The following is a 43,176-nucleotide window of genomic DNA, read 5'->3' on the forward strand; positions in this document are numbered from 1 at the left end:
TGCTTGCGCTGCCGCTCCACTCATAGTTGCCTGCATCGTTCGTTACTTTGCTGCCACTTACGCCATCAATTGCGCCATCGCCGGTAACTGTTACCTTAACATCGCCAGCATTGTAGCTGTCGCCGTTTACCAAACCAGTGATGCCGCTTGCGCTGTAGCTACCACCAGTAATTGCTGCATCGCCATAGGTGCGTACTACATCGTTCAGACCAACATTCAACGTTGCTTTCTCTACTACAGACTTACCATTTGCGGTTACTACCAAATTGTAGTTCTTATTCAAGCCTGCATTATTAGCTGTTACAGTACCGCTCCAAGTATAGTCGCCTGCATCGTTCGTTACCTTGCTGCCGCTTACACCGTCAATTGCGCCATCGCCGGTAACTGTTACCTTAACATCGCCAGCATTGTAGCTGTCGCCGTTTACCAGACCAGTAACACCGCTTGCGCTGTAACCGCCGCTGGTAATTGCTGCATTACCATAAGTGCGTACTACATCGTTCAAGCCAACATTCAGCATTGCCTTTTCAACCGTAGACTTACCATTTGCAGCTACTACAAGCTTATAGTTTTTGTCCAACCCAGCATTATCTGTTGTCAAAGTACCGTTCCAGCTATAATCACCAGCATCGTTTGTTAGCTTGCCAGTGCTTACGCCGTCAACTGCGCCATCGCCAGTAACTGTTACCTTAACATCGCTTGCATTATAGCTGTCGCCGTTTACTAGTCCGGTGATACCGCTTGCGCTGTAACCGCCGCTAGTAATCGCTGCATTACCATAGGTACGTACTACGTCGTTCAGGCCAACATTCAGCGTTGCCTTTTCTACTTTAGACTTGCCATTTGCAGTTACTACAAGATTATAGTTTTTGTCCAAGCCTGCATTATCTGTTGTCAAAGTACCGCTCCAGTTGTAATCGCCAGCATCGTTGGTTACCTTGCCAGTGCTTGCGCCTGTCAGTGCGCCATCGCCAGTAACTGTTACCTTAACATCGCCGGCTTTATAGCTGTCGCCGTTTACCAGACCAGTGATATTGCCTGCGCTGTAACCGCCGCTGGTAATCGCTGCATTGCCATAGGTGCGGTATACGTCGTTCAGGCCAACACTCAGCGTTGCCTTTTCAACCGTGGACTTACCATTGCCATTCACTACCAAATCGTAGTTCTTATTCAAGCCTGCATTTGTAGTGCTTGCACTGCCTGTCCACTCATAGTTACCTGCATCATTCGTTACCCTGTCGCCTGTTACGCCAGCAATTGCGCCGTCACTTGTCTTGTTTACTGTGATTGCGCTTGCGTCATAGCTATCACCATTTACCAGACCAGTGATGTTGCCTGCGCTGTAACCGCCGCTAGTAATCGCTGCATTACCATAGGTACGTACTACGTCGTTCAGGCCAACATTCAGCGTTGCCTTTTCTACTTTAGACTTGCCATTTGCAGTTACTACAAGATTATAGTTTTTGTCCAAGCCTGCATTATCTGTTGTCAAAGTACCGCTCCAGTTGTAATCGCCAGCATCGTTGGTTACCTTGCCAGTGCTTGCGCCTGTCAGTGCGCCATCGCCAGTAACTGTTACCTTAACATCGCCGGCTTTATAGCTGTCGCCGTTTACCAGGCCTTCGATACCGCTTGCACTGTAGCTACCACTGGTAATTGCTGCATTACCATAGGTGCGTACTACGTCATTCAAGCTTACCTGCAAGGTTGCCTGTTTAACCACGGAAGCACCATCATCAACAACCAGCTTGTAGTTTTGCTGAAGCCTATCGTTCGCTGCAACTACATTGGCGTTCCACTTATAAGTATCACCAGCATCATTGGTTACCTTGCCTGTGCTATTGCCTGTCAGCGCGCCATCGCCGGTAACCGTTATCTTAACATTGCCGGCACCATAATTATCGCCGTTGACATTACCAGTCAATCCGTTAACGCCGTATGCTGTACCATTAATCAGCGCTGTATTACCATAGGTGCGCTCAACATCGTTCAGCTTAACATGCATTGTTGCCTGGTCAACGGTAATGCTGCCTGTAGCGTCATTAACAAGCTCATAGTTGCCTAACTTATTTGCATCGCCGGTAAGTGCTGCATGATCAATCTTCAAGCTGTTATCATATGTGCCAGCATCCGCAGTGTCGCGCTCTCCCTTATTAGTCGCATAGCTGCTGCCATCCTTCACATTAACGACGGCACCATCAGCCAGCTTGACATCATCACCATAAACAATAGCATTTGCCAAATTCTTAATGCTTACCACGCCATTGATATGGTTATTAATAGCATCACTGCTACCGTAGGTCAGATTAACATTAATATTATTCAGGTAAACCTTGCGCGCTAAAACATTAGATTTGCCATGAACTGTCGTTGTTGTGCTGCTTTCGCCATTATTTATGAATTCATAATTACCTGTAAGGCTATCATCAAGCTTAACACCTGCCTGCCACTCATAGGTTCCCTTATTCTTAGTACGCTTTTCATCCCCAACAGTAATAATACCTGTATCCTTGCTTTTTTGGATTGTATCCTGCGAATCATTGATAGTAACCTTGCCATCCAGCTCTGCCTTCATAGCGTCATTGAAGCTGTCAAACTTATCAATGCTCAGCGCATAGTCACTGTCTTTCCGCAAATCGCCATACGTTCTGTTAACAGTATTACCGGTAACATTCAGCACCTTTTTGGTAACAGTAATATCACCCACGGTAAAGTCATAGCCCAAATTGTTGGGGCCTGCGTCGCCACCGCTGGCAATCTGTCCGGACCACAGCCAGCTGCTGTAATCACCGACGTTCTTCAGAGCTTCGCCCTGCAGCAGGCTGTTGTTGTTCTTATAAGCTGCAAAAGCATCGTTGACCGCATCATTTGTAGTAAGCTTGCCGTTTTCAATCCAGCCGGGGATATCAAGATGATTTGTCGCATCGTAAACCCAACCTTTTTGCAGGTCATCTGCTACCGTAACCTTGGTCAGGAACACCTTCAGCAGTGGGTTAGTGCGTTTATCGTAAAGCTTCCAGGTTGTATCCTTTTTATCAAAAGTATAGCTGTCCAGCTTCTTGGCATCCTCGCCGTTTTCTTTCAGCGTTCCGTCTTTCTTAATGATATAGCTGTTAGTGACAGTGCCGCCACCGTTTACGTTGGTGCTGCCATTTGCTGCATAGCCATAAATATTGCTTACCTGGCCTGCATTGCTGCCCACAATGTTTGCTACATTGCTATTGCCTGCTACCGCAGTAGTGCTATAAGCGTTGGTCAGTTGGCCTCCAGCCGTATTACTGCCAACGATACCGCCGACATTGCTAGCGCCGCTGATTGCACCGCCATCGGTATAAGTATAATTATAAAGCTTTCTGCCATTAGCATCAGTTGCGCCTGTTTCGGTCTTGGTTACTGTTACTACGCTGTTGAACACCTGGTCCAGCGTGCCGCTGTTAGTACCGGCAATGCCGCCAACGTTGCTGCTTTGTCCTGCATCGACCACACCGGTGTTATAGCCTGCCGTCAGCGTGCCGCTGTTATTACCAAGCAGACCGCCGATGTTTTCTCCTGCAAACGCTGTAATAGTACCGTTTGTTGCATTATAGGAGCCTGCCTGAATCGTACCATTGTTATAAATCTGGTATTTGTAATAATTGTCGTGATCATCGCGACCACCGGTGATAATACCATGGTTAATACCAATGATGCCACCGACATTTGCTACACCGCTGACATTACCATTTACTCTGTTCATCAGAGAGGAATGGCTGATATTCGCGCCAGTGTCATCTGCCTTATAGCCATTTACACCGATAATACCGCCAGTACCGTTTTCCTCCCTGGTACCGTCAGCAGAAGCATTGCCATGCACTTCGCCCTCATTTTTCATGATGGCGTAGGTAATATCCGCATTGTTTTCACCAATGATGCCGCCAGCACCACCAGCTGTAGCAATAACGGTACCGGAGTTGACAATACCTACGCTTTGTGTGGCAGTACCGGTAATGGCCACTTCATTTTTGCCGATGACGCCGCCGACATAGTTCTTGCCGATAACAAAGCCTGCATTGCCTATGCCCAAAAGCTGCCCCACTTTTTTGTTTGCGCCTTCGCCTTCGCTCGTGTTCCTGCCGACAATACCGCCGACATAGGAAGCCTGCGAAGCATCTACTCTGGCTCTGTTGGTCGCATTGGTAATGATGCCCACGTTTTCACCGGTAACGCCGCCGAAGAACTGGGCGTTATCCGCAATTGCCATGCTGCCCTTTAAAGCATTTCTTGTCGCTTCATCAATCACATTCAGGTTGATATTGGAGTTGACATTAGCAATTTTGCCGCTGTTTTTACCGGCAATGCCGCCGACGTTTTCCCAACCGTAGATTTTACCGCTGTTAATCAGGTTCAGCTGGTCATCTGCGGAAATCACACCCTCGTTGACACCGGCAATACCGCCAACATTAGTAATACCGGTAATTGTAGCCTGCGGAGAATTTTCCAGGTTGTTGAGTTCGGAGCCCGCTGTATTGTAGCCTACCATACCGCCGACATTAGTGCAGCCGGTAATTGCGCCGGTATTGCGTCCCATGTTTGTAGTAGCTTGATTCTGCATACCTACCAGGCCGCCGACATTTTCACTTCCTGCATCACCAATAATTTCTACAGCGTTGGCAATATTTTCCAGCGTTGCCTTTGAGCCTGCATTACTGCCGGCAATACCGCCAATATTTTCCGAGCCATGAATAATGCTTTCATTGTAAGCATTACTGATACTACCTTCATTAGTACCAACAATACCACCGGAGGTTTTGGTATTGCCAGTTTTGCCGGTAACACCATGAGCAGAAACATTATTAATATTAAATGTAAAAAACTTTTCATTCTTACCCACGATACCGCCCAGGTTAGATGCATACTGACCTGCACTCAGATCACCAGTTGTCACCGCACTGTTGCTTTGAACATTTTCCAGCATACCGATAAGCCATTTACCAGTATCTGTGCCATTAACGCCTGCAATGCCGCCTGCCACAGTACCCGCGCCGGCGATAATTGTACTCTGGTCATCGCTGTCAGTAATACTGCCGTAGTTTTTGCCTACAAGGCCACCGATATAACCGCCGCTGCCTTTTACGGTATTGCCATAACCGGAAATACCGCTGATTTGGCCACCATTATTTTCTGCTGCTACGGCGCCAACACTGTCACCTGTTTCTTTGCCGGTGAATACAGAAGAAGCGATGTTTAAATTTTTAACTACCGCATCGTTACCAAGCTTGCCAAAAATACCGCCATTAGCCTGCAAGCCGACAATCGTGTGGCCATTGCCGTCAAAGGTGCCCGTAAAGGCTGTAGCACCACTGCCGATAGTGTTATAGGTGCTCTTGCCTGTTCCATCCACCAGGCCGCTGGCATCTATATCATTTTTCAAGGCATAATTATAGCTTAAAACATTCCTGTCAGTCATATTTTGAGCCACCCGCTGCACGGAATTAAGCTCCTTGGCATTGCTTATCCAGGTATAAATTACATTGCGGATTTTATCCCCTGTATAATTCTCACCGTCTGATTGCACATACAGGCTTTGCAGCTTATCTGTCAACTTAACAGTAGTATTATCGTCTTTTTTCAGGTCATATTTTGTATAGTTAAGATTTCCCTTAACGCCGCCAACCTCATAATCATCATTCCAACAATCTAAGGTGATTTTCATGGAGCGCTTATCATCTGCAAACCCACTATTGTTGTTGCCATAAATGCCGGTTGCTGCTGTATTATGCGCATCAATAAAAGCATGCAAAGCCTTCGCCTTGTCATTACCCTTCAGCTCACCGCCAATATTGGAAAGATCCAGAGTAATGTTGTTAACATAGACGTAGCCGGAACCATCAGGAACCTCTGCGCCCTCCAGCTCAATTTTGCCTGCAACATCAAGATTACTGTCGACAAAGATATCGCCGCTGCTGCTGACAGTCAGGTTGCCCTTGGTTACAATCTTGCCTTTTTTATAGTTACCGTACAGCAGGTTGGCTTTACCGCTCATGTACGTGCCATCATCCAGGGTGTTTTCCATGGTGCTGATGGTGATATTGCCTGTTTTGGCCTTTTTAGTATGCAGCTGATAAGCATGTGTCATGCCTTGAGAGGTCATTGCCTTAGTTTTGTCTTTCACATTATCCTTATCAGGTGCCTGGGAATCAACATAGCCGTAGTTAATACCAGGAACAATAACCTCTGTGCCTTTTTTCTCGTCACCCAAGGTAATCAGCTTACCATAGACAGTTAAATCGCCGGCGTTGATGTTAATGCCATGCTGAAGCGATTTTTCCGGATTAAAGCCGGAAAGCTCATTATGATTGCCGGTAGAGATAACACTGCCGCTCAGCTCCAAGGAGCTGTTGGTATTTAACACAACATCACTGCCGTAAAGCTTGCTGTCCATACCAAAGCGCAGGCCACCCTGCAGGTTATCTTTGGCATTAAGCTCCAGCAAGCCATCGCTGTAAATAGTGCCACCAAAAATATGCGTGCTGTTGGTAATTTCTACATTATTCAGCGTCAGACCAGGTGTATAACGAAGGGTATTATCAGCATTGGGCAAGCCAAAAACTGCCAGGGAGCCATTGTTCTTCAGGTCCATATCGCTCCAGTTGAAGCTCAAATCCTTTTTGGTGTTGATAATAGTCAGCAGCGGATCATAGGCCGTGCCATACTGCACATTGGCGCCTTTATTATCCTTCATAAACTCCTGCCAGTTGCTGTCCTGGCTGAAATATTTATGCGAGCCTGACAGAAAGGCGTTCAATATCGGCAAGCTGCCATCGCTCATACGCCAGTTATCATCCGTTGCTTCTGTTATTGTGCCATTCGTCTGTGTGGAAAACTCAAAGTTCCCCCACTGGTTCTTATCTGCTAACTTATCATAGTCAATAACTGTGGCATTTTTTTGCACCTTAAGACCAGAAGTAGCTGATTTTAAATCAATATAACCATTGTCAGTCTGCGGACGGATGTAATAAACCTTATCATCGAAATCAACATCAGATTTACCCGTGTAACGTCCATACGCACCTAGTATATCCCCTATAAAGCCACTGTCAACGTACATATTGCCCATAGTATAGGCGTTACTTATCTTCAACCTGTTGCTAGTGCCGTTCCATTTGTAGGTGGCACCCAATATACCGCCAACTACGTTGCCACCTGTATGACCTCTAAAGGAACGTAAAGAGCCAAGGTTATAAGCATTGCTAATACTTAAAGCAGCATTAGTACCGCTGCTCTGATTGCCGCCGCTCAGGTCTACAGAACCGACAATGCCACCTACCTGGCTATCCGCATTATTCTTGTTATTTACCGTAATATTACCGGTGTTGAAAACGTTTTTCAGATAACCACTGTACCAATAGCCGACAATACCGCCGACAACGTTAAAGCCATTGTAAATATCACCATTGTTATAGCTTTTTTCAACAATACCGCTCAAACGGCCGACGATGCCACCGACATGGCGTCCATACGTGTTGTAGGTGCTGTCGCCAATCGTACCCTTGTTATAGGTATCGTAAATGATAACACGTCCAATAGCCATTTCTGTACTTTCACCCAGGATGCCGCCCATATTAATTGGCGTAACACTGTATGATGCAGCATCATGGCGCGTGGTCTTGATATCGCCTACATTATAGGAGGTAGCAATACTGCCATTGTAGGCAAAACCGCCAATACCGCCGATATTGGTATAACCCGTAACATTTCCTGTATTATAGCTACTGGAAACTGCTGCACTGGCATAACCGCTTTTACCGGCAGCATCAGTACCATTACCCTTGATGATTGCCAGTCGATCATTATCAGTCAGACGGTTCCCAGTGCTATCCGTTTCCTTCGGCATGTCTATTTTACCGACGATGCCGCCAACATTGACAGCCTGTGACGTCAGCTTCGACGTATTATCTGTCGCAGTATGCACATCGCCACGGTTGCCGCCAGCTTCAATATGCACCGGCACACCGTACAGATAGCCCGCTATGCCGCCAATATTACCAGTAATATAACTTTCCGTATGGGTGGTTTCTTTCGTAAAGCTACCATCCTTTTTGATGCCGCCGGTAGCCATAATATCGCCGCCGTTGTTAATAGCGTTCAGAATGCGGTAATCCTTTTTATTTTTATTGGTTGCATCTGTGGAACCAAAATAGCCGGCAATACCGCCTACGTTCATAGCACCGCGGATATTGCTTTCTACATTATTGGCATTGGTGATATTGCTGTCTTCAGCACGGCCGACAATACCGCCCACGTTGCCTGCAGCATAATGGTCGAAACCGCTAGGATGATCATTTCGACTTGAATCTTTCTTTACCAACGCGGAGCTTACGTCTGCTTTGTTGGTTACATCCTTCAGCTCGCTGTCAGCACTGCTGCCCACAATGCCGCCGACGTTGGCTACACGTACCTCAGCCTTATGAGTGCCGGGAAGGGCACTGTCGTCATTATTCTTCCAACCGCTATTATCTGTATGATAAATATAGCTGTCAATAGTAAAGCCGTTAGCCTTGACAGCGCCCTCGTTAGAGGCATTAGCAACAGTTGTATTAATGGCACTGCCGACGATGCCGCCAACATTATAACCACCCTCAACAGTATTATAGTTAATAATCGTATACTTCGTACCGCCAACAGTCGCATTTTCTGCTTTACCAATCAGGCCGCCGATATTGTTAGAGCCATTATCTATACCGGTAATTTTACCAAGGTTATAGGAGCCCTTGTACTGGACACGGTTTTCCTCATCATTTGACAGCTTGCCGCCGTTCATATAGCCAACCAGGCCGCCAACGTTGCTAAAACCGCTGACATTACCGGTATTAGTCAGGTTCGACAGCTCACTGCTGCGGCTGTCTGGTTGAGCGGAACCGGAAGCATCAGCAAAGCTATAGGTACGCCCTGTATCATCCTTAGCATAACCGATGATACCACCGACATTGTTTTTACCGCTGACCTTCAGCGTACTGTTTACGCCCTTGACCGTGGTATTCACCGCATGACCGATAAAGGCACCGGTATCATTATCACCGCCCTGTATAGATACGCCGTCATTACCGGCAATCAGCGTTACATTGCCCATGATGGCGCCGTCAGTAAAGCCAAAAAGGCCTGTGGCAGCGTATTTATTATCACTGTTATCAATCCTCAGGCCAAAGATAGAATTGTCAAGGCCATCAAACTTGCCCTTGAAGGCATTTTCCTTCGTATTGCCGATAGGAGTCTGGTCACTGCCCGTCAGGTCAATAGAATAGCGCAGGGCATAATGGTCCCCCATGCCCCAACCTTCCGCGTTGCCGATTTTTTCCAATTCCTTGCCGTCCTTAATCCAACGGTAGGTAAAAAATTCCGTAATTGTCTGGTTCGGTGCATCAGGATTGCCAACATTAGTCGATCCATGCCAGCTGGTGCTTGTCGCTGTATCCATATCGCCACCATTATCGCTGACATCAGTAAACACCATGTATTTACCCCATTCTTTGGCCTTTTCCGGCGTACTGCTGCCAAGTACAACATCATACTTGCGGTTATCACCAACACTCTCACTCTTGTCATCATAAGGCTTGCTGACAATAGTCAGGGCATCATTCTTAGTGGTATCAAGACCACTGAGGCGGTCCATATCAATAACTACACGCTCGCCCTCAAAGACCAGCTTGCTGGCGTTGATATAACCCAGGCTCATCAGCTCGGCGTTGGTCATCGCCTTGTTCTGCTTCAGCGCGTTGGCGATATCAGTATTTTCGGTCCAGTTGTTGATATTATCTATTTTTTTGTTGGCAATATGCAGGCTGCCGACATTAATTTCCGCACTGTTGCCAATCTGCACGCCGTTGGGGTTTACAAGATAGATATTGCCGCCCTGCTTATCACCGACATAGGAATTCAGCTTGCCGTAAATCTGCGAGCTTTCGCTGCCAGTAACATAGTTCAGCATATTAAAGTTATTGTGGTCACCACGGATATTTACGCTGGCATTGGCACCAATGGAAAAGCTGTCCCAGGTGACAATGGCATTTTGCGTCGTCTGATGCATAATCATCTGGTTGCCCTGCGTCCAGCTGCCGTCTGCGAAACCACCTTTAACGCTACCGGCAACAACATCACCTACTTTGCCATTACCAGGAAGCATGTTATTAGCAACAACGCTATTGCCTGCGGCGCTGGCAACCCATGGCACTGAAAGCACAGAAAGCAATACGAGGCTGGCCAGACGCTTATTTAAATGTTTATTTAAACTGTCCTTTTGTTTCATTTTTTTCTCCCTTCATTTAAGCTGCATATTCAATTATCAATTTATTTTATAGGTCTGCTTTTCCGCGCCCTTGAGACGCAGAAAAGCACCAGGCAAAATCACTTAAAACATTTTATAAAGCTGGAACCACATATGGCCGCTATGGTCACGCGGTTCAACCCTGTCCCTTTGCGCATTGATTTTGCGGGCATAATCCAATTGGGCATGCCAGGAATTATCCAAATTATAGCGCAGGCCCACACCCCAACCGGAAAGATGCTCGATAAGAGCAGCATTATGTGATTTTACTGCGCCTGTGTCGATAAAGGCTGCAGCCTCCAGGCCCTTGATGCCCGTCTGACGGCGCACCTCGGCAGTAGCAGTAAAGCCAATATCGCCGCTGCCCTCACTGGAACCGTAGGCACGCACGCCGTTCATACCGCCCAGATAGAACATTTCGCTGCCGTCCAGGCTGCGGTTGGCAATTTGGCCGCTGAGCTGAATGCGGTAGTTTGTTTTACCGTCATAAATAACGTGCAGCAGATCACTTGTCAGCTTATGGTAGTCGCCGTTTAAGAATTTGCCATCGCCACTTAAATTGCCGTACCAGTAAATCAGGCTGTACTGGCTAAAGCGGTTCGGCAGATACTGGCTGCCGCTGATGCCTGCATGGTAAACATTGGCCATTTTTTCAGTAGTCAGCTCAATTCCCGCCAACCCTGCAGCCTTCAAATGCAGTCTGTCCTTAATTTTACGATGGTCATAGCCATAAATCGCCGTCACGCGGTTCATGCGGTCGCGGTATACAGGCGTCAGACCATAGAAGCTGAAGCCACGCGACTGACCAAGAGAATCGTAGAAGCTGTTGGTATTGATGTCGTAGCTGCTCTGGCTCCAGCCGATACCCCAACGGGTGCCGTCGCGTCCGACAGGCGCCTCATAACGCGCACCATAGTTTTTAGTATCATGGTTGGTGAGCATGCCGTTCAAAATGATTTTGTCACCCTGATGGCCAGGGTTATTGATTTCAGTATTAAAGCCGTAGCGATAACGGCCGCTATAGTAGCCGCCGGCATTGTCAGTAAATACGTAGTTGTTCCAGACGGGACGACGCAACACCTGCACCTTTACCTTCGTGGTGCCAGGCTTGCTGCCCGGTGCTAAAATTGCTCTGGCAACAACACCCGGCAAATCGTTGATATTGTTCATCGTCATTTCCAGCGGCTTATCCATGATATAAGCACCGCTTTGCAGGTTCTTATGGATATAGCCTGCCAGCACTCTGTCAGCCACGTCCGATTCATTGCTGATAATCTCAATATCATCGTACTTGGCAACATAAACTGCAATTTCCAGCTCGCCCTGCTTTACCTCCTGCGGCGGCACAATAGCCTGCGCTACAGTATAGCCGCAGGTGCGCGCATATTCATTAATTCTGCTGATGAGCTGCTGCAGCTCTGCCATCTGCAGGCTGCGTCCTTCATACTCTTTGCAGATAGCTGCCAGCTTGCCGTCCTTATCAGGCAGCGTAAAGCCTGTCAGTTTAACTTTAGCAACAAAAAACGCCGGATTAGCCTCCGTGCCTGTATTGCCGGGCTTATAAAGCTCTCCGGCTCCCTGCATGCCTGTTACCTGTTGCTCCTGTTGACCTGTTCTGTTGTAAGGATGTGTCGTTACGGCCTCCTTATCAAAGGTAGGTATGGGGTTTGCAGCGAATGCTGTTGCACTCATCAGTGAGCACATAACAGCTGCTGCCATCAGCTTTTTGTTCATTATATTCAGCTCCATTCTCTTAATTTTCTCCAAAAAGCACACCACTTGAATTAATAATATATAGATTCTCAATTGTTCACGCACAGCATTTATTTATAGTATGAAATATTCTTAATAAAGGAAGCAGCAGTACCTGAAGACAGTAAGCTGAAACAGCAGGTAATTTTTCGCACAAAACTCCCGATTGAAATCAGTCAACGTAAACACTATCGACTGAAATATATAATATTATCGCAACTGCTATACACTTACATCACAGAAAGTGTGAACAACGAGTATCTTTTTCTCACTCGATTATTTTACTCTTTATTAATATTATCGTCAACTGCCCTTTTTTAAGCTTCAGAAAACATTTTTCTTGATGTTTTTGCAAATATTTTAACTTTAGCAAAAACCTGCATCAATTTATATTGCAATTCATAAATACTCACTTTATAAAATTCTTTGTTTTTGGATAAGTTTTATCCATAGATATTTTTTTCAAAATATATGTGATTAGGTGAAGCGGTAGATTGTATAATGAAGCTGCACACCTAAGTGAGTAAGATGCGTTGTTTGAAGCTGAGCTGGATGGAATTTACTCTGCTTGATTAGAAAAATGTGCAACTTGCTCTTGCAATTTCCGAAAATTTTTACACTCAAAATTCTACGTAAGGTCCACAGCCTCCGCTGTGAAGCTTTATATATACGATCATTGCCGTAACTAATAAAAACTTTTAAATCACTTGTTCTGAGAGTCTAAAACAGGTTTTAGTATGAATAACTTACTATTATAAATTACCTATCTTCTTGACAGCAATTATAGCACTATGTCCCCCCCAGTCAAACTCTTATCCGTGAACACGCTACATTCTGCGTAAAAATTTTTACAAAGCCTTAAACACGTTACATTTGTTACACTTAACTGAAGTTTTTCGCATTTAAGGTCAATATAAGTTCAAATAAAGTAAAGAATAGGTGTAGCTTTAGCAAGCTTGCACAAAAAAAGTCGTGAGCAGATAAACTCATAAGCTCACGACTTTTTATTTTTTAATTACACACTATGAAATTATAAATTCACAGACTCTTGCAAATTAGCTAATTTGGTATCTTCCTTTACATTAACGGCAGATTTCTCACTCGCTGGCGGTAATTTTTACTTAACCATTTCTTCTATCTTGCAGCTATGCTCCTTCGTCTTCTTATCATAATTAATGCCAACTAAAAGAATTTTACCTGCATAGTCAGCAAGCGAATCCGCATATTTTTTCTCTTTAATCTGCTGCAAAGCTACGTCTGCCGACTTATTCCATTTCAGCTCAACAACCAGAGCGGGATAATCCTCTTTATACTCTGGCTTGGGAACATATACAAAGTCCGCAAAGCCTCTGCCAGTAGGAAGCTCTCTAATTGGCTTAAAGTAGTAATCCATTGTTCCCAGAAAGGCAATGGTCAGCACACTGCTCAGAGAATTTTCATCGTTATATTGAATAGTTGAAGTGTACTGATTATGAATCTTCTCCAGCAGCTCTGCGACACAAGCTGTATCCTTATCTAACACAGCTTCCAGCAAAAAGCGTGATTCCTTCTGAAAGCTTATGAGCTCACTCCATTTATTCAGCTTTGTGGCCATAGCAAACTCAAAACGAATTTCTTCATTAGGAATAAAGGCCTGTCTAAGCTTCTGGTTATATCCTAAATAGCCAAGATGAATGAGCAAGGTTATAACATCATCCTTGTCTCTGAAGCTTACCATATCATTTTGGAAAAAATATGGTGTAACCTCTACTGCATCACCAGCTAGCATATCTATGATAGCGCTGCGCAAACCATCAAAGTCCATATTAATCAAAGGTTCAATTGATTCATACGTACCTGTCTGCGTCCAATAGCTTTGAAAAGTTCCTCTTAACATTAAATTAACTACTGCTCTTGGATTATAAACATGATAGCCTTCTAAGCTATATCCATCATACCAACGCTTAACCTCTGTAAAATTTTTATTATATGCTTTGCATAAGTCCTTAACTTCATCTTCCGTAAACCCAACATATGGAGCTAGTAAACTGGGATCGAGCATTGTATACTCATCAAAATTATTCAGTGCTGACTGCGTTTTATATTTCTTTATCGGTAAAATGCCTGTCATATAGGCCAAAGCAATATACTTCGTCGGCTCTATGCCCTTGAACAAGCCACGCAAAAAATTAATGTAATCTTCCTGCACTGCTTTATTCGTACTTTCATCTCTGATGAGCACGTCCCATTCGTCTATGATGATGACAAACTTATTACCAGTCGCTGTGTTAATATCTGCCAGCGCATCTGCAACCATGTTTGTATCTGCGGAGATGACGTCTCCATATATTTCTCGCAGCTCCTTTAAAACATTCTTGGAAATAAAACTAACTGTTTCTTCCGCATTTGCAACCATCATCTGACACCATTGCACGTCAAAATGAATTACGTCATATTTATTCAAATGCTTTTCGTAATCAGCGTGTTTGGCAATTTCCAGGCCAGCAAAAAGCTCCTTCGAATCACAGCCTTTGCTATAATACGCTGCTAGCATATTAGCAGTCATGGATTTACCAAAACGACGCGGACGGCTGTTGCAGATAAATTTCTGTTGTGTCCCTAAAACTTCATTAGTAAAGCCTAACATTCTAGTTTTATCAACATAAATTTTCGAAACAACTGCATCCTGAAAAGCGCTATTATCAGGATTGACAAATTTACCCATCTGCTCGTACCTCCGTTTCTTGTCTTTTTCTACTTAAAATTATAACATAAAAGTATATAGTCGTATAGCGAGGTCAGTACAATGCGTAATTTCCTAACAGCAAAAGAGCCGCGCTTACGCACGACTCTTTTGCTGCTTTCGCTATAAATTTATCTCAGTTTTAGAAGCTCCAACGCATACCAGCATTCCACTGCCAGTTCTTACGCAAGCTGCCGCCAGTAGAACGCTCTACGTCCGCATACAGGTGGTTGTTCTTGCCAGTCATGCAGGCAAAGCCCAAGCCGTATTCAAACCAGGTGTCATGGTCATGGTTATCAATACGCAGACTGTCATTGCCGTTAGTCAAGGTTACGCCGTAATTACCGGCAAATTGATGCAGCCAGTTGGCCTTCAGGTAGATAGTATTCTTTTCGTCCATGTCATACATAAAGTTGCAGCCGATACGTCCCAAAACACTGTTGGGATCGCTTTGGCTTACGTGGATGCCATTGCTGGTGGTATATCTTGCACCACCCAAATAACCCAAAGTAAGCTGTGCCTGCGGCTCAATAGACCAATGCTCGTCAAGATATTTCTTGCGACCATATTCCGCACTAAGGCTGATGCCAGTGTTGTCAAACGCACCGGTAATCTTCTTGCCTTCGGAATCAAACACAGTGAAGTCGCTGTCTGCATCATAAATCTTGAACACTACGTCCAGATAATGGCCTTTATTGCGCAGGTCTGTGTTGTAAAAACCGATAGATTTGGCTTTGAGCTTACCACTGCCGCGGTTGAAGCTGTTCTTGCCGTCATCGTAGGAAAAAGCTACGCCCTGATAACGTTTCAGCTTATCGGTATTTTTTACAACATCGTCATAGCCAAGCTGGTACATGGTGTGGCGGTTGCTGAAGCCATCGCCGCTGTATTTACCGCCCTTGACGCGCACCCAAACGCCTTCTTCATTATTGGTTTCGTGGCGCAGGTCGCCCATGCGCTGCATAAGCTTGTCATCCTCCACCCAGTTGGCAAAAGCCAGTCTTTGGGTTGCATCTACTGCATCTACGCTGGTGGTCGGTTTAGAAGGAATGAATTCTACTTTTTTCAAGTACCAATCCTTAGTGTAACCGTCGGTAGCGCTATCTTGCATATCTAAAGTGTACTTATTCCAATACAAGGAGCCTTCCTTATCGTTAGCAAAGAAGTTTCCCTGCTCGTCCTTGACGCTTACGAGAACCGTACCGGCAGCGCCGTCAGTATTGCCATCTGCATTAACGTTGTTGAGCGTAATGTAATGGTTGCCGGTGTGAGTGCCTGCGATGTACAGACGGTCACTGTTGTTGGTATTAGTGCCTGCGTCGATGTCCATGTTAAAAGTGCTTTTATCGCCTTTTAATATGCCGATGAATAAGCCTTTGAACTTATCATCCTGCATATCAACCTTCGCCTTGCTTGTGTCAAGAACTTGAATGGTGGAATCGTAGTCAAAATCATTCCAGACGCTGCCATTATTAAGTGTTAAATGGATACCCTTGTTGCCAGCATCTCTCGTAGTTACATCTTGCCAATGTGCATCGGTTGTGTTACCGGTGAAGCTAGAACCTGCATTGTTAACAAAAGCTGTGATATAACCGTTGTTTTTAGCAGTCAAATCGCCATTAATTACAGTTTGCAAAGTGCTTGAATCCTTGCCGACAGTAATATGGCCGCCACTTGTCCAGACTTTTCCTCTGATATTAATAGCTTTTTCAGCTTGGGCATTTACGGTACTGTCAAACGATACAATACCCCATGTATCAGAAAGAATATTTAAATTTTGACCACTCTTTAATTGAATGTCAGTATTTTTATTAGCAGAAATAGCGTAATTGGAGCTGGAGATATTAATGTCACCTGTTGCGTTCAGTTGTGCATCTACCCTATCATTAGCATAAATAGCGTACTCGGAGCCTTTAATACTTAAATTCTCTGCCTTAGCTTTCAAAATTGAAGGTTTAGCGGCATCGTAACTATTTAAGCTTAAACCTCTGCCTTGGCTATCACTTTCAGCTGAAATGATGATAGTTTTTCCCTGCAAATTAATTAAAGCATTACCGAAGGTTTGAATGCCCTTAGCAAAACCGCTAATGCTTAAGGTATCTTTAGCATGAAGGTCAACGGATAATTTATTATCACCATCTTCTCTATAGGCTAAAAGATATAAACCAGCCTTTCTGTCGGCCGTTTCCAGATCAGTTGTTCCCAAAGTGATGTTAGTAGCCTGAATACTAAGACTAGTATCAGAATTGCGGTAATCGTTTTCCATTGCAATTGCAGTGCCGCCGGCATCAGAGATAAAGTTGCCTGTTAAATTAATCTTTGCCTGAGCATTATCAAATAATTTAAGGTTGGTTTCTGCACCACCGGAAGTAGTAAGGTTGCCAGCATTAATCTCTAATTTTGAACCCTCATCCATGTAAATGGTTGCTGCATCATTATATTCATCCCATTTCTTATTACCGAAATAAAGATTACTGTTACCACCGTTAATAGTTAATTTTGAATTAGTGTTAACTTCTAAAGCTCCATCAGAAGACTCTAAATTCATTTCACTCCCATTGCCTAATTCAAAATCGACATCTATATTTCTATAAAGATAAATAGCATTACCAGTATAGCTGACATTAGGAGAAACAGTTAATCCTTTATTGAAGGTATATTTTCTTTTTTCTGCACCAGTATATTCATCTGGTGATATTTGCCATTCATAATCAAGAACCACTTTATCATCGTAGGTTGCGTCAAACTTAGGTCTTTCGTTAATTTCTGCATAAGCAGTACTTGCGCAAGCACAAGTAATACTCATCGCTATCATAGCCAAAAGGCTTTTTTTATGGCTTTTAAATGTTTTCACAACAAGTTCCTCCTTAATTAGTATTGAAAACTCACTTAAAACGTCCAGAACATACCGGCATTCCACTGCCAGTTCTTACGCAGGCTGCCTCCGGTAGAACGCTCTACGTCTGCATAAAGATGGTTGTTCTTGCCAGTCATGCAGGCAAAGCCAAAGCCATATTCAAACCAGGTATCATGGTCATGGTTATCAATACGCAGGCTGTCATTGCCGTTAGTCAAGGTTACACCGTAATTACCGGCAAATTGATGCAGCCAGTTAGCCTTCAGGTAAACAGTGTTCTTTTCGTCCATGTCATACATAAAGTTGCAACCGATACGTCCCAAAACGCTGTTGGGATCGCTTTGGCTTACGTGGATGCCATTGCTGGTGGTATATCTTGCACCACCCAAATAACCCAAAGTAAGCTGTGCCTGCGGCTCAATAGACCAATGCTCGTCAAGATATTTCTTGCGACCATATTCCGCACTAAGGCTGATGCCAGTGTTGTCAAACGCACCGGTAATCTTCTTGCCTTCGGAATCAAACACAGTGAAGTCGCTGTCTGCATCATAAATCTTGAACACTACGTCCAGATAATGGCCTTTATTGCGCAGGTCTGTGTTGTAAAAACCGATAGATTTGGCTTTGAGCTTACCACTGCCGCGGTTGAAGCTGTTCTTGCCGTCATCGTAGGAAAAAGCTACGCCCTGATAACGTTTCAGCTTATCGGTATTTTTTACAACATCGTCATAGCCAAGCTGGTACATGGTGTGGCGGTTGCTGAAGCCATCGCCGCTGTATTTACCGCCCTTGACGCGCACCCAAACGCCTTCTTCATTATTGGTTTCGTGGCGCAGGTCGCCCATGCGCTGCATAAGCTTGTCATCCTCCACCCAGTTGGCAAAGGCCAGTCTTTGGGTTGCATCTACTGCATCTACGCTAGTGGTAGGTTTGTCGGGGATGAATTCTACTTTTTTCAGGTACCAATCGGTGTTATAGCCGTCAGTAGTGCTATCTTGTTTATCTAAAGTGTATTTATTCCAATACAAGGAGCCTTCCTTATCGTTAGCAAAGAAGTTGCCCTTCTCCTCATTGACGCTTACAAGAACTGTGCCTGCAGCGCCGTCAGTATTGCCATCTGCATTAACATTGTTGAGCGTTATGTAGTGATTGCCGGTGTGAGTGCCTGCGATGTACAGTCGGTCACTGTTGTTGGTATTAGTGCTTGCGTCGATGTCCATGTTAATGGTAGCGTTTGTACCGGACATGTTATTGTTGATGTAGATATCTTGGAAAAGCTTGTTACTACTGTATTCGTTATACGTCATGTCCAAACGAGCATGGTTATCTAATGTGAAGTTAGTAAGATTGCTGTCCATCCAACCATTAGCACTGAAATTTTTCCAAACTGCTCCATTTTTGAGAACAATATTAGTTTCCCTACCGCCCCAACTATCCTCTTGAGACGTGTCAACATTACCATAAAAATAAGAATCAGCATTTGTCAGATGTAAGTTGATAGTTCCTTTTTCCTGATTGTTGATAGAACCATTAATCTGTACAGTGCCTTGCTCATTAGTGTTGACATTGATTTGCGCATTTCTTTTTATATTATTTCTACCAGAATATTTCTTGTCTGTCTGTAATGCGGTTATTTTATCTGCCTGGTTCAATGCTGTTGCGTCTGTTCCAATGAAGAGGTTGTCGATATTAATTTTACCCTCATCGGTTGCTTGTATTCCGACGGAGGTAAGATTTTTGCTGTCATTGGTAAAGTTGATAGTTACGGTATTTGCTTCAAAGTTTGATTTTATATCAGAGCAGATACCATAATTACTTTTCCCATCCAGAAAAATATTTGTTGTTCCGCGCAAATTAATAGTAGACGGAGTGTAGTTTACATTACTTAGTTGGGCAAGAACATCATAAGTGCCGTTGGTGATACCGGTAACCTTACCAATACCCTCTGCATGTATATTAATAGTACTGTCAGCGCTGCCATTAATGTGACCATCATAGCTGGTATATAAACCGGCAACTTCTTTGCCGTTGCCACCTTTTGCTTGAGATGTGATATGAATATCGGCGTCATTATTGATATATACATTACCGCCATAAGCAACAACACCCATGGCTCTGTTAAGATAATTGCTATCAGAATTTTTTCCGTCAGGAGTCAGGACTTCAACATCTATGTCCAGCTTACCATTGCAGATAATATTGCCGCCTTGATTACTGTTGCCATCGAAATCACTGCCGGATAATAAACCATAGCCTACACGATGACTGGTAACGTTAATTGTATTTTCTGAAGCATTAAGAGTTACCTTACCTCCTTGATATTCCGGCTGTGGCTGGTCGCCGGTACCAACCTGATTTCTCATAGTTTGGCTCCAGACACCAACTGCACTGGCTCCCTGTTTTGCATAGCCCACATCAATAGTAAACTTTGCGCCATTAACAGTTACATTCGTAGCACCTGAAAAACTGTCAGCTGCTGTGATACCACTGGCATTGGCAACAGTGTTAACGCGAATAGTGCCGCCGTTGTTTATCGTCAGGTTATTACCACCAGATAACAGTATGCCGTTATCATCACTATCATGCCCTGTTATATTGATATCAAGCGGTGCATCATAAACACCGCCGTTTGTAATTGCACTGAAGCCAGCCGCATTAGTGCTTACCGGCACCATGCACAAAATGCTCAAAGCTATTGCTTTAGCTAAAAACTGATTATCCTTTACTTTCATCATAAGCCTCCTTATATTACATAAACCAAATATTATACATGCAATAACTATTTTAAATTATAGCACTGTATCCCCCCCCAGTCAAACTCTTATCCAGGAACACGCTACAATCGATGTAAAAATTCTTTTTATAGTCTTAAATCAGTTACATTTATTACATTTAATTGAAGAGCTATAATAGTTAAGGTTTAGATGGGTACAAGAAAACTTTAAAAAAGTTGTATCTTTGGTAATTTCTGCGCAAAAAAACGCAACGGATATAATATCTGCATCATCCACATAAAATCAAAAAGGACCGTCCCCACAGGCGATACATCATCGCCAGGGACAGTCCTTTTGAACTTCACTTAATTATTATTTCCGTTTTAAATTTCCAGCTTCTTCAGCAGGAACTCCTCCTCATCCTCTGACAGGCTTTCACCATCAAGCATTTTGTAGGCAACGCCAGCAGCCTTGGCCAGACGCATCATAACCTCTGCGCTGTAGTTGCGGTTGAGATTTGCCAAAGTCTGTCTTGCCAGCTCCATAGAAGCAGCAGACACAGTATTGCCACCAAAACGCTGGTCGCAGGCATAGGCCAGGGCAATCAGGCAGCAGACAATCTTGCTGCTGTAGTTTACATCAAGAACAGTGCGGTTATTGATAATGAAGCAAAGGTCCTTCACTGCCTGGTCCACATCAAGACCTGCCGCTCTGCCGCCATCCTCCAGGCGCAGCGCCATGCCCAAGGCATGTGCTGTAACCTGCAGGTTACACTTGTTGCTTTCGCAGTAAGCATCACGCTGGAATACCTCTTGCACAAAGCTGCCAGCAACGCGGCTCTTGCCCAATGCGTACAGGCTTGCTGTATAATAACGGTTTTCAGCTGCCAGCGGCTGCACTTTGGCAACCTGTTCCTTGCTGCCGCAACAGCCAAGTGTATAGATGGCCTGAATATTGACATTAATTTTGAGACCATAGCACGGAAAGCCCTGCAGTACACCCTGCAGCTGGTTCAAACACTCTCTTGCCAAGCTTTGGCGCTGCTGCTCAGTCCAATAAGCAACATGCTTGCGGGCAATGGTGAAAAGACGCAGGCGCAGCTCATCATTATTGGTATAGCACAGCATCTCCAGCAGCGGTCTGGCAAATTCTGCCTTATTACCGGCAGCAGCAATACTGCTGCTGCTCTGGCTAAGCTTGTTGATGACATCCTTCTGCGCATTTCCCTTTGCAGTATACTTGCGGTCACACAAGGTCTGCAGGCCATGCAGCTCATTATGCACGTCCAGCTTAGTGCCGGCGGGAGGATTGAATTTTAACTTAGCAGCAGGTGCATCAGGATTATCACCGCCGATAACGATTTCAGCAGTTTTCTGCTCCAGAATCTGGTGCATATCCACATCACTGCTCAACAGCATCTCCATGCTCAGCACCTTGTTGCTGCCCATGAGCACGCGAATCGCAACGTAGGCACCATCCTTATAACCATGCTCCAGCTTCAGATGACCATTGCCGATGGTCTGGTAAGTGTCGCCAAAGGTACGTCTTTTAATAGGGATGGCAATCTCTGCCTTGTCCGGCAGCAGCTGGAAGCCCTTGATATAGTCTGACTGGTACGGCAGCTCCGTGCCGCCGGCAACAAGCTCCTGTACAGCACCATCACGCATACCAAGATACAGGCTGTCATTAAGAATATTTTTGCCCCATTCAATTGCAGCACGCTGCTGTGCGGCTGCGGCAGCAGCCTTCGGAGCTGCAGCCTTGCCGGGCAAAGGCTGCAGGGCAGGCGCGTCTGCGCCAACCATGCGCATGTCCTCCTGCATTTTAGCAGCATATTTATGCAGGTAGTAATGATATACCGCTGCGCCTCTTGCTACAGCCTGGTCCGGGTCCAGCGCCACAATCGGCTCCAAACCGAAGAATTCGCGCAGGCGGTTGATAACCATGTAGAACTTGCTCATGCCGCCATTGACGATGACTGCATCTACCTTTACCTCACCGGCCAGCTTGGCAGCACTTTTTTGTAAAACGTCAAGAATAGGATAGATGATATTCTTGGTATCCTGCAGGCTGTCGATTTTCTTATAATCAGCAAATTGCAGGCTTTGTCCCATGAAGGGCTGGAGGATTTTTTCTACATCTTCCTGAGTGAAGGTATCATCATAGGCATAACCAATGCCGCCCATGTTGCCGCCTACAGCGAATTCCTCATCATACCAGATAAAGTCGTCATCAGCAGCATAGCCGCTGTCTGCACGCTGGCGCTCGCTCAGCTCCAGCTTCATCTCCTCCGCATAGTTCAGCAGCTGGGGCATAATAGCCTTCTTTTCCTGCTGTAGCTTGCGTACAACCATAGGACTAGTAGAATACTGTTTTTGGTAATGCTCAAACATTACATCAGCAATGGCGCGATCAAAGTCATCGCCGCCTAAAAGAGTGTATCTGTTGGTAGCAATTTCATCTACCTTTAAAACGTCGGGGCAATCCTCACGACGTTTAATCTTGTGCATGGTAATATCCAGGGTGCCGCCACCCAGGTCAAATACCAGCACGTTCTTTTCGCTGTTGAGATCAATAATATGATTAGAAATTTCACCGTTTTGTACCTGGTTAATCAAATCATAGATAACGGCATTCGGTTCAGAAAGCAGCACTGGTCTTTCGCTGCCATCCTTATTGGTAACCTGAATACCGGCTAACGCGGCAGCATCACGTGTTGCCTGGCACATTACGGAGTCAAAGTTAGCAGGTACGGTGATTACCGCATCCTTAATCTCCGTGCGATAAATTTTGCTGGCCTCCCGCAGCATGTGCTGCAGGATACGTGCCGAAACCTGCGCCGGAGTTTTGTCCATAATCTCATCAGCCAAGCCTTCGGCATGGGCACGTCCCATCTGGCTCTTAATAGATTTTGCTACCAGATGCGGGCGCAGCGCATACTGGTTTTTGGCAAAATCGCCTACCAGCGGCTCGTAGCTATATTCCTCACGATAGTACACGCAGGAAGGTAAAAGCGGCTTCTTCTGTGTGTTCAGGCGCACCTTGCCTGCTGCGCTATTGTAAACATCTACAGCACGCGGCAGGTCTACTACCTTGCTGACGATATCGCCATTAGCCTTGAGATTGACCGTAGCCAAAACAGAGTTAGTGGTTCCCAGGTCAATGCCTACGCATAAATCATTGTGTTCTTCATTATTAATCAACATTATCTACAACCTCCTTAACCTTTGGACGAGAAATTTGTACCTGTTTTTCGCTATAAATCCAACCAGGGGAATTTACCTTAACCTGCTTTTCCTCCTCAGCATTGGTAAATGGTGTGCCTTCGTAGTTCCAAAATTCAATATCGCCAGCCTTTACAATGCGCAGCGATTCAGGCTTCAGCATGGGATCAATGTGGCTGTCACGCAAAAATTGTACCAGCTTGCGCACCATAATCAGCAGACCGTTGATTTCCAGCGGCAGCACATAACCACTCTTTTTCACAGCGTCAATACCCTTGCGCAGCATTAGCAGCTCGTCCAGAATACAGCCGTATTTATCAGAATTGAGCTTACCGAAAAACTCTGTCATTTCCTGTAGCTTAACAGCCTCCAGGCGCTCGTCAAATTCACTTTGCAGATCTCTGAGCAGCATATCGGATTGCTCCAGCGCACTTTCAAGGCTTGCCAGCTTTTGCAGCAAACGCTCCTGCTCAGGACTATGAACTTTTTTCGCATTATTATTGGCGGCTGGTGCACTGCTACGGTGCTTGTTGAAGCCATAGGCATAAGTAATGGCGTTTTCCATATCAAAAAGCAGATATTTGCACAGCGTATTGCCAAAGCTGGTAATCAGCTGCTGGTCCTTTTCCTGCTGCAGTGGCTTAATATTGTGGAAAATTACAGCCAAAAGGATTTTATAGTAATGCTTAGGCTTTTTTTCCATGAATTTTTCTCTGGTGCTGCGATACAGCTCAAAAGCCTGCTGGTCACCGTTCATGCTTTTTTCCAACATGATGGCAACGCCGGTAGCATTTTCAAAAACCTCCAGACGTTTTTCTTCGGTGTTAATCTTGAAGTCGCGATAGATTCTGATCATATCGTCAACACTGCAGCTGCAGTCATACTGATTTTGGACAAAATCTGCACAGGCAGCAGGCGACATATGAAGATTGGCGCACAGAGCCTGCAAAGTCAGATTTTCCAACACGATATCCTCGGAAATTCTTTCGAAGCGTCCGGCCTTTTGCAGCACCTTCTCATGAATCTCCTTTAAAATTCCCTGAACCTTAATACTTTTTGTTTCCAGCATTATGCTTCCTCCTAATTTTTAGATTGTATAAATGTCGCCTTCCTCAGGAAACACTACCTGAGTACGGCATTGGGCATCACGCATGAGCTCCTGCTCTACGGTATTACCATAATAACCCTCGGCGCAGTGTACCAGATAGGCCTGCCGCGGGTTCAGCCTGCGAATGAAGCTGAGCATTTCCCCGTAATCCTCATGCAGCGTATAGGCATTGCCAAAGAGACGGTAACGCCAGCTTACCTGCTCCTTGCGCTTAGTACCGATAACAATGTGGGGATGGGCTGCACCATCGTAAAAGCTGCTGTAGTTGTTTTGCTGCAGCACCGGCAGCTGCAGGCTTTCCATCACGTGAATAGCGGCCATGGCCTCCGGCTCGAGGTAGATTGGATAAACCTGCCCGCTCTGTTCCATCTCGCGGTTGAACGCCATCAGAAGCTCCAACACTCTGCCAGGGTCAAAGGCCTGTAGATAAACAGATTGCCCACGTTGCAGGCTGCTCATAACATCACTGATGCGCTGTGGAAGGGTGTTCTTTTTGCGGACTCTGTAGGGTTGCTTGGCATGCAGTGCGCACATCAGCAGTACGTCTACCTGCAGGTCATCCGGTAACCAGCAACCGTCAAGCCCGAAGGCTGATTGCAACGAATAGTCTCCGGTATAGAGTATTTTGCGACCTGCATATTCAAACAGTGTCATCATAGCGCCGGGGATATGCCCCGCCGGGAAAAAGGTGACTGTGTAATCACGCTGCTTGATTTTTTGCAGGTAATTGACAGGCGCAACGCTGCTTAACAAACGCGAAGCTTCGGCTGCTCCCTGCTGACTGCTGTTGACAGCCAGACGATATTCGGCAAGCTGCTTTGTCTGCAACGTCATGTAAACGGAAGCCTGAGGCGCCATCTGCATGAGCTGCGGCAGGTAGCCGACATGGTCGGTGTGTGCATGTGAGATGTAAACGTGGTCAAGCTGCTGCATGCTTTCCATGAATTGCGAGGTGAGCAGGCTACGAAAGTCCGGAGAACAAATTGCTCCGTTGATGCGCTGAAGCCCACAATCGAGCAGGATGTTACTCTGTCCCAGACGCAGGTAGTAGCAGCTGCGGCCTACGCTTTGAGCGCCTCCCAAGGGCATAAAATAGATATCTTTTTGTCGCATGTCTTCCTCCTTTCTGTTTGCTGATATCAGTATAGCAAGCGGCAGTGACAGTTTCTGTCTATCATTGATTTTTTTGATATTTTTTATTTCAATATGATTATACTTTGAAGGATTTAAAATATCATGGAAAAAAAGGTGCGTGTAATAGAGAAAAAGGCCGCTTTACAGCGACCTTTTCTTGACTTTATGAAGCAAGCAGGGGAATACCCCTGCTGCTTTTTACATATTATATTGATGAGAAATCAGAAAGTAAATCTCAAGCCTGCGTCTACACGCCATTTTTCTTCCACATCACCGCCAAAGCTGCGTTCAAAGTCTGCGTAAAGCAGGCTGTTGTCACTCAGCTTAACGGTACCGCCGATTTGTGCTTCGTACCAGGTATCGCCAAAGTCAATGCTGGTTTTGCCTTCAGGCTCGTTTACTGCACGGAAGGTGCTGTCAAACTCGCCGCTGAATTCATGTGCTGCTGCCAGCTTTACAAAGTAGCTTGCATTATCCAGCTTCTGGCCCAGGCGGAAGCCTACACGACCTACCAATGTGTTGAACGCATCCTGCTGAACCTCAAGGTCCTTCTTCACGCCAACGCTGTCCAGATAATCGCTGTGCGCATTGTAGTCCTTGCCGTTGATACGTCCCAAGGTCAGCTCGACGCTCGGATCAAAGTAGAAGCCGTTGTCATTTTCAAAACGCTTGCCATATTCCGCACTGATGCTGGTGCCCCAGGTCTTGTAATCGCCGCTCAGCTTATGACCGCTGTCATTGAATACCTTGTAGTCATTTTCCAGCTTGCTGTACTTGGCGATGATGTCAACATACTGTCCGTCTTCGCTCTTCCAGGTACCGTAAATGCCTGCGCTGTAGGTGGAAAGGTCACCGCGGCCACTGCCATAGGTTGCACTACCATCGTTGTAGGATACTGCTGCACCGACTGTCCAACCATTGCCTGCATCTGCATCATAGCCTAACTGATATGCATTGTATTTCAGGTTGAAGTTAGTCTTTTGGCTGTCCATCTCGTACTTGCCGCCGTAGTATTTTGCCCACAGGCCTTTTTCACCTTCAGACAGACGCAGGTCGCCCATGCGCTTCATCAGGTCATTGTTTTCCGCACGCCACATCATTGCAGTGGAAGCCATAGCAGATTTTGCGCCCTTCATCATAGCGGTTTCTTGCGGTCCATAAAGAACTTCAGGATCCTTTATCTCTTCCGGACGCACGCTACCGCTTACAAGACTACCTAAACCATTGTCAGCTGAGAACTGCATGTCACCAACCTTCTGGCTAGCACTTGCGGCTGTCAGGCCTTCCACTATTTGTACCTTACCAGTCAGGTTCGTCAGCCCCTGCTGCGCTCCCAAGTAGGTCAGCTTCCTGGCCATTTTATCCAGTACGTTTTCTACCTGCTCTGTATCGTGGATATCAATACCTACGTTATCAGTGCTCAAGGTAATGGCGGAGCCTTCTGTAGCATTATTGATGGAAATATCTCCGCCGTTAATGTTATCCGGTGCACTTTCATCATGGCTATACAGCACCATAGTGTTGCCACTATAGTTATCAATAGTGATATTACCGCTGTTCTCCCCGGTCATATCAATAACACCGCGATTTGCTTCGCTGTCGCCACCTGTCAAGTAGCGTACCTTAGTTGTACCATTGTTATACCACACAGAGCCTGTGTCAAGCTTAATGGCAAGTTGCTCAGTAGTGCCGCTTCCATGCCAGGTAGAGCCGTTATTCACAGTAAGCGTAGTTGCTCCTGCAGTTGTGCCTGTCCAGTCCGCACCATTATTAAGGAAGATATTCACGCCAGTATCAGCCAATTCGTCGGGCTTGACTTCGGTAGTAGTAGCTGTCACGTAGTCACCGTGAAAATAGGAGTCTTTACCGTTAAAGCCAAGGTTTATCTGACCGTTAGTGTCTTTTATGATATGCACATCTTCAGTATCTACAATAGTAGGTGCTTCCGTTACTATATTTCCTTGAAGCTGCAACATGTTAGAACCTGCACCACTAACAAGACCATTATCATCTTTAGTTATATTTACATTTACAGTGCTCTTTTGTTTTGAAAACTTCTGGTCACTTTCTTCAAAACCTTGATAACCTCCAGCCCAAATAGCATTGGCTCCATCAAGAGCAATAATTTTTCCTCCACCAATATCAATATTAGAGGCGCAAGCCAATATACCAGTTGCAGCTTTGGTTCCATTTACTTCAATATCTACCAATCCATCAATGATAATTTTTGCTGGGGTATCATCAGAAAAATTATTATCATTTTCGTCAACGTTAAGATTTATGCCACAAATTGCTGCTCCATATTGAGGATTATTATTATTCTCGGCCCTGATTTTTACTATTTTTTTGTTTAAATCTCCCTCACCATTATAAACATGGACAGTTGCACCATTATTTGCCAAAATACCGGAAGTCAAATCATTGTTATCTGCTTTTGCATATATTTCAATGTTTCCAGGATTATATATCTCCAATAGGCCACGACCTAATTCTTCAGAGTTTGTAAAAGCTGCCAAGCCAAGAGCAGTATTGTTTTCATCTCCCGTAACATTTAGTTTTAAGTCATGGTTGTTCATATTGATATTGGTAGAATATAAAGGCATATCTTCATTTTGCGGATTATTACCTACTGATAATATTGCAAACTGAGCTTCATCATTGCTCTGAAAGTCTATGCTGACATTATTGTTAAAATTATAACTATGATTTGTCTCATCTATTACATCACTATAATCTTCTTCACCATCTTCACCCAAGAATCCTAAAATAGGGGAAGTGTAATTTTTATACTCTTTCTCAACATCAAATGATTCCATAGACGCTTTATTCATTCTGCTCATACGCATAAACGCAGCTCTTTGGGGAACAGTCGAAGCTAAAGCACCTTGTCCGTTAGAATTATTGAAAACAATATTTCCCAGAGCTTTGGTAGCACTGCTTGCTGTCAATCCTTCAGTAATTTTAACATAGCCATCCAAATTGCGTTCACCATCTGCGTAAGAAGTATAGTAGAGCTTGCTAGCAAGATTATTAAGAGTATCATTTACAGTAGCAGTATTTGTCATATCAATATTGCTGTTATCTGTAATCATATTTACTACGGCATTTTCGCCATCTAATTTGGATGCCTTACTAATGGTTACATTACCAATATTGTCAAAACTGTTGTCATTATCATGCGCCATAAACACATTAATATGACCATCAAGATTACCAATTGTCAAACCAGCGGCTTCTTTTTGGAAGATATTGCCTGCTGCTACTGAAGAATTACCGCCATGCAGATTTGTAACTAAACTAGCTATACTATTCGTTGTTACCTGACCAGTGCTCCATTGATTGTACCCATTAACAGCATTTGTCCAGCTTGCGCCGTTTTGCAGATACAGGTTATTGGTACCATTACCATAGATATGACCTTTGATATAAGAAGCATCCGTTGTAAGTCCCAGATTAATAATTCCTTGACCGCCATACCATTTTGTAGTAGAAGCAGCATTGCCAACAATCTGCACTTTGTTATTTCCAGCACCAGTTACATTGCCTTCAGCATCTTCCAGCATGTTTACGTTTACGCTTGCATTTGCACCTACTGACCAGATTGCATCATAATTAGGTGAACTAATCTTACCGCCGCCAACGCTTACCTTACTATAAGCACCTTTGGCATACAAGGCAGTTGCCTTATTTGTTTCTATATCAACAAGGCCATTTATTTTTACTGTATTTGAACCATCCTTAGTAGAACCGTTCTGACTCATAGCATAAACTGCCTGCCAGTTCATTTCATATCCTGGAGTTGGAATACCGCCTCGAATCTTGACAGCGTGCTCTTCACTGTTGTCATTATTGATAAATACATGTGCACCGGTATTGCTAGTACCTGCAGTTGTTGCACGGATAGCGCTACCATAATAGTAATTATTTGAAGAATTAATAGTAATAGCTCCAGGATTATCAATCACAATCGTGCCTTCACGGTAGGCTGCAATTGCTGCCGCTGTCCACATCGGTTGGCTACCAGTAGTTCTAGGAGTAGGATAAGCGCCAAAAATTACATCGAGATTATGCCCTTGCATATCCATTGTATAGGAAGGACCATTAGCTGTTTTATCAGCTGTCGATTCGTATGGTTTATCACCCCAATTATTTATTGCCGCACAATATAATGCACTATTAGCAGAAATCTTGGGACTGTTCTCGTTAAGCTTTACATTAATGATTGCATTATCATTAAAGGTGTATTCTAATTTTTTAGTTTCAGGATTCTCACTGGTAATACTTTGATAACCATCATCATTTATTAAGCCAAAAATAACATTTGTAAATGCATTATAAACCTTATTTTCCCTCTGTGCCTGACCTGTAGTCTCATTAAACGTCAGGTTACTAAAATTTTTTGCTACAGATTGCGACGTCAGGCCTTCTGTCAGTTCCACACGTCCACTAAGATTCCTTTCACCTGTCGTATAAGCATTATAATACAGCTTAGCCGCCAGATTATCCAATGCAGCATTCACATCTGCATCACTAATATTATCTCTTTGCGTAGCAAGCGTAATACTAGAAGGAACAGTACTTAAGACATTATGTTTGCTTTCACCTATTTCTTCGTCATATATTTCCTGTGAAAGTATCGTCTTAGGAGTTGCCGAAGTAATTGTTATTGTTCCACCATCCATTATTGAAGAGCCTGCATTATGCTGATAGAAAAACGTAGTGTTACCTGCATATTTGTCAATTGCAAGATTGCCGCTGCCCATATGTACATAGCTACGTCTGTAAGCAGAATCAGATGCATTTAAGCTTTTTACTCTTTGGTTAAGTGTAGTTTCCGTAAAATCCCATGTTGTATCATAACCAGAATCCACGGTAATCCCATTATCCAAGGCTGTACCTGCCCACTTAGCACCATCACGTAAGTATATGTCAATATTCCCTTTAGCGTTGCCAGTATATGTTTTCAATCCTTGTACGCCAAGATTTATCTTGCTGCTCGAATCTGTTAACAAGTTTCCTTTTACATCATTTTGGCTACTAAATACAGTAGCGTTATCATAACCTACATCCGTTAGATGTTCAATATCAACACCTAAGTTTATATTGCTATCGTTGGTGGCTACCGCAAGATATTTGCCATCAGCGACGGTAGCATTAATACCTGCAGTACCGGTTTTAGTTGTGTAGCCTTCTTTAGAAGTGTTAATCTTCAACTTACCGACGTTAATCCTACCACCATTAGTTGCCACAAAAATATTACCATTATCGCTCTTGTAAGTCGTTTGTACTGCATCAATATCAACCAAACCATTATTGTCTGCAACTACTACATCACTACTCGCTAAAACTGTTCCCGAATTTCCGCTATTCGTGCTGGCATAAATTACTTTGCTTGTCTCACTGCCGCCACCAGCATAAATCGCGTTACTGTTGCTATTTCCGAAAGCTGTAATATTCAATTTGTCTGCTTGAATACTTACAACCCCCTTCTGATTATTATAAATACCATAAACCACATCACTGCTACTTCCTGTAGCATTAATGTTAACAGTATTGCTTACTGTACTGGCACCCAATTGATTAGTTACATATAAGTCCTTTTCAGCGCCCTTGACTGCAGCTTTGATATTTTCATTGGTCAAATCAGGAGTGATGTTGTAATCGACAATACTAGTAGACTTATTCCACATCAATGTATTAGCAGGAATTGTTCCCCCATTTACAGTAGTTGTTGCCTGTTTGATATCATATTGGTCTGCGCTACCATCATTAACCAAAACCTGCTTCCAGGTCCCACCATCAATACTGAAGCCATCAATATGGTTTTTATTATTAACATTGGAAATATCTATAGTTGCATGGCGAGCAATATCATTATCCCTATCCAAAATTGACATAGTCATATAACCATAACGATAGTTATACGTCACATCATTATCAAATTTATATTTATCCTTAAGCTGATTAAAAATGCTGCTAGTAGAGGTTGCTGTCAAATCAGTAGAATTAACCTTCATATTGCCAAAAATGTAATTATCTTTGACCTTATTAGTAACAATTACATTACCACCTTGTACTTTAGTCCCATCCATGCGATATGTATATGTGTGAGGATTATCATAAGATTCACCTACCGCACTATTTATTTTTTCATTTACATCAACATAGTGCCCAAAGAAATTCTTTTTGAACATATTGGTGTTATTGCTAGCAGCAAAACTTACAGAACTAACTAAGCTACACCCTAGCGCAACTGCAATACCTAATACTATTTTCTTTGACTTAAAAAGTGATTCTTTTGATGACATTTGTTTTGCTCTCCTTCCTGTTTTAAACACAAGCGTATTTTTTCAGACTAAGCAATCACTCTACCCTCCTCTAAGAAAATTATATTATAAAGGTCTTCATACATACTGTACTTTGCTTTTAATGCTGCAACAACAAAAGGCATAATTTCACAAGGGCGAGATACACCCTTGTGAAATTATGCCTCAGATTAATTCACTGTTCCACTTTCTTAGCCGCTGACCGACTTTACGTCCTTCTGGCAGGTAAGCTTTCGCTATTTCGCAGGCTAAAGCAAAGTTACGCATCTAACCATAAAGTATACATCATATTTGTAATGTTGCATGCTTGTTATGGTTAAATAGTATATATTATTATATATCAATGTTATCACTTAGCTATTTTTTTGTCAAGTACTTCTTCCTTATACGCAAACGCCAAAAGCATACTAAAGTTTTCTAAAAAAACGCATCTGTGGCAACCAGATTTACAATGTTTTGCCACAGATGCTAAAATGATGAGTGATAAGGAGTAGCGATTGTATGAGTAATTGATTATAGACAGATTTACTTTAGAACGTAAATCTCAAGCCTGCGTCTACACGCCATTTTTCTTCTACGTCACCGCCGAAGCTGCGTTCAAAGTCTGCGTAAAGCAGGCTGTTATCACTCAGCTTAACAGTACCGCCGATTTGTGCTTCGTACCAGGTATCGCCAAAATCAATACTGGTTTTACCTTCAGGCTCGTTCACTGCACGGAAGGTACTGTCAAATTCGCCGCTGAATTCATGTGCTGCTGCCAGCTTTACAAAGTAGCTTGCATTATCCAGCTTCTGCCCCAGGCGGAAGCCTACACGGCCTACCAATGTGTTGAACGCATCCTGCTCTACCTGCATATCCTTCTTCACGCCAACGCTGTCCAGATAATCACTGTGCGCATTGTAATCCTTGCCGTTGATACGTCCCAAGGTCAGCTCTACGCTCGGATCAAAGTAGAACCCGTTGTCATTTTCAAAACGCTTGCCATATTCTGCGCTGATGCTAGTGCCCCAGGTCTTGTAATCGCCGCTCAGCTTATGACCGCTGTCATTAAATACCTTGTAGTCATTTTCCAGCTTGCTATACTTGGCGATGATATCAACATACTGTCCGTCTTCGCTCTTCCAGGTACCGTAAATGCCTGCACTGTAGGTGGAAAGATCACCGCGGCCATTGCCGTAGGTGGCATCACCATCGTTGTAGGATACTGCTGCGCCGACGGTCCAGCCGTTGCCTGCATCTACATCATAGCCTAACTGATATGCATTGTATTTCAAGTTGAAGTCAGTATTCTGGCTGTCCATCTCGTACTTGCCGCCGTAGTATTTTGCCCACAAGCCTCTTTCACCTTCAGACAGACGCAAGTCGCCCATGCGTTTCATCAGGTCATTGTTTTCTGCACGCCACAGCATTGCGGTGGAAGCCATAGCAGATTTTGCACCCTTCATCATTGCGGTTTCCTTGCTGCCGTACATGATTGGTACGTAAGCATCCGGAGTATGAATGCTGCCTGCAATCAGGCTACCTTCACCGTTCTCTTTGTTGAAGTCCAGGTCTGCCAGACGGATTGCCATAGAGCCTGCAGTCAGGCCTTCAGCAATACCAACCTTGCCATCCAGATTGATTTCCGGTGTCGGGTTATCCTCGGTAGCAACTGCTTCGTTATAAATCAGCTTTTTGCCCAGAGCGGAAAGTGTGTTGACCACCTTATCCTGGTCACTGGTATCGATGCCGCTGCGGTCGGTATAAAGCGTAATGCCCGCATTTTGGCCGTCGGTCTTAGTTGCCTTGTCAACAACAATGTTGCCGAGTGCATCGAAGCTTGCGTTGCCGTCTTCGCCATTTTCATGTGCCAGATATGCGTTTACATAACCGGACAGATTTTGGATATTGAGGTTCTCAGATTCATGCTGATAAATATTACCGGCATGAGCACTGTCTGCACCACCATAAAGGTTGCTTATATTGCTGATAATATTTTTGGTGCTAATAGAACCAGTGGACCAGTTATGCGTTACAACAGGCATATTATCCCAAACGGCACCATTGCGCAGATACAGATTATTGTTACCAACGCCGAAGAAATGACCTTTCAAATAGGAATCAGGAGTGTTCAGACCGACATTAATTGTGCCATTGGAGCCATAAAACGGCGTAGCTGTCGAAACGTCGCCTTCAATCTGCAGATAATTGTTGCCTGCATCTATAACGTTGCCTTCTGCATCCTTCTGCATATTCAGGTTAATCAAAGCTTCATTACCAGCAGTCCAGATAGAGGAATAATTATGAGAAACAATGCGGCCACCACCGATGTCAATCGTCGCATAGTTACCACGAGCAAATAAAGATGCACAATTCTTTACATCAATATCAACAAGGCCCTTGATATCTACAGAGTTACCGTTTTCTGCTTTAGTACCATTTTGCGTCGTTACCTCAATCGCACGCCAGTTGAGCTGATAGCCCGGAGTATCAATGCCGCCACGAATCTTCACAGCATGCTCCTTGCTATTATCATTATTGATAACTACATGAGCACCAGTTGCGCCAGCAGCAGCAGTAGAGGCTCTGATAGCACTGCCGTAATAATAGTTATTGTTAGATTTCAGATACAAAGCGCCAGGATTATCAATGGTAATTGTACCGTCGCGGAAGGCACCGATAGCTGCTGCCGTCCACATCGGCTGACTGCCTGTAGCGGCTGCTTCCGGGAAGGCACTGAAAATAATGCTTAAGTCATGCCCCTGCATATCAATCGTGTAGCTTGGACCACCCTTAGTAGCAGCTGCCGTGCTATTATAAGCCTTATCACCATAGTTCGTTACAGCTGCGCAGTAAAGAGCAGCTCTTCTCATCCACGGCATACGCGGATCAACATTCAGCTTCGTTTCAATCAAAGTATCCTTATCAAATGTATATTTTAAATCGCCGTCTGCAGCACTGCCGCTCATCACGTCGCCATAAACGTCCTTATCCTTAGTTGTATCACCAAAGATAATAGCATTAAACGGCTTTTCCACCTTGCCTTCTGTCTTTGCCTGACCAGTTGCTTCGTCAAAGGTCAAATTGCTATAGAACTTAGAGATGGACGAAGTCGTCAAGCCTTCGGCAACTTCTACACGACCGCTCAGATTACGCTCACCGTCTACATAAGCACTATAGGTCAGCTTTTTAGCCAGATTATCCAGAACAGAATTTACTGCACCTTCATCAGTAGTATCTATACCATCTACAGAAGTCTGTAAATAAACGGTAGAAGGTGTTTCTGTCACAGAATATTCTTCACTACCAACACCACCACTCAAATTTTTTACCGGTGCTGCGCTCTTAATTGTCAAATCGCCGCCAAGAATCTTGCTTGCATCAGCCGCATCATGCTGATAAACGAAGGTTGTATTGCCGGAATATTTATCAATCGTCAGATTGCCTTCACCAACATTAATATAGCTTCTCTTGGAGGATGATTCGGCACCCTTATGCTGTTTAAGATGCTGAGCAGCATTAGAGGTAATGTTCCAAAGAGCTTCGCTGCCCAAATTCAAAGCTACATCTTCACCTATAGCATTGCCTTCCCAGCCTGCACCCGTAGTGAAATACAAATTAACATTTCCCTCTGCATCACCTTGGTAGTTATACTTACCGGCGAGGCCAAAATTAATTTTACTGTCAGCATCTGCCTTCATATTGCCGGTAACATTGTTGCTTCCTTTTAAAACAGTAGCCTTATCATAATCTACACTGTCAAGATGCTCAACACTGACACCTGCATTAATCGTACCGCCGTTTTCAGCCAATGCCAAATACTTGCTGCTGTCACCCATTGTTATTTTCAGCCCGGCAGTACCCTTTGTCTTATGTCCAATGTTGATAATGCCACCATCATGAGCATACAACAAATTGCCTGTAGCAGTTTCCAAACTGCTTTGGCCGGATGTCAGGTCGATTACACCATTCTTGCCGGCTTCGAGAACATTGCCGTTCGCCTTCAGCGCTACACCGACACTGCCGTCAGCAGTAGATTCCAAAATAACCTTGCTGGTATAATCCGCATTATTACCGGCATAGGCAGCGTTGCTCTGCTCATTGCCGTCCGCAGTAATCGTCATTTGGGCATCCTTAAGATGTACCAGGCCCTTCTTATCATTGTAAACACCATAAACTCTGTCGGTATTTTTTCCCTCGGCTTTAATGGTCATCTTACTGTTCCAGGTACTGGAGCCCAATACGTTGGTAACATATAAGTCCTTTTCAGCGCCGCGTACAGCTGCCTTTATTGTTTCCTTAGAAAGGTCCGGAGCAACTGTCAGTCCATAACGGGAATCGGTTTCACCAACATACCAGGTGTTTGCCGGTATTGTCGAATAACCCTGCGCAGTATCAACCTGTTTGATATCATATTCCTTATTATTGCTGTCATTGCTCAAAACAGTTTTATAGGTACCGCCTGTCAGATAAGAGGTACTGCTCATATCATCAGTAAATTTAACATTTCCTACACGCAATACATTGCCGTCATCATCAAGAATGCGTATAGATATGTAATCAAAGCCGTAATAATGAGTCAAGCCCTCAGCCGGTTTCAGCTTTTTCAAAATACCGGCACTGACCTTCTTCACAGTTTCCAAAGAACAATCCGGTAAATCACTGGCTTTAACATCAAAGTTTGCATAAATAGTAACGCCACTTACGCTCGTGCCACCCCAAGGAGAGGGTTCTTCATAACGCATATCGGCAGCCATAGTAATATCGCCGCCAAGCACCTGACCGGTAGCCTTATCATAGCCAAACACATAATTGTCAGGCTCTTGGTAGCTTTTACCTATCTGGTCACCGTTTACCGCATGACTCCAGGTAATACCACCTGCATATTCACTGCTCGTCATGTCATAGGTAGCAGCACTTGCAACACTCATCAAGCTGCAGCCTAAAGCGACGGCAATACCTAAGGCTATTTTTTTGCTTCGAATCCAAGATGATTTTGCCATAATAATAAACACCCCTTGCAAAAACACCAGACAACGATAAATAACAGCAGGGTGTCCATCTCCTGACTGTCACTTCCTCTATCATAAAGCAGTCCACTCTCACATCAACCGCTTATCAGGAACCAAAGAATTATTCTATAAATGCGTAACTTACTTGAACGTATCAACGACAATATTCTCTTGTCAGCTAACTTCTATATTGCAGCATGCCTCCTATGTAAATACATGCTCAACTAACTTATTTTTTCCAGATTGCCTCCATAATATTGCTGTATTGCGCTTCCAGGAACTTCAGCGCCTCACCGATGATTGCGTTCAGCAGCACCGGATTGAAGGTGTTGTTTTCTGCTGTAATGCAGGCATTCAGCATGAAATCGCCCTTTTCGGAAACGGTAAATTTAAAAGGACGTACATTGTTGTTCATGTTGTTGATTGCTGCAGCCAGCTCCGACAGCTTTGCTTCCGGAATTACCTGCGGTGCAATCTGCACCTGTAAAATAATGTAGACACTGTCATCCATCAGCACAGCCATCGGCAGAATCTGTCCCTTTACTTCCATACGGCTACGGAAAATTGTAGTATGACGTTCATCCTCGATTTTTTGCACGTCAAAGCAGTCTATTTTGTTATCTGTCAGAAACTGCTGCATTTTTTCAATTTTATCAGCACGCTTCTGCTCCATATCCAAAACCTTTGTCTCTTTAGTTTCTTTAACTTTTTCTGTCATTTTAAAGTCTCCTTTGACATTTTATTTAAGGGGGCGTTGGCGCTGCGGCCGCCGCCCCGCTTAGAACATTTTTACGTTGCCTGCATACCCTAAAGCTTAGAAGCTCCAGCGCAAACCAGCATCCAGACGCCAGTCATTGCTGCCGGTGTCGCCGCCAAACTTCTTCTCGAAGGTAGCGTATACATAAGAATTGTCGTTTACCTTCATGCTGCCGCCCAACTGCCATTCAAACCAGGTTCCGCCAAAATCAACTGCTGTGCTGCTTGTAGGCTCATTTTCAGCTACGAAGGTTGTAGTAAAGTCGCCGCTGAATTCATGTGCCAGGGCAAATTTCGTATAGAACATTGCCTTGTCAGTTGTTTTGCCAATTCCCAGACCAATGCGTCCGATTGCACTGGTAAAGGCATCCTGGCTGACATACATGTCCTTCTTCAAGCCTTTGGAGTCGAGGAAATCGCTGGCTGCACTATAGTCAGCTCCTGCAACACGTCCAACAGTAAACTGTACGCTCGGATCAATGTAGAAGCCGTTCTGCATCTGCATTCTGCGGCCATATTCAGCACTCAGGGACAGGCCCCAGGTATCATAATCGCCTTCCAGCTTATGGCCCATGTCATTATAAACTGTATAATCATTATCAAGCTTGCCACCTTTAACGATTACATCAGCATAATGTCCCTTGTCGCTGTTCCAGCTACCATATACAGACAGGCTGACAGCCTTGCCGTCACCATGACCGCCCATTTCGTAGGTGTTCTTGCCCTTGTTGTAGCTTACTGCCGCACCAAAGAGCATGTTGTTGTCCAGCTGCTTGTCATAGCCTAACTGATATGCATTAAAGCTGGTGCTGTACTTGGTATTCTTAGCATCAAAGCTGTTCTTGCCGCCGTAGTAACGTGCCCACAGGCCGCTTTCCTCATTTGCCAGACGTACATCACCTATACGCTGCAGCATATCGCTGTTTTCGCTACGCCACAGCAAAGCTGTGGAAGCCATAGCGGATTTAGCACCGCGCATCATAGCTGTTTCGCTGCTGCCGTAAATAATTTCCGGATCAGTACGCTTAATGCTGCCATCCTTATAATTACCCTGGCCATGCTCACCGTAGCTAATATCACCGTAAACCTTAACCTTCGTCAGGCCTTCGGCAATTTCCACATGACCGCTCAGATTATCAGGATTACTGCCGGCATCTGCATAATACAGCTTCTTGCTCAGCTCGCGGAAGAGTTTTTCAATATTATCAGTTTCAGTATAGCTGAGGTTGTCGGAATTATCGGTTCTCAAGGTAATACTGCTGCCTTCGGCTGCTTTGTCGATATTCAGCGAACCGCCGCCGAACTTGATATTATTCAGAGCGTTAGTTGCAGTATCCTTATCAGCAGTATGCTTGTAGTTAACAACAACATTGCCACTATAATTACCTACAGCAATATTACCTGCGTTAGCATCAGTCTGATTAATAATACCGCCATTACCCTTCAGGCTGCGCAACTTGCTGTTGCCGATATTGTTCCATTGTGCCTTGCTGCTGTTCAGATTCAGGTTAACGTTATCTCCGTCAGCATTACCGGTCCAGATACCCATATCAGCATAAATATTGATTACTGCGTCACCGACGGTGCTTACATCACCTGTAAGCTTGCTCTCGGCAGTTCCCAGTCCGATATCTACGCTGCTGCCGGCTGCTGCGAGAACGTTGCCGGTAATATCAGTAAGGGTGTTTCCTGCCGCATTATTATTGGTGTTAATGCTGAGCTTACCTTTATTATCCGCAGTTACATCGCCTTTAACAGTGCCGCCGGCAAGCTCAATGCTGCCTGCATCTGCCTTCACTGCATTACCGCTGCCTACGGTGATATTTGTCAGGCCATCTGCTTTAATACTGCTGCTTGCGCCATTAGCAATAAATGCACTGTCTGCAGTTACAGCGCCGGTGTTATGCAGAATGATTTTGCCGCCGTTTTCTGCCAGTAAAGCCTGACCTGTAGCCTTTATGTCCATCTTATTAAGATTTTTGAATTCAATGGTAATTGCATCTGCTTTCACAGCATCAGCACCGGAATTCAAGCTCATGCTCTTATTATTAAGCTGCAGCTGCAAATCTCTGCCTGCTCCGACGGAAGTACCTGCGGTAGTAATAATGCTTCTATCCTTGCTGAAGTCGTAAACAGCATTATCTGTATGCAGTACGCCAGCAAGCTTATACTCTTTATCCTGCTTCCATTCGCCGGTAATCTGACTTGTAAAGTTATCTTTTGTCTGTTCTTCAGGATAGGTTACATTCGGAGTAACGCTGCCATCCTTAAGGCTGCCCTGACCGGTCGTCTTATCATAGGCAATATCACCGGTTTGTTTAACAACGGAGCTTGCTGTCAGACCTTCTGCCAACTTAACATAACCGGTAAGATTCCGCTCGCCGGTAATATAACCAGTGTAATACAGCTTGTTAGCTAAAGCATTCAAAGCATTAGCAATACTATCCTCATCACTGAAGTCTACACCGCTTCTGTCCGTCAGCATGGTAATCTTGCTGTTGGCTACTGCCTTGTTAACGGTAAAGTTACCGCCGTGTACTTCAGCAGGATTGCTGCTGTTGTGCTTGTAAATGACTGTTGCGTCACCGCTGTAGCTGCCGATGGTTACGCTAGCTGCAGCGTTAGTCATATCAACTATGCCGTTAGTAGCATTGAAGCTCTTCAGGCTGCTTGCACCGCTGTTGTTCCAGGTGCTGCCGTTCAGTGTCAGGCTGAAGTCTGCACTAGTGCTTGCACCTGTCCAGATGCTGCCATTTGTCAATACTGCACTGCCTGCAGCGCTCGTGCTGCCGTTCCACTTGCTGTTGTCGGCAGTAAGGCTCAGACCTGCACCGCTGTTGTCACCGCTCCAGCTACTGTCTGTCAGATTTACTGTTGCGTTGCTGCCAGTGTTTGCGCCGTTCCAGCTTGCGCCGTTGGTCAAAGTAATATCTGCCTTGGCACCGCTGTTAATGCCATTCCAGGTAGAAGCGTCCAGTTTAATTGTGCTGCCTGCACCACTGCTGTCGCCTGTCCAGCTTGTGCCGTTAGTCAGCGTTGCGTTCAGTTTGCCGGTGTTGGCTCCGTCCCAGGTACCCTTGCTCAGGCTCATGGTAGTATTGCCGCTGTTGTCACCAGTCCAGCTTGCGCCTTCCTTGAAGTTCAGCTCTACGCTGCCGTCAGCATCTGTTGCCACATTGCCGTTCAGCTTGCTGAGGTTCTTGGCTGTAACCTTCGCACCCTTGCCATTAGCATTAATATCGCTGCCTATGATGGTATCAGCAGAATCAATCGTTACTGCTGCATTTGCGCCATTTGCGCTCACTGCACCGTTGACTTTCGCAGATTTCGTTGCCTTAATCGTTACAGCATTATTTGTGCTTACGTCACCGTTCAGCGTTGCGTTAACTGCAGTGATATCCACCTTGCTATTGTTGGCGTTGATTGCTTTCGCACCACTTACTGTCAGGCTGCCTGCATCCTGAACTGTCAGCTTGCCACCGCTTGTTGCGATGCCGTCACCGCTGTTGGCAGTAATCGTCATATCGTTGTTGTTCAGCTTCAAGGTTGTATCCTTAGCTGTAGTAATTGCACTGCTGTCGGTAGTAATCGTGGTTGCGTCTTTCGTGAAGTTATAGATATTATTATCGACGGTGTTGGAGAGTACGCCGGCCTTACGGTATTCCTTATCGGTCAGATGCTCACCGGTAATGCTTGTTACAAAGGCTGTTCTGTCCTGTTCGGTCGGATATACAGGTCCCGGTGTTACAGTCTTGTGGTCCGCACTGCCCTGACCTGTTGTCTTGTCATAGACAATGCCTGCGGTCTGTTTAGCAACAGAAGTTGCTGTCAGGCCTTCGGCTATCTTCACAGTACCGTTCAGGTTGCTTTCTGCCCCGCCTATTGCTCCCATGTAGAACAGCTTGCCTGCCAGTGCATCCAATGCTTCGTTAATCTTATCCTCATCCGTCGTATCTACGCCGGTGTTATCCGTCAGCATGGTAATCTTGCTGTTGGCTGCTGCCTTGTTAACGGTAAAGTTACCGCCGTGTACTTCAGCAGGATTGCTGCTGTTGTGCTTGTAAATGACTGTTGCGTCACCGCTGTAGCTGCCGATGGTTACGCTAGCTGCAGCGTTAGTCATATCAACTATGCCGTTAGTAGCATTGAAGCTCTTCAGGCTGCTTGCACCGCTGTTGTTCCAGGTGCTGCCGTTCAGTGTCAGGCTGAAGTCTGCACTAGTGCTTGCACCTGTCCAGATGCTGCCATTTGTCAATACTGCACTGCCTGCGGCATTAGCATTGCCATTCCACTTGCTGTTGTTAGCAGTCAGGCTCAGACCTGCACCGCTGTTGTCACCGCTCCAGCTGCTGTCGGTCAAGTTAACCGTTGCATTAGCGCCGTTATTGGCACCGGTCCAAGTAGAAGCGTTGCCCAACGTAATGTTCGCATTCGCGCCGCCGTTAGCTCCTGTCCAGGCTGCTTTATCTGCCTTAACGGTTACGCCGTCTGCAGTATTGCCTTTGCTCCAGCTTGCGCCGTTGGTCAAAGTAATATCTGCCTTGGCACCGCTGTTTGCACCATTCCATGTAGAAGCATCCAGCTTAATCGTGCTGCCTGCACCACTGCTGTCACCGGTCCAGGTTGTACCATTTGTCAGAGTTGCGTTCAGCTTGCCGGTATTAGCTCCGTTCCATGTGCCCTTGCTCAGGCTCATGGTAGTGTTGCCTGCATTGTCGCCACTCCACGCTGCGCCTTCCTTGAAGTTCAGCTCTACGCTGCCGTCAGCATCTGTTGCCACATTGCCGTTCAGCTTGCTGAGGTTCTTGGCTGTAACCTTCGCACCCTTGCCATTAGCATTAATATCGCTGCCTATGATGGTATCAGCAGAATCAATCGTTACTGCTGCATTTGCGCCATTTGCGCTCACTGCACCGTTGACTTTCGCAGATTTCGTTGCCTTAATCGTTACAGCATTATTTGTGCTTACGTCACCGTTCAGCGTTGCGTTAACTGCAGTGATATCCACCTTGCTATTGTTGGCGTTGATTGCTTTCGCACCACTTACTGTCAGGCTGCCTGCATCCTGAACTGTCAGCGTACCGCCGCTTGTTGCGATACCATCACCGCTGTTAGCAGTAATCGTCAGATTGTGGTTGTTCAGCTTCAAGGTTGTATCTTTGGCTGTAGTAATTGCACTGATGTCGGTAGTAATAGTTGTTGCGTCTTTCGTGAAGTTGTAGATATTATTATCGACGGTGTTGGAGAGTACGCCGGCCTTACGGTATTCCTTATCGGTCAGATGCTCACCGG

At 44.9% G+C, this 43,176-nt stretch carries 12 protein-coding genes; all 12 read right to left on the reverse strand.

Annotation, left to right across the window (positions count from 1 at the left end; all coding sequences use genetic code 11):
* A partial coding sequence (locus Q0612_RS09585) for a filamentous hemagglutinin N-terminal domain-containing protein (protein ID WP_298883996.1) occupies positions 1-10,282 on the reverse strand: 10,282 nt, incomplete at its 3' end.
* A gap of 102 nt (positions 10,283-10,384) precedes the next feature.
* On the reverse strand, positions 10,385-12,049 hold the full coding sequence (locus Q0612_RS09590; RefSeq protein WP_298884000.1) for a ShlB/FhaC/HecB family hemolysin secretion/activation protein: 1,665 nt from the start codon (positions 12,047-12,049) through the stop codon (positions 10,385-10,387).
* 1,120 nt (positions 12,050-13,169) lie between these two features.
* Entirely contained in the window at positions 13,170-14,756 is a 1,587-nt protein-coding gene (locus Q0612_RS09595; RefSeq protein ID WP_293721529.1) for an AAA family ATPase, read from the reverse strand.
* Between the two features lie 160 nt (positions 14,757-14,916).
* On the reverse strand, positions 14,917-17,628 hold the full coding sequence (locus tag Q0612_RS09600) for an autotransporter outer membrane beta-barrel domain-containing protein (RefSeq protein WP_298884003.1): 2,712 nt from the start codon (positions 17,626-17,628) through the stop codon (positions 14,917-14,919).
* A gap of 35 nt (positions 17,629-17,663) precedes the next feature.
* On the reverse strand, positions 17,664-20,366 hold the full coding sequence (locus Q0612_RS09605) for an autotransporter outer membrane beta-barrel domain-containing protein (protein WP_298884005.1): 2,703 nt from the start codon (positions 20,364-20,366) through the stop codon (positions 17,664-17,666).
* 362 nt (positions 20,367-20,728) lie between these two features.
* Positions 20,729-23,551, reverse strand: a complete 2,823-nt coding sequence (locus tag Q0612_RS09610; RefSeq protein WP_298884008.1) for an Hsp70 family protein — start codon at positions 23,549-23,551, stop codon at positions 20,729-20,731.
* Positions 23,541-24,638, reverse strand: coding sequence for a hypothetical protein (locus Q0612_RS09615; protein ID WP_298884011.1), 1,098 nt, complete (start codon positions 24,636-24,638; stop codon positions 23,541-23,543). Before Q0612_RS09615 ends, Q0612_RS09610 begins: the two co-directional genes overlap by 11 nt.
* An 18-nt stretch (positions 24,639-24,656) precedes the next feature.
* On the reverse strand, positions 24,657-25,790 hold the full coding sequence (locus tag Q0612_RS09620; protein WP_298884015.1) for an MBL fold metallo-hydrolase: 1,134 nt from the start codon (positions 25,788-25,790) through the stop codon (positions 24,657-24,659).
* A 242-nt stretch (positions 25,791-26,032) separates the two neighbouring features.
* Positions 26,033-32,005: an autotransporter outer membrane beta-barrel domain-containing protein gene (locus Q0612_RS09625; protein WP_298884017.1), complete on the reverse strand. Its 5,973-nt coding sequence runs from the start codon at positions 32,003-32,005 to the stop codon at positions 26,033-26,035.
* A 662-nt stretch (positions 32,006-32,667) separates the two neighbouring features.
* Positions 32,668-37,119 carry an autotransporter outer membrane beta-barrel domain-containing protein gene (locus Q0612_RS09630; protein ID WP_298884020.1) on the reverse strand — a complete coding sequence of 1,484 codons (4,452 nt, stop codon included), beginning with the start codon at positions 37,117-37,119 and terminating at the stop codon, positions 32,668-32,670.
* Between the two features lie 238 nt (positions 37,120-37,357).
* Entirely contained in the window at positions 37,358-37,846 is a 489-nt protein-coding gene (locus Q0612_RS09635) for a hypothetical protein (RefSeq protein WP_298884023.1), read from the reverse strand.
* Between the two features lie 96 nt (positions 37,847-37,942).
* Positions 37,943-43,176 (reverse strand): autotransporter domain-containing protein (locus Q0612_RS09640; protein WP_298884027.1); only part of this gene is annotated, 5,234 nt, incomplete at its 5' end.

Origin of the sequence: uncultured Phascolarctobacterium sp. (assembly GCF_937920985.1) — a bacterium.
Classification (GTDB): Bacteria; Bacillota; Negativicutes; order Acidaminococcales; family Acidaminococcaceae; genus Phascolarctobacterium_A.

Excerpts from the sequence above, each read along its gene's own strand:
- Q0612_RS09590 (WP_298884000.1), bottom strand. The coding sequence starts at position 12,049 with ATGGAGCTGAATATAATGAACAAAAAGCTGATGGCAGCAGCTGTTATG.
- Q0612_RS09625 (WP_298884017.1), bottom strand. The coding sequence starts at position 32,005 with ATGTTCAAAAAGAATTTCTTTGGGCACTATGTTGATGTAAATGAAAAA.
- Q0612_RS09635 (WP_298884023.1), bottom strand. The coding sequence starts at position 37,846 with ATGACAGAAAAAGTTAAAGAAACTAAAGAGACAAAGGTTTTGGATATG.
- Q0612_RS09630 (WP_298884020.1), bottom strand. The coding sequence starts at position 37,119 with ATGGCAAAATCATCTTGGATTCGAAGCAAAAAAATAGCCTTAGGTATT.
- Q0612_RS09595 (WP_293721529.1), bottom strand. The coding sequence starts at position 14,756 with ATGGGTAAATTTGTCAATCCTGATAATAGCGCTTTTCAGGATGCAGTT.
- Q0612_RS09610 (WP_298884008.1), bottom strand. The coding sequence starts at position 23,551 with ATGTTGATTAATAATGAAGAACACAATGATTTATGCGTAGGCATTGAC.
- Q0612_RS09605 (WP_298884005.1), bottom strand. The coding sequence starts at position 20,366 with ATGATGAAAGTAAAGGATAATCAGTTTTTAGCTAAAGCAATAGCTTTG.
- Q0612_RS09620 (WP_298884015.1), bottom strand. The coding sequence starts at position 25,790 with ATGCGACAAAAAGATATCTATTTTATGCCCTTGGGAGGCGCTCAAAGC.
- Q0612_RS09615 (WP_298884011.1), bottom strand. The coding sequence starts at position 24,638 with ATGCTGGAAACAAAAAGTATTAAGGTTCAGGGAATTTTAAAGGAGATT.